This is a genomic window from Shewanella sp. SM101 (genome assembly GCF_025654465.1).
GTDB classification, from domain to species: Bacteria; Pseudomonadota; Gammaproteobacteria; order Enterobacterales; family Shewanellaceae; genus Shewanella; species Shewanella oncorhynchi.
In genome coordinates this window covers 1-57,671 of sequence record NZ_JAKKRH010000026.1, presented here as the reverse complement: position 1 = coordinate 57,671, position 57,671 = coordinate 1, and the positions used below count along the sequence as shown (strand labels likewise).

The 57,671-nt window shown below is 45.7% G+C and carries 49 protein-coding genes, 2 pseudogenes and 1 riboswitch (1 of these 52 running past the window's edge); of the genes and pseudogenes, 27 read left to right on the top strand and 24 right to left on the bottom strand.

The window, feature by feature from the left end; genetic code table 11:
* Together L5M38_RS15075 and L5M38_RS15070 are read right to left on the bottom strand one after the other, a co-directional pair.
* Window positions 1–862: the 5' end (the start) of a MacB family efflux pump subunit gene (locus L5M38_RS15075; protein WP_131525063.1), read on the bottom strand. Its footprint begins 1,157 nt before the window's first position; 862 of the gene's 2,019 nt are visible here — the first part of the coding sequence; its start codon is at window positions 860–862; the stop codon falls past the left edge of the window.
* A 2-nt stretch (window positions 863–864) separates the two neighbouring features.
* The gene (locus tag L5M38_RS15070; RefSeq protein WP_263179568.1) at window positions 865–2,097 is read right to left on the bottom strand and encodes an efflux RND transporter periplasmic adaptor subunit; all 1,233 of its coding nucleotides are present in this window, start codon (window positions 2,095–2,097) and stop codon (window positions 865–867) included.
* Window positions 2,098–2,711: 614 nt separating this feature from the next.
* On the opposite strand from L5M38_RS15070, the gene L5M38_RS15065 reads away from it, so the two are divergent.
* Together L5M38_RS15065 and L5M38_RS15060 are read left to right on the top strand one after the other, a co-directional pair.
* On the top strand, window positions 2,712–3,119 hold the full coding sequence (locus tag L5M38_RS15065; protein ID WP_113939053.1) for an SMI1/KNR4 family protein: 408 nt from the start codon (window positions 2,712–2,714) through the stop codon (window positions 3,117–3,119).
* 30 nt (window positions 3,120–3,149) lie between these two features.
* The gene (locus L5M38_RS15060) at window positions 3,150–3,650 is read left to right on the top strand and encodes a DUF4447 family protein (protein WP_212599720.1); all 501 of its coding nucleotides are present in this window, start codon (window positions 3,150–3,152) and stop codon (window positions 3,648–3,650) included.
* A 110-nt stretch (window positions 3,651–3,760) separates the two neighbouring features.
* Here L5M38_RS15060 and L5M38_RS15055 read toward each other — a convergent pair whose 3' ends face one another.
* Both L5M38_RS15055 and L5M38_RS15050 read right to left on the bottom strand, forming a co-directional pair.
* Window positions 3,761–4,393 (bottom strand): glutathione S-transferase family protein, encoded by a 633-nt coding sequence (locus L5M38_RS15055; protein WP_263169418.1) that lies wholly within the window; start codon window positions 4,391–4,393, stop codon window positions 3,761–3,763.
* A gap of 159 nt (window positions 4,394–4,552) precedes the next feature.
* Window positions 4,553–7,111, bottom strand: a complete 2,559-nt coding sequence (locus L5M38_RS15050; RefSeq protein WP_212599718.1) for a TonB-dependent receptor — start codon at window positions 7,109–7,111, stop codon at window positions 4,553–4,555.
* A 242-nt stretch (window positions 7,112–7,353) separates the two neighbouring features.
* Between L5M38_RS15050 and L5M38_RS15045 the strand changes: the two genes are divergently transcribed.
* The 4 genes from L5M38_RS15045 to L5M38_RS15030 all read left to right on the top strand — a co-directional run bounded on the left by L5M38_RS15045 (window position 7,354) and on the right by L5M38_RS15030 (window position 11,883).
* Window positions 7,354–7,893 carry a PH domain-containing protein gene (locus L5M38_RS15045; protein WP_212599717.1) on the top strand — a complete coding sequence of 180 codons (540 nt, stop codon included), beginning with the start codon at window positions 7,354–7,356 and terminating at the stop codon, window positions 7,891–7,893.
* Window positions 7,894–8,044: 151 nt separating this feature from the next.
* Window positions 8,045–9,319, top strand: coding sequence for an Nramp family divalent metal transporter (locus L5M38_RS15040; RefSeq protein ID WP_263179567.1), 1,275 nt, complete (start codon window positions 8,045–8,047; stop codon window positions 9,317–9,319).
* Window positions 9,320–9,460: 141 nt separating this feature from the next.
* A complete protein-coding gene (locus L5M38_RS15035) occupies window positions 9,461–9,925 on the top strand; it encodes a DUF1456 family protein (RefSeq protein ID WP_168824742.1) in 465 nt (154 codons plus the stop codon).
* A 269-nt stretch (window positions 9,926–10,194) separates the two neighbouring features.
* The gene (locus tag L5M38_RS15030) at window positions 10,195–11,883 is read left to right on the top strand and encodes an NAD-dependent malic enzyme (RefSeq protein WP_263169425.1); all 1,689 of its coding nucleotides are present in this window, start codon (window positions 10,195–10,197) and stop codon (window positions 11,881–11,883) included.
* 113 nt (window positions 11,884–11,996) lie between these two features.
* On the opposite strand, the gene L5M38_RS15025 is transcribed toward L5M38_RS15030, so the two are convergent.
* Both L5M38_RS15025 and L5M38_RS15020 read right to left on the bottom strand, forming a co-directional pair.
* Window positions 11,997–12,431: a DUF3069 domain-containing protein gene (locus tag L5M38_RS15025; RefSeq protein ID WP_105250165.1), complete on the bottom strand. Its 435-nt coding sequence runs from the start codon at window positions 12,429–12,431 to the stop codon at window positions 11,997–11,999.
* Between the two features lie 31 nt (window positions 12,432–12,462).
* Entirely contained in the window at window positions 12,463–12,987 is a 525-nt protein-coding gene (locus L5M38_RS15020) for a phosphatase PAP2 family protein (protein WP_263179565.1), read from the bottom strand.
* 221 nt (window positions 12,988–13,208) lie between these two features.
* Between L5M38_RS15020 and L5M38_RS15015 the strand changes: the two genes are divergently transcribed.
* Window positions 13,209–15,065, top strand: a complete 1,857-nt coding sequence (locus L5M38_RS15015; RefSeq protein ID WP_173913147.1) for a GGDEF domain-containing protein — start codon at window positions 13,209–13,211, stop codon at window positions 15,063–15,065.
* Here the strand turns inward: L5M38_RS15015 and L5M38_RS15010 are convergent.
* The gene (locus L5M38_RS15010) at window positions 15,062–15,859 is read right to left on the bottom strand and encodes a substrate-binding periplasmic protein (protein ID WP_173242870.1); all 798 of its coding nucleotides are present in this window, start codon (window positions 15,857–15,859) and stop codon (window positions 15,062–15,064) included. The genes L5M38_RS15015 and L5M38_RS15010 overlap by 4 nt on opposite strands.
* A 174-nt stretch (window positions 15,860–16,033) precedes the next feature.
* On the opposite strand from L5M38_RS15010, the gene queG reads away from it, so the two are divergent.
* A complete protein-coding gene (gene queG, locus L5M38_RS15005; RefSeq protein WP_173242868.1) occupies window positions 16,034–17,236 on the top strand; it encodes a tRNA epoxyqueuosine(34) reductase QueG in 1,203 nt (400 codons plus the stop codon).
* Window positions 17,237–17,332: 96 nt separating this feature from the next.
* On the opposite strand, the gene metE is transcribed toward queG, so the two are convergent.
* Window positions 17,333–19,603, bottom strand: a complete 2,271-nt coding sequence (gene metE, locus L5M38_RS15000; protein WP_263179563.1) for a 5-methyltetrahydropteroyltriglutamate--homocysteine S-methyltransferase — start codon at window positions 19,601–19,603, stop codon at window positions 17,333–17,335.
* Window positions 19,604–19,802: 199 nt separating this feature from the next.
* Here metE and L5M38_RS14995 point away from each other — a divergent pair, with 199 nt between their 5' ends.
* Window positions 19,803–20,708, top strand: coding sequence for a LysR family transcriptional regulator (locus tag L5M38_RS14995; protein WP_028761667.1), 906 nt, complete (start codon window positions 19,803–19,805; stop codon window positions 20,706–20,708).
* Between the two features lie 79 nt (window positions 20,709–20,787).
* On the opposite strand, the gene L5M38_RS14990 is transcribed toward L5M38_RS14995, so the two are convergent.
* The 3 genes from L5M38_RS14990 to L5M38_RS14980 form a co-directional block, all read right to left on the bottom strand.
* A complete protein-coding gene (locus tag L5M38_RS14990) occupies window positions 20,788–21,516 on the bottom strand; it encodes an HDOD domain-containing protein (protein WP_105250172.1) in 729 nt (242 codons plus the stop codon).
* Window positions 21,517–21,796: 280 nt separating this feature from the next.
* The gene (locus tag L5M38_RS14985; RefSeq protein ID WP_263179562.1) at window positions 21,797–23,758 is read right to left on the bottom strand and encodes a TonB-dependent receptor; all 1,962 of its coding nucleotides are present in this window, start codon (window positions 23,756–23,758) and stop codon (window positions 21,797–21,799) included.
* A gap of 108 nt (window positions 23,759–23,866) precedes the next feature.
* Window positions 23,867–24,101: riboswitch (cobalamin riboswitch) on the bottom strand.
* Between the two features lie 134 nt (window positions 24,102–24,235).
* Entirely contained in the window at window positions 24,236–25,678 is a 1,443-nt protein-coding gene (locus tag L5M38_RS14980; protein ID WP_263179561.1) for a hypothetical protein, read from the bottom strand.
* A gap of 234 nt (window positions 25,679–25,912) precedes the next feature.
* Between L5M38_RS14980 and rihA the strand changes: the two genes are divergently transcribed.
* The 3 genes and pseudogenes from rihA (at window position 25,913) to azu (ending at window position 28,569) form a co-directional block, all read left to right on the top strand.
* On the top strand, window positions 25,913–26,869 hold the full coding sequence (gene rihA / locus L5M38_RS14975) for a pyrimidine-specific ribonucleoside hydrolase RihA (RefSeq protein WP_212599711.1): 957 nt from the start codon (window positions 25,913–25,915) through the stop codon (window positions 26,867–26,869).
* Between the two features lie 19 nt (window positions 26,870–26,888).
* Window positions 26,889–27,800, top strand: a pseudogene (rbsK, locus tag L5M38_RS14970) (ribokinase).
* A gap of 292 nt (window positions 27,801–28,092) precedes the next feature.
* Complete coding sequence (azu, locus tag L5M38_RS14965; RefSeq protein ID WP_028759449.1) at window positions 28,093–28,569, top strand: azurin; 477 nt, start codon at window positions 28,093–28,095, stop codon at window positions 28,567–28,569.
* Between the two features lie 97 nt (window positions 28,570–28,666).
* On the opposite strand, the gene L5M38_RS14960 is transcribed toward azu, so the two are convergent.
* Window positions 28,667–29,851, bottom strand: coding sequence for a DUF3103 domain-containing protein (locus tag L5M38_RS14960; RefSeq protein WP_263179560.1), 1,185 nt, complete (start codon window positions 29,849–29,851; stop codon window positions 28,667–28,669).
* Window positions 29,852–30,231: 380 nt separating this feature from the next.
* On the bottom strand, window positions 30,232–30,534 hold the full coding sequence (locus L5M38_RS14955) for a DUF3622 domain-containing protein (RefSeq protein WP_105250177.1): 303 nt from the start codon (window positions 30,532–30,534) through the stop codon (window positions 30,232–30,234).
* A gap of 370 nt (window positions 30,535–30,904) precedes the next feature.
* Between L5M38_RS14955 and L5M38_RS14950 the strand changes: the two genes are divergently transcribed.
* A complete protein-coding gene (locus tag L5M38_RS14950; RefSeq protein ID WP_263179559.1) occupies window positions 30,905–32,182 on the top strand; it encodes a glycerophosphodiester phosphodiesterase family protein in 1,278 nt (425 codons plus the stop codon).
* 88 nt (window positions 32,183–32,270) lie between these two features.
* Here L5M38_RS14950 and L5M38_RS14945 read toward each other — a convergent pair whose 3' ends face one another.
* On the bottom strand, window positions 32,271–32,837 hold the full coding sequence (locus L5M38_RS14945; protein ID WP_028759331.1) for a phosphoribosyltransferase: 567 nt from the start codon (window positions 32,835–32,837) through the stop codon (window positions 32,271–32,273).
* Between the two features lie 284 nt (window positions 32,838–33,121).
* On the bottom strand, window positions 33,122–34,888 hold the full coding sequence (locus L5M38_RS14940) for an alkaline phosphatase D family protein (RefSeq protein ID WP_263179558.1): 1,767 nt from the start codon (window positions 34,886–34,888) through the stop codon (window positions 33,122–33,124).
* A 253-nt stretch (window positions 34,889–35,141) separates the two neighbouring features.
* Here L5M38_RS14940 and L5M38_RS14935 point away from each other — a divergent pair, with 253 nt between their 5' ends.
* Window positions 35,142–35,567, top strand: coding sequence for an HPP family protein (locus tag L5M38_RS14935; protein WP_212599707.1), 426 nt, complete (start codon window positions 35,142–35,144; stop codon window positions 35,565–35,567).
* 99 nt (window positions 35,568–35,666) lie between these two features.
* Window positions 35,667–36,272: a DUF4274 domain-containing protein gene (locus L5M38_RS14930; RefSeq protein ID WP_263179557.1), complete on the top strand. Its 606-nt coding sequence runs from the start codon at window positions 35,667–35,669 to the stop codon at window positions 36,270–36,272.
* 27 nt (window positions 36,273–36,299) lie between these two features.
* Here the strand turns inward: L5M38_RS14930 and L5M38_RS14925 are convergent, their stop codons facing one another.
* Window positions 36,300–37,661 (bottom strand): MATE family efflux transporter, encoded by a 1,362-nt coding sequence (locus tag L5M38_RS14925; protein WP_212599705.1) that lies wholly within the window; start codon window positions 37,659–37,661, stop codon window positions 36,300–36,302.
* A gap of 412 nt (window positions 37,662–38,073) precedes the next feature.
* On the opposite strand from L5M38_RS14925, the gene L5M38_RS14920 reads away from it, so the two are divergent.
* Window positions 38,074–38,991 carry an alpha/beta hydrolase gene (locus L5M38_RS14920; RefSeq protein WP_263179556.1) on the top strand — a complete coding sequence of 306 codons (918 nt, stop codon included), beginning with the start codon at window positions 38,074–38,076 and terminating at the stop codon, window positions 38,989–38,991.
* A gap of 79 nt (window positions 38,992–39,070) precedes the next feature.
* On the opposite strand, the gene lgt is transcribed toward L5M38_RS14920, so the two are convergent.
* On the bottom strand, window positions 39,071–39,850 hold the full coding sequence (gene lgt, locus L5M38_RS14915) for a prolipoprotein diacylglyceryl transferase (RefSeq protein ID WP_105250184.1): 780 nt from the start codon (window positions 39,848–39,850) through the stop codon (window positions 39,071–39,073).
* A 216-nt stretch (window positions 39,851–40,066) separates the two neighbouring features.
* Complete coding sequence (locus L5M38_RS14910; protein ID WP_263179555.1) at window positions 40,067–40,537, bottom strand: cupin domain-containing protein; 471 nt, start codon at window positions 40,535–40,537, stop codon at window positions 40,067–40,069.
* Between the two features lie 398 nt (window positions 40,538–40,935).
* Here L5M38_RS14910 and L5M38_RS14905 point away from each other — a divergent pair, with 398 nt between their 5' ends.
* On the top strand, window positions 40,936–41,844 hold the full coding sequence (locus L5M38_RS14905) for a GGDEF domain-containing protein (protein ID WP_105250186.1): 909 nt from the start codon (window positions 40,936–40,938) through the stop codon (window positions 41,842–41,844).
* 160 nt (window positions 41,845–42,004) lie between these two features.
* Here L5M38_RS14905 and L5M38_RS14900 read toward each other — a convergent pair whose 3' ends face one another.
* Both L5M38_RS14900 and L5M38_RS14895 read right to left on the bottom strand, forming a co-directional pair.
* The gene (locus L5M38_RS14900; RefSeq protein ID WP_263179554.1) at window positions 42,005–44,194 is read right to left on the bottom strand and encodes an OsmC domain/YcaO domain-containing protein; all 2,190 of its coding nucleotides are present in this window, start codon (window positions 44,192–44,194) and stop codon (window positions 42,005–42,007) included.
* Window positions 44,195–44,452: 258 nt separating this feature from the next.
* Window positions 44,453–44,683 (bottom strand): hypothetical protein, encoded by a 231-nt coding sequence (locus L5M38_RS14895; protein ID WP_113939077.1) that lies wholly within the window; start codon window positions 44,681–44,683, stop codon window positions 44,453–44,455.
* A 293-nt stretch (window positions 44,684–44,976) separates the two neighbouring features.
* On the opposite strand from L5M38_RS14895, the gene L5M38_RS14890 reads away from it, so the two are divergent.
* Window positions 44,977–46,641 carry a methyl-accepting chemotaxis protein gene (locus tag L5M38_RS14890; protein WP_263179553.1) on the top strand — a complete coding sequence of 555 codons (1,665 nt, stop codon included), beginning with the start codon at window positions 44,977–44,979 and terminating at the stop codon, window positions 46,639–46,641.
* Between the two features lie 207 nt (window positions 46,642–46,848).
* The gene (locus L5M38_RS14885) at window positions 46,849–47,028 is read left to right on the top strand and encodes a DUF6435 family protein (protein ID WP_198571902.1); all 180 of its coding nucleotides are present in this window, start codon (window positions 46,849–46,851) and stop codon (window positions 47,026–47,028) included.
* Window positions 47,029–47,059: 31 nt separating this feature from the next.
* Here the strand turns inward: L5M38_RS14885 and L5M38_RS14880 are convergent, their stop codons facing one another.
* On the bottom strand, window positions 47,060–47,476 hold the full coding sequence (locus L5M38_RS14880; RefSeq protein WP_263179552.1) for a ribosome recycling factor family protein: 417 nt from the start codon (window positions 47,474–47,476) through the stop codon (window positions 47,060–47,062).
* A 445-nt stretch (window positions 47,477–47,921) separates the two neighbouring features.
* Window positions 47,922–48,809 carry a LysR family transcriptional regulator gene (locus L5M38_RS14875; RefSeq protein ID WP_263179551.1) on the bottom strand — a complete coding sequence of 296 codons (888 nt, stop codon included), beginning with the start codon at window positions 48,807–48,809 and terminating at the stop codon, window positions 47,922–47,924.
* 99 nt (window positions 48,810–48,908) lie between these two features.
* On the opposite strand from L5M38_RS14875, the gene L5M38_RS14870 reads away from it, so the two are divergent.
* The 3 genes from L5M38_RS14870 to L5M38_RS14860 all read left to right on the top strand — a co-directional run bounded on the left by L5M38_RS14870 (window position 48,909) and on the right by L5M38_RS14860 (window position 50,846).
* The gene (locus tag L5M38_RS14870; RefSeq protein WP_212599698.1) at window positions 48,909–49,532 is read left to right on the top strand and encodes a short chain dehydrogenase; all 624 of its coding nucleotides are present in this window, start codon (window positions 48,909–48,911) and stop codon (window positions 49,530–49,532) included.
* 151 nt (window positions 49,533–49,683) lie between these two features.
* Window positions 49,684–49,929 carry a DUF3297 family protein gene (locus L5M38_RS14865; RefSeq protein WP_006080205.1) on the top strand — a complete coding sequence of 82 codons (246 nt, stop codon included), beginning with the start codon at window positions 49,684–49,686 and terminating at the stop codon, window positions 49,927–49,929.
* A gap of 386 nt (window positions 49,930–50,315) precedes the next feature.
* Window positions 50,316–50,846, top strand: coding sequence for an SMI1/KNR4 family protein (locus tag L5M38_RS14860; protein ID WP_263179550.1), 531 nt, complete (start codon window positions 50,316–50,318; stop codon window positions 50,844–50,846).
* A gap of 189 nt (window positions 50,847–51,035) precedes the next feature.
* Here L5M38_RS14860 and thrS read toward each other — a convergent pair whose 3' ends face one another.
* A complete protein-coding gene (gene thrS, locus L5M38_RS14855; protein WP_263179549.1) occupies window positions 51,036–52,232 on the bottom strand; it encodes a threonine--tRNA ligase in 1,197 nt (398 codons plus the stop codon).
* A gap of 258 nt (window positions 52,233–52,490) precedes the next feature.
* Between thrS and L5M38_RS14850 the strand changes: the two are divergent.
* A pseudogene (locus L5M38_RS14850) lies at window positions 52,491–52,559 on the top strand (DUF3297 domain-containing protein); the annotation flags it as partial.
* A gap of 60 nt (window positions 52,560–52,619) precedes the next feature.
* Here L5M38_RS14850 and L5M38_RS14845 read toward each other — a convergent pair.
* Window positions 52,620–53,435 carry a substrate-binding periplasmic protein gene (locus tag L5M38_RS14845; protein WP_263179548.1) on the bottom strand — a complete coding sequence of 272 codons (816 nt, stop codon included), beginning with the start codon at window positions 53,433–53,435 and terminating at the stop codon, window positions 52,620–52,622.
* A 352-nt stretch (window positions 53,436–53,787) separates the two neighbouring features.
* Between L5M38_RS14845 and L5M38_RS14840 the strand changes: the two genes are divergently transcribed.
* From L5M38_RS14840 to L5M38_RS14825, 4 genes are all read left to right on the top strand, one after another.
* Window positions 53,788–54,702: a nuclease-related domain-containing protein gene (locus L5M38_RS14840; protein ID WP_263179547.1), complete on the top strand. Its 915-nt coding sequence runs from the start codon at window positions 53,788–53,790 to the stop codon at window positions 54,700–54,702.
* A gap of 46 nt (window positions 54,703–54,748) precedes the next feature.
* The gene (locus L5M38_RS14835; RefSeq protein WP_263179546.1) at window positions 54,749–56,446 is read left to right on the top strand and encodes an ATP-dependent nuclease; all 1,698 of its coding nucleotides are present in this window, start codon (window positions 54,749–54,751) and stop codon (window positions 56,444–56,446) included.
* Window positions 56,443–57,429 (top strand): UvrD-helicase domain-containing protein, encoded by a 987-nt coding sequence (locus tag L5M38_RS14830; protein WP_263179545.1) that lies wholly within the window; start codon window positions 56,443–56,445, stop codon window positions 57,427–57,429. Before L5M38_RS14835 ends, L5M38_RS14830 begins: the two co-directional genes overlap by 4 nt.
* A gap of 69 nt (window positions 57,430–57,498) precedes the next feature.
* On the top strand, window positions 57,499–57,671 hold a 173-nt coding region (locus tag L5M38_RS14825; protein ID WP_263148818.1), incomplete at its 3' end, for a transposase.

The following is a 57,671-nucleotide window of genomic DNA, read 5'->3' as shown; positions in this document are numbered from 1 at the left end:
GGGTCGACATCGCCACCAGCGCCATTTTAAGCGCTTCGACATATCTGTCCCACGAAGCCACCCGCGCACGCGAGCCATCTTTTGCTGCCACTGCATCGTTAGGCTTTTGTGGCGCTGTATTTTGTAACGTTGAGCTTTGCGATGTCGAAGTTTGTGGCTTAGCCGTTTGTTTATCCTGACTGCGCTCATCGCTGATGATCACGCCGTCTTTGATTTCGATAATGCGGTCGGCATATTGGGCCACATGCATATCATGGGTCACGATAATGATGGTATGACCGTCGCTGTGAAGCTCCTGCAACAACTGCATCATTTCTTCGCCGCTGTGACTATCCAACGCACCCGTCGGCTCATCGGCAAGGATCACATCGCCGCCATTCATCAAAGCGCGCGCCACACTGACCCGCTGTTGTTGTCCGCCACTGAGCTGATTGGGTTTATGGTCAAGCCTGTCGCCAAGGCCTAAACGCGTTAACAAATGCTCGGCCCTGTCTTTACGAACCGTGCGTTCTTTACCCGCATACACAGCAGGCACTTCGACGTTGCCTATGGCGGTCAAATCGCCCAGTAAATGATAACGCTGAAAGATAAAACCAAAGTGCTCGCGGCGCAGCTGTGCTAACTCATCAACGTCCATAGTCGAGGTATCTTGGCCGTTGATAAAATACGCGCCCTTTGACGGCTTATCTAAACAACCAAGAATGTTCATTAGGGTCGATTTACCCGAGCCAGAGGCGCCCACTATCGCCACCATCTCGCCACGGCCAATCGACAAGTTCACATCTTTCAGCACAGTGAGTTGCTGCTCACCCGCCTGAAAAGTGCGATAACAACCTGAAATTTCAAGTAATGCCGTTGTCACTGTTAAAACCTCACGCTAGGTGGGCGACGTAATTTACTGCTGCCATCATCGGAAGACGGCATGCCAAGCACAACCTGATCGCCTTCCTTCAAACCCGCGGTGATTTCAGCATTGATTTTATTGTTAATCCCCACAGTGACATCCACATATTGCACTTGGTTATCAACTAATACAGGCACTTGATATTGCGGGCCGCTGCGGGCTTTACGCTCGACAGACTTAGTCTCTGTCACCGCGGATTTCTCCCTCGGCTTTATACGCAATATCTGCGCAGGCACTAATAGCGCATCATCGGCCTTAGCTAACACTATGGACACCTGCGCCGTCATGCCGATACGCAAGGTGCGGTCAGGGTTTTCTACATCAAACAGACCATGGTAATAAATGGCGTCTGAGTCGCTAGAGCTCATATTGCTATCGTCGCCATCCATCGAAATCGGCCCAGGCTCAATCGCCCTCAAAACGCCACGGTAGGGATGATTCGGTTTTCCAAGGACAGTGAAATACACGGCTTGACCCGGATGGACATTGACAACATCGGCTTCGGAAATCTGCGCTTTAACTGTCATGGTATCCAGCTGCGCCATTTCAACTATGGTCGGTGTTGTTTGATTAGCGTTAACGGTTTGCCCCACTTCCACCGCGGAATACACCACAGTGCCATCCATCGGCGCGGTAATTTTGGTATAACCTAAATCGATTCTGGCACTGTCGACGTTAATCTCAGCCTGTTGTTTTTGCGCTTCTAATTGCTCAAGCTCGGCTTGATAAACCGTTAGATTAGCATCGGCCACTTCATAATCGGCACGAGAACTGGCCTTATCGGCAAGCATTTGCTGCTGGCGGCTAAATTCCAATTTAGCTTGGCGGATCTGCGCCTGTTTAGCACGGAACTGAGCATTGATACTCTTGAGTGATGCGAGGGCATCCTTCAAATTATTCTGCTGCGCTAGGCTATCAATCTGAGCAATCAAATCGCCTTTCTTTACTTCATCACCCAGTGCCAGCGGCAAACTTAAGATTTGCCCCGATACCTGTGCGCCCACACTCACCAGTTTGGATGCCTGCAACATGCCATTGGCAAGTACTGAGTTTTCGATATCGCCACGGCGCACCGCTTCAGTTACATAGGTAGGTACCGTTTCAGGCTTATGCCACATAAAATAAGCACCGCCACTGAGGAGTATTAAGCCGCTTAACGCGAGCAGCAATTTACGCTTTGAGGATTTTTTCATCGGTATTGTCGTGTCCATCAATGCTAAAGACAGCAAGCATTCATCTTGCTAAGGAACTGAAATTGTTCCAACAGTATATAGAGTTAGCCAAAGACAGTAGACGAAGGAAGTGTCGTTAACAGGTAAAGATTTGCAAATATCTGTGTAGAAATTGACAAGGAAAGCACGATTGAGTGGTGCTTAGACTGCCATGCCAATTTAGTGCGATACCAAATCGTCAGGTGATAAATTGTTGTTGTCTACATTCTATGACTATGCCACTTGTGGTAGTTCAGCCATTCAAACGAATCTAGATACAGACTTCATTTGATTCTTTTTCAAGAAAAATCAACGTCGTGGTGCTTCACCCCACACCCGACCAAGGAGGACTGCTCGTCCTATCCTCCTTGGATGCTCCATGACACCCCACCGGAGTTGAAAGCCCCTTGTGCTCATTGCCAAATTTGCTATCGCTTCCGAAGAATGCGTCCCCACACCTGCAAAAGCTAGCTTGTCATTTATGCAGGAACAATAAATGGCCTTGCCTAAAGTGCGTTAAATTCTCGCTGAATCCTGCATCTTCAGGTTGTTTGGGTATATAATCCCGCGCCATAGCCCTATCAGCAGGAAATGCCATGCACGACATTATTGAGCAACTCCAAGAACGCAGCGAAACTGTTCCTGTACCACTCGAATTACCCACATTTGAGCAGCTCGTCGAAGTCGAAGAGCAAATCCTGATTTCATTGCCAAGGGAGCTAAAAGAATACCTGTTGTATGCCAGTGATGTAATTTACGGCACGATAGAGCCAGTAACAGCATCGGATCCCTACTCGCACACCTACCTGCCCGAAGTGACTTGCTATGCGTGGTCCATCGGTATGCCAAGGGACATGATTGCCATATGTCAGCAGGGTGATGCTTTTTACTGTATCGACCAAGATGGTCAAGTACATTTCTGGAAAAACGGCGACTTTACCGATATCTATTGGGAGTCGTTTTGGGAATGGGTTGAAGAAATCTGGTTAAAGATCAAATACTAATTTTACTTTTATTGCATTGAGAACACGATTATGTCTAAGAACATTGGCTTGAATGCCATCGAAATGAGCTACTTACGCCAGTCACTCAGCTTAAGCGCGGCTCAAGTTGGTGCTCTGACTAACCATAGCGAAGCCGATGTATTCGCCTGGGAAAGCGGTGAACAACTGGCACCTGAGCTGGCACAAAAGAAACTGCTTGATATTGATGACATCATTGAGATGCAAGTGCTCAACACCTGCGATGGTATCGAAGAACTATTTAAGAAAGAACCTAAACGTCACTTAGCCTTCGTGGTCTACCCCACTCAAGCGGTTTACACACAATACAACCCCGAATTCTTAAGTTCACTGCCTTTTACTGAGCTGTACAACACGGCCGCTTGGCGCATTAAGAAAGAGTGCAAACTGGTCCTAGAAGTCGACGTCAGCCTAGTGGCTCTCGACGTGGAGGCCTACAAAGCCTTCCGTGAACCGACCAAAATGAGTGAAAGCCGCGAAAGTCGCGCTAAATGGGCCGCTACTCAGTTATAAGCGTGTAAATCCAGAAGCTTAGTACTCGCATTAACAATAAAGGCAGATATCACTATCTGCCCTTATTATATTCTCATAATGATTTTCAGATAATCAGCGACTTAGAATGATTAGCCCTTAGCGGCCACCACAGCATCCATCTTCTGTAAAGCCGATTGACGCGACGGCAGCGCAGACAACCTATCGCGATAAGCGGCGAGTTTAGGTGGAATGGCTTGTTCGAACAATGTGCCCCACATTAAGGTATGGGCCAGTAAAATATCCGCCACCGAAACGTCATCACCGAGCAAAAAATCACTTTCAGGCAACATGGCTTCGGCCAATGCAACCGCCTTATCAAACTCCCATACCGCACAAGGCATGATCTGCGGATGACGCTGCTCCTCCGGTAAAGCAAACTTATGCTTACCCATAGTCCAAAGCGGCTGCTCAAGCTCAGTAATGATGAAGCTCACCCATTGATGGTGCAAACCCGATGCGTTACTCCCCGCGGGTGGCAACAACTTACCCTCGCCATACTTTTCTGCTAGATAAAGGCAAATCGCCGCAGATTCGGATAACACTAACTCTTCATCAGTTAACACAGGCACTTTACCGCAGGGATTTATCGCTAAAAATGCCGCGCTGCGATGCGCACCTTTAGTCATATCCACAAAAGAAAAATCCCAATCAACACCCAACTCTTCCAACACCCAAGCAACTCTTAATGCGCGACTGCGCGGTGTGCCATATAAAGTGATCATTGCAACGTCCTTTTAGTCCGGTTAATTCGTGTCCTAACGAAGATACACTGAGTTTGCGTTAGTGCAAATCTGCCCATAAAAAACGGCGCTTAATGCGCCGTTTCGATTTCACTACACTTTGATATAAAGCACTGAGCTATAAAACTCGTAGGCTTAATATTAGAAGTTCATTGAGAGTTTAGTGTAAATGTAGCGACCCATTGGATTATGTACTGATGTCACGTAACCGTAGAGGTCGGTATCACCATCACCGATAGCGAATGGTGGTTCTTCGTCAAATACGTTGTTCACGCCTAGTGTCAGCTTGAACATCTCATTGAAGCGATAAGTACCTGACATGTCGACTAAAATTTGAGCATCAATTGTACGAGTTTTGTTGAAATCTTCAAACTCACCGATATAACTCAAATTTAAATTGGCGGCAAAGTTATCCATAGTCCAGTTGGTTGTCGCTAACCAACGATTCTTCGGATACTTATACTCTCCGGTATAATCGACCACTTGATGAGTATCATCTTTTTCAAAGTTATGCAGATAACTCCATTCAAGACCGAACTTAAGGTCGCCATAACTATCGAGTTCGAATCCATAATGGGTCGACACATCCATACCCTGAACTTCTTGCGAACCTAAGTTAACAAAGCTTGAGCGGATCACATCTAGTGCGCCAAATGTTTGACCAGCTTGAGGTGCTAGGCGCACACACACAGTGCTGTTCTGATCGTTACAATTAGCGTCATAAATATCCTGCAGTAACAACTTATCAATCTTATTATCTTGAGTGATGCTGTAGATATCGAAACCAATATCGAACTTCTGGCTTGGCGCCCATATCATGCCGATATTCCAAGTCTCTGACTCCTCAGCCTTTAACTTTGGGTTACCTGCAAACTCAGTCGTTTCATCAGACAAGGTACAACCTTGACCGTCGGCTGCGCAGCGATATTTATCAATTAGGAAGCTACTTTCTTCAGATGGACCCAAACCAATTTGCGCTAATGAAGGCGCACGGAACCCAGTAGACCAAGAGGCACGCGCCGTTATCTCATCACTAATACCCCATTGGAAAGCAATCTTAGGATTAGTGGTTGAACCAAAATCACTGTAGTGATCATATCGACCCGCAAGTTGCAGCTCGAAGTTATCCGTTACAGGGATGGAAAATTCAGTATACGCCGCCCATTGATCGCGATCGCCCTTAGCTGACACAGCTTCGGTACCAAAAATCAATCCACGTTGAAATTGCTCATCCGGCTCGTCGCTGATGGCTTCTTCACGATATTCAACTCCAGCCGCCATCATGATATCGCGATCAGCAAGGGTAAATGCTTGACCTGAGATATTCGCCGCATAGGAAGTCATGGTTGACAGACCTTGGCGCACTAGACTGGTGGTAATATCATCAATGACATCTTGGGAGTTCATGGTGCCACCGAAAGGATTGTAACGACCCGCATCAATTTCACGTTGCAAATAATCTGTTCTTACCCAACCTTGGCTGCGGTCACCCGTTTGAGTTGACTCACTGCGCCCCTTTTGCACCGTAGCTTCCCAGTCCCAGTCTTTAACTACACCGCGTAAACCTGCGACTAAACGTAGAGTATCAGATTCAATATCCCAACGACGCGCACCCGCATCAACGGTGCGGAAACGACCGATTTCAATATCTTTCCCCCACGGGTTATTTGGATGAGTTCCAGGTACGGTTAAGCCAGCTTTCTCATCAAGTGGCGTCGGCGCACCGCCCGCTTCCGATGTGTTGTGCTGGGCAGCTAACTCGAGGAAAGCGGTTAAATCATCATTAAAGTGATATTCGAATTGACCAATAGCACCCACACGTTCAGCAGCAGGCACAACAAGGTTATACGGACCATAATCAAAGACACAAACTTCACCGTCTATATTGCGATCGGCAGGGCAAGCTGGGTCAACTGTCGGCACCCCATCCACATAAAAATACCCAGGAAAACCACGGGAAGAACGCGAATCTTCACCGCCGTAAGGACTCTGATCTGCAGTTCCAAAACGGCCTAAATCCGTTGCCGCTAAAGTATCATTTTTAAAATAGTCGAGAATGATAGAGGCACTGCCCTTATCGGACTTCATCCCCCACACCATATTCGCAGTAGTTTCATCGTAGCCAGTGCCTGAAGCATCACCGTAGCCAAGATTGACCTCAATGCCTTCAATGTCTTTTTTCAGAACTATGTTAACCACACCCGCGATCGCATCAGAACCATAAATAGCCGATGCACCGTCCTTCAGTATGTCGATACGTTCAATAGCTGATACCGGAATATTATTGATATCAACAAAGGAATTAGTGATACCTTCGGCAAAAGCACTCGCCGCAACACGACGACCATTAATTAACACTAAGGTCGCGTCTGGGCCTAAACCACGTAGACTGATAGATGCGCCGCCGTTGGCGGTTGAATCTTGGCTGTTACCTCGGGTAGAAAACGCGCCAGCACCATTGGCAGGCATGCGTTCAAGTAATTGCTGCAGGTTATCAAATCCCATATTGGCAATATCGTCTTTACTGATCGATTGAATAGGGGAAGGGCCTTCAATATCGGTACGTTTAATACGGGAACCCGTTACTTCAATACGTTCAACTTTTTCTGCACCTTTATCGGCAGCATGGGCCACTGTTGGCGTACATGCCATAGCAATTGCGATTGCACAAGCACTGGGTAGAATCTGAGGTCTGTTCATACATTTCCCTTGTTTTATTTATCTCATTAAAATTATTTTAACAATAAGAAAACCCTAAATTAACAACATACAAGGTAATGAGTTACAAACCAAAGTCAATGGCAGAGAAATAAAAGTTAAAATTTTGTTACATTTGAGACGGTGTATTTTCCTCATACGAGAATCAAAGTAGGTCTAGGCACTAAAGATTCAACCTACAAGACAAGTCGCAGTATTTGAATATCAAAATTTAAGGAAGAAAGATGGAAGACAAGATTATTTATCAAGCAGAGTTTGAAACCCATTTAGGTCTGTATTGGTTACTCTCAGGAGCCGCCTATTTCAGTCTAAGCATAATAGGTATTCCCTTGTTATTGCTTTGGTTTCCAATCGGGCTGTGGGGGACTCGCCGCTATATTCGCAATATGAGTGCCGAGCTCACCAGCAATAAACTTATTGTCAGGAGGGGCATATTAACTCGTACTGAAAACACAGTGCCTTTGGACAAAATTACCGATATGGCATTGATCCAAGGCCCAATTATGCGCCTATTTGGTCTGCATAAACTCACGGTAGAAACCGCAGGGCAATCGGGCGCAGGCGCATTGATAAGCTTAGTCGGCATAGTCGATGCGCCTCAATTTAGAACCCGCGTATTAGAACAAAAAGAACGGCTTACCCAACCCTTGCACCCAACAATCCCATCGGCACAGCCAGATAATACGCTGTTACAAATCGTAGCCGAAATGGCTGCAAGCTTAAAACGCATTGAAACTTTACTCAGCCAAAAATTAAACGGATAAATTGAATAAAACAACTTTTAGTTCAATCACTTTACCTTTAATGTTGAGCCACTCACTTAGCGTTAGCGCAGCTTTTACATGAGCGCAGCCTTAACATGAGGGAGTGTTCGATTCCCCAGATTAATTTTCAACAGGCATTTTTAATAACGACATGACAGAATCTTCAGTAACTTCTCCTTCATCCTCTTGGATGACACACCTAACTCTCGGCATTAAAGCCATGGGCCCAGGTGTTCTTATGGCCGCAGCGGCGATTGGCGCATCCCATTTAGTCGCCTCGACTCGGGCGGGCGCCGAATTTGGTTGGCAACTGGCTTGGGTTATTCTTGGGGTGAATTTACTTAAGTATCCCTTCTTTGCAGCTGGCGCACGCTACACAGCTGCCACAGGGGAGAGTCTACTGCACGGCTACCAAAAACAGGGCCGAGGTTACTTACTGCTGTTTACTGGGCTCAATGTGATCGCCGCCATTGCCAGTACAGCAGGGGTGTGCATGTTAACCGCCGCTATGTTGACCCAATTTATTCCGCTGCCCATCGATTGGTTAGCACTGCTGGTATTTCTGAGTTCTTTGGCTTTACTGATTTTAGGCCATTATCAACTGCTTGATAGACTCACTAAGATCATCATGTTCGCCCTAACCTTAACCACCTTAATTGCCGTGGCCTTGGCTTGGGATCATGCTCAACCATTAGCGAGCAATTTTGTCTCTCCTTCACCTTGGCAATGGGCCCATGTGGGATTTTTGGTCGCCATGATGGGTTGGATGCCAGCACCGATTGAAGTCAGCGCTTGGAATTCTCTCTGGTTGCTCGAAAAACAAAAAAGCCAGACGGTCACGAAAGCGCAGGCACTGCTCGACTTTAACTTAGGCTACATCATCACTGCGATCCTCGCGATCGTGTTTTTGTCCTTGGGCGCTTTAGTGATGCACGGCAGTGGCGAACACTTTTCAGATTCCGGCGCACAATTTGCTAATCAATTGATTAATCTTTACAGCCAAGTGATGGGCGGCGAGAGTCGTTATCTTATTGGTATTGTGGCATTTCTGTGTATTTTCAGCACAACAGTAACAGTAATCGATGGCTATAGCCGTACCTTAGATATGGGCTGGCAATTACTCACCTCAAAGACCAGTTCAGATAAACGCCTCACTGGGATTATGCTCGCCATCAGTGCCTTTGGCTTATTACTGATCCTCTTCTTTAAAGGTGCACTCTTACCGTTACTCGAGTTTGTGATGATCTTGGCCTTTATGACCACAGTCATTTTTGCTTGGTTAAATTACCGCTTAATGACCAGCAAACAGCTTCCCGAGACAGACAGATATGGGACTAAGATGAAACTACTCTCTTGGTTTGGCCTGATTTATCTACTGATTTTCGCGGCACTGTTTATCTATTGGTACAACATCATTAAAGGTTAATTGCCCAGAATGTTTATGCCGGAGCAATAAATGGCCTTAACTAACTGCCATTAAATTCCCGCTGAATTCTGCAATTAAGGTGGTTTGGGTATATAATGCGGGCTCTTAAACCAGATAGCGCAGCCGCGCCAAGAGATGACCATGATTAATAATGATATTTTGCGCCGTTTGCGCTTCGTGTTTGATTTTAGCAATGCAAAAATGATTAAAATTTTTGCTAAAGCTGGAAGAGAAGTGCCTGTCGAAGAGATGATTGATCTTCTACGTAAAGAAGAGGAAGAAGGTTATAAAGCTTGTAACGACACGACCTTATGTCAGTTTTTAGATGGTCTTATCATAGAGAAGCGCGGTCTACGTGAAGGTGCAGAAATTCCAGCGCCCGTTTCACGTTTAAACAACAACCTCATCTTTAAAAAGCTGAGAGTTGCCCTCGAAATGCGTGAAGAAGACATAGTAGCAGCTTTGGCTTTAGCCGAAGTGCAAATGTCAAAATCAGAGCTAAGCGCCCTGTTCCGCAATCCAGACCACAAGAATTTTAAAGAGTGTGGCGATCAAATACTGCGTAACTTTATCCGCGGCTTATCACTTAAGTATCGCGGCGTATAACGCTAAACTTATGACATAAAACGCAGCTTAGGCTGCGTTTTTTTATATCCGTTTTTATCTACACCTGAGCTTGTTTGGATATAAACAAGACCTTAACAATTCCATCTCAACAACCTCAGAAATCCTGTTTAAAACAGCTGACTTTTTTACTGCTGCAAAAAAAACCACAAATACCTCGTTCCACGGACAACAAAGATCACATTTCATGATAACCTTACGTGACTTACAGCACGTATTGACCACTTAAACAATAACTCAAAAGGTTACCCATGGACGATAATAAACGCCCCCTCTATCTTCCGTTTGCAGGACCTGCCATTCTTGAAGCCCCACTGATTAACAAGGGCAGTGCATTTTCTGAAGAAGAGCGTATTTTCTTTAACCTCGAAGGCTTAGTCCCCTATGCCATTGAAACGATTGAGGAGCAGGCTTCTCGCGCCTACGATCAATTTAGAAGTTTCAATAACGACTTAGACAAGCACATTTACCTACGTAATATCCAAGACACAAACGAGACCTTATTTTATCGTTTAGTGCAAAATAACATCAGCGAGATGATGCCCATCATCTATACGCCGACGGTAGGTTTAGCTTGTGAACGTTTCTCGAAAAACTATCGCCGCAACCGTGGTTTGTTTATCTCCTATCCGAACAAAGATAGGATCGATGACATCCTCAATAACTCGACTCGTCAAAAAGTTAAAATTATCGTAGTCACTGATGGTGAACGTATTTTAGGCCTTGGCGATCAAGGTATTGGCGGCATGGGGATCCCTATCGGTAAGCTGTCACTCTACACTAGCTGTGGCGGTATCAGTCCGGCTTATACCCTGCCCATTACCTTAGATGTTGGCACAGATAATCCGCAATTGTTAGAAGATCCTATGTATATGGGTTGGCGCCATCCACGCATTGGTGGCGAAGAATATGCCGAGTTTATCGAAGCCTTTATGCAAGCCGTCCACGTGCGTTGGCCGGATACTTTGATCCAGTTCGAAGACTTTGCCCAAAAGAATGCCATGCCGATCCTAGAGCGTTATAAGGATCGCTATTGCTGCTTTAACGATGATATTCAAGGTACTGCTGCGGTTGCCGTTGGTTGCTTGCTCGCCGCGTGTAAGGCTGCGGGCACTGAATTGAATCAACAACGTATCGCCTTCCTCGGTGCTGGTAGTGCCGGTTGTGGTATTGCCGAAGCTATCGTGGCACAAATGGTGTCTGAAGGGATCAGCGACGAGCAAGCTCGCACTCAAGTGTGTATGGTTGACCGTTGGGGCTTATTGCTCGACAACATGCCTAACCTGTTGCCATTCCAGCAAAAATTGGCGCAGAAATGCACCAACATCCAAAATTGGAGCAATTTCAGCGACAATATTTCACTGCTCGATGTGGTTAACAACGCCAAGCCGACAGTGCTGATTGGGGTATCTGGCGTTCCGGGTCTCTTCACCGAAGAAATCATCCGTGCTATGCACAGCCATTGTGCTCGCCCGATTATTTTCCCTATGTCGAACCCCACCAGCCGCGTAGAAGCGACACCGAAGGACATTTTGCATTGGACCTCAGGTCAAGCACTCGTCGCTACGGGCAGCCCGTTCGAGCCTGTGGTTGTCGATAGTGAAACCTATGAAATTGCCCAGTGCAACAACAGCTTTATCTTCCCAGGTATTGGCTTAGGCGTTTTAGCCTCAGGTGCCCGTCATGTATCCGATGCCATGTTGATGGCTTCAAGTCGCGCACTTGCCGAATGTTCGCCACTGGCAATCGATGGTACAGGTCCACTACTGCCTAAACTCGAAGATATCCATGCGGTGAGTAAGCATATTGCTTTTGCCGTAGGTAAAGTCGCAGTTGAACAAGGGTTAACACTGCCAATGAGCGATGAGATCTTACAGCAGTCGATTGAAGGCAATTTCTGGAGTCCAGAATATCGCCGCTACAAACGCACTTCGTTCTAAGCATAGCGTTGCCGCGACCCAAGTCGCAGTAAAGCAGCTTAGTTGAGCGTTTGTGCTAGCCAGCAAAAAGCCCGTTACTTTGCAGTAACGGGCTTTTTCATTTCAATAGAACACTAAGGTGCCATCACCTGTTTAAAGCTATTGAGCAAAGCACGATCGGTACGCGCCTTCTTCAACTTACGTAGGCTTTCTTTGAGCGATTCATCGGCTAAGCGCGTAAAAATGCCATTATATTCTTGCTCTTGGATTGCACTATCGGTATCGGCTTGCTCAGAAATTTCTTGGGCGACACGACTCAATTGCAACCAAGCATTCGCGATATAGAAACCGTGGAATGCGGCTTGTTCCATTAGATTACGCGCACTGGCAGGTAAAGATGCCCAAGCTTGGCTAAATTTACCTTCCCTGTCTTCCAACAGTTCGGCACACAAACCTTGGTACGCTGCTAATAAGTCACCCGGTAATTTCGCCATTGGTAACACTTTATTCGCAACATTGTAAGAAATCTGCTCGGCAGTTTCGCGGTAAACAGCTGATAATTCGCTCATAAAAATCTCGATTCGCATCCCAAAAATAGACTTAAAACTGGCCACTCACATATAAACCATAAACGCCGTTACCCGCAATCGGCGTAACTGTAATCCCCTCATAGGGTTGAGTAAAATACCAACCCGCCAGCGCTCCAATCGCCGCGCCAGCTAACACATCCTCGAGGTAATGCTGGTCGCTCGCCACTCGGGTATAGCCCACATAAGATGCGGCAACATAGGCAGGTAAACCATATTGCCAACCATAGCGCTGCTGAATAAACGTCGCCGCCATAAAGCTGTCTGAGGTATGACCCGATGGAAACGAATCATCGCCACTATCGTCTGGCCTGTCTTTACTCACACCATACTTAAGACCTTCAACAATTAACCGACTCGACACCGCTGCCTGAATTAACTGCCAACTACCATCATAACCCTCTTCATAAAACAAGGTCGCGCCCATCGCAGTAGCGGGTAATAATAAATGCAATATATCGCCAGAGGTTTCTAAATCTGAGCCTGCCCAACTAGTGCCACTCATCATGAATAATGCAGCACAGAGTAATTTCTTCAAGGGTGATTCCTTTGTGGGATAATAACCAAGGCGGAGTTTATACCTTGATCATTAACCGAATGCAAAATTGCTATACATCTATATTAAAAATGAGCAAACAAGTTATGCTAAGCTAACAATTAGCTATTGATTTTAATGCGAACAGGAATCTTTTTTTGCTACATCAACTTAGGTATTTATCATTCTCCTTATTGCTGCTTCTACTGCCGCTTAGCAACGCTATGGCAGAAGAAAAAACTCAGGTTGATAAAATATTTGCAAGATTTGAAAGCGGCGTCCCTATGACCCGTGAAGAAATCGAAAGCAATCTAGTGTTATTAAGCAAACTAATTTCGACTGACGATGTCACCCGTCATGAAAAGCTGCAACTGCTTAAATGCTGGGATCAGAATACAGAAAACGACACAGCTATTGCACTGGCACTTAAAAATACTAACCAAGCACTGAGCAATATTCCGCCAACCGCCTCCCCCCATTTCATTACCGACCTCACGCTCTGCCGCTCTTGGTTTCTGCAATTAAGTGGTGACATGGATGGCGCGATGGAAGGCTATAATCTCAGTGTTAAACGTGCCTATGAGCATGAAGACCTTAAGCTAATCGCCGACTCGCGCAGCATTCGCGGCGCACTTTACTCTTATATTGGCGATTTTTCTGCGGCATTAGACGATCTCGTCACAGCGCAAGATCTCTATGAATCACTCAATTTAAGCGGTTGGGCTAACATTAACCTTGCCGATGTTGCTACCAGTTTTAGACGTTATGGCGATCCCCAAAGTGCAATCCGCTATTACACCAAACTCAAAGCTCTCTATCTAAAAAACAATAACCAAGAACAGGCAATGTATGTCAACTCGGACATTGGCCTTGCCTTAGATGAACTCGGTGAACATCAACAGGCCGTAGATAATTTCTTAGTAAGTTATCAATACTTCAAGGAACATCAGCAGGAAAAAGTGGCAGCAACTATGGCAACGAATATTGCCTACAGCTTAATCAAACTCAATCGTCTAAACGAAGCCGAAAAGTATTTAATCGAAGCCGATACTGTTATTAATGAAAAAGATCTGACCGATTACAGCTTCATGAAGCTTTTTATGGCCGATATAAAGTTTCAACAAGCTCGCTATAAAGAGGCGCTTACCGAACTTGAGCAAGGGGAAAAAGCCTTTCGCACTCTGCAGAATAATCGGGGACTCACTCAACTGCTGCAGCTTAAAAGTAACATATATGTGGCTATGAATGATTTATCTGCCGCCTACGGAGCGCTGCAAGAATTTGTTACCCTAACAAAAAAAGTCGATGGCAATTCTCTCTCCCATCATACGACAGAATTAAAGGTCAAGTTTGATACCAGTCGGATTGAATCTGAAAATCAACGCTTGATTGAAAACCAAAACCTTAAAGAACAAGAGCTCGCGCTACTCGAAAAGAACAAATCACTGCAACACATTATCCTATTACTAGCGGGCTTTATCCTAACGATAGTGTCTATATTCGCTTATAAACAAGTACATAGAAATCGCCAACTGCAAGTTATTGCCCTCACGGATTACCTTACCAAACTCCCTAATCGTCGGCATATTTATGCCCAAGCCGCGAAATATTTTCAGCAAGCCTTAAAACATCAAAGCCCTTTTTCAGTGATTATTTTTGATGCGGATCACTTCAAAAAAATCAACGATAACTTCGGCCATGAATTAGGCGATCGCGCCCTTATGACCATTGCAAATGCAGGCCGAGCCTTATCAGGTAATAAAGACCTCGTTGGCCGCATCGGTGGTGAAGAGTTTTTAATCCTATTGCCTAACACTGACGCCACAGGTGCGTTAGCGCTGGCGCATCAATTGCAGAACCATATTAGCCGCCTTAGCGCACAGAATTTACCAGCAGAACTCAAATTAACCGTTAGCGCTGGTGTCGCCACTTTAGAACCACAAAATAATACTGAAGATGCATATCAAGATAAAGATTTTGCCACCTTGCTAAAGCGGGCCGACAATGCTCTTTATGAGGCTAAAAATGCGGGCAGAAATTGTGTGAAATCAGCCAAGAATGAGGCTTTAAGAGAGAATTAAACGGCCTTATGCCAAAACACTTGATGTTGTAATGGCGGTGGCAAAGTGCCAAACCATGTCTGATACAGACGACTAAATTCACCCGAGTCTTTCATTTTCTCAAGCTCTGTTTGCCAACTGATAACGGTTTCCGCCGACGTCCCTTTAGAAAAAGCTAAATAGAGATTAATCTCCGATACCACAAACACTTGGCGGATATCTGTCTCACTCGCGCCAACCTCTTCGAGTATCTGCTTTACCGCAAGATCCGCTTGGCACCAAAAACGAATTCGAGAAAACAGCAACTGTTTCGCCGATTGCTGTGGAAAACTCGCCACCAGCAAATTATCCACGCCCGCTTGTTGTAGCAACTGCGCACCCGCCGATTCCCGATAAACCCCCACAATATCTGTCGATTGAAGTTCAGCAAGTTGATCGAGAGCGATAGGATCTGCCGCCCTTGCGTACAATGCAATTTTGCTGGTCGCAATAGGACCGATAAAATCAAACTGCTCAGCTCGTTCATCATTAATTGACGTAGCAAAAAGTAAAACGTTCGCAGAGGTATTAGCAATCGAATACGCCCGAGCCCAAGGTAACACATCGATTTTTTCACTCTGACCCAGTCTTGATTGCAAGGTATTGACTAAGTCCACCGCAAAACCTTGCGGCACACCATTTTGCTCGTAACTCATGGGAGGCCAAGCTTCGGTCACCAATTTCAACTTGTCAGGCGCCGCAAAAACAAGATTAGGCATCAGGCCTAATAAGCTCATCGCAAGAAAACACGCCCTAAGGGGAATCGCACTCAGCATACGAATACCAAACGATAAACAGTAGACCTAATCATAGACTCAATCCCAACAGCAAATAAACAAATACCCCAAAGAAAATATCGCCTCACGCCCCCTTCTGAGTAAACTCGTCCTCAATAAGTGAAAACTGCTATCATATTGCCACCTAGCCAAGAGCCTCGCTGCAATCAATTCATGTCAACTTTAGTCAATCAAACCCCAAGCCAATCCTATGCCAGCATGCTGTCGCGGCTCGCTCTGCAAATTAAAACGTGGGGAAAAGCACTCGGATTTGCGCAGGTTGGCATTTGCGATACGGATTTAACCGCTGAAGAAGCCAAACTCCAAGCATGGCTAGACAAAGGTTTTCATGGCGAAATGGCCTATATGGCTACCCATGGCATGATGCGCGCTCGCCCGCAAGAACTGCATCCGGGCACAGTGCGGGTGATCTCCGTACGGATGGACTATTTGCCACCCGAAGCTGGCTTTGCAACGAATCTCACCGATCCCAACTTAGGTTATATTTCCCGTTATGCCGGAGGTCGCGACTATCACAAGTTGATCCGCGCTCGACTTAAAAAGCTCGGAGATCAAATCAGTGCAGAGTTAGTTGCTCTCGGTTTCGATGCCGCTGACTTTCGCCCCTTTGTTGACTCAGCCCCTGTACTTGAGCGCCCCCTAGCCGAAAAAGCCGGTATAGGCTGGACAGGTAAACACTCACTCATACTCAACCATGAGGCTGGCAGTTGGTTCTTTTTAGGTGAGCTACTGATCAATTTGCCTCTACCTGTGGATATTCCCATTCAAGAAGGCTGTAACACTTGTGTCGCCTGCATTACCTCCTGTCCAACGGGTGCAATCGTAGAACCTTATGTGGTCGATGGCAGACGCTGTATTTCCTATCTCACCATTGAGTTGCAGGGCGCTATTCCCGAAGAATTTAGGCCACTCATGGGCAATCGCATCTATGGCTGCGATGATTGCCAACTCGCGTGTCCCATCAATCGCCAAGCGCCGCTGACTGAAGAAACTGACTTTCATATTCGTCCGCAGTTAAAGCAACCTGACCTTCTCAGCCTTTTTGCTTGGAGCGAGGCCGAGTTTCTTAAACAAACTGAAGGCAGCGCCATTCGTCGCATTGGACATAAACGTTGGCTACGTAATATTGCAGTAGCACTGGGTAACGCTCCCGCGAGCCCAAGCATTATTGCCGCACTTAACGCCCGCAATCACAGCGAAGATATCGATGAGATAGTGCGTGAGCATATTGAATGGGCGCTTAATGCCCAGCAATCGCGCCTTGCTGAAAGCGCAGCAACTGAACAACAAAAAGCCCGCCGCAAAACCGAGCGCATGGTGCGCATTATCGAAAAAGGCTTACCGCGAGATGCTTAAGTTAGTCGGCAAGCAATAAACAACAACGGATGCATAAGCATCCGCTGTTACTAACTCAATAAACTCAGTAAAAAAATATTTCACTCAAGCATAATATTAACCAAGGCGGTGACGTAGTTCTCGCGTGGCATCGACCATGTTTTTCAGTGCGGGTTCGACTTCATCCCAAGTACGGGTTTTTAGGCCACAATCTGGGTTGACCCACAGCTGACGTACGGGCACTTTTTGCGCCGCTTTCTCGATTAAGTGCACCATGGCCTCCACACTTGGGGTGTTTGGCGAATGAATGTCATACACTCCTGGGCCAATTTCATTTGGATATTCAAAATCTTCGAAGGCATTGAGTAACTCCATCCGTGAACGCGAAGTCTCGATGGTGATCACATCGGCATCCATGGCGGCAATCGCGGCAATCGTGTCGTTAAACTCGCTGTAACACATGTGAGTATGGATTTGAGTCTCATCAGTCACGCCAGCAGCGCTGAGTTTAAAGGCATTCACCGCCCAATCTAAATAGGTTTGCCACTCACTTTGTTTCAATGGCAGACCTTCACGGAAGGCGGGCTCATCAATTTGTATAATGCCAATACCTGCATTTTGTAAATCCACCACTTCATCACGGATCGCCAGCGCCAGCTGAGTCGCAATCACATCGCGGCCGATATCTTCACGGGCGAATGACCAATGCAGAATCGTCACCGGGCCAGTCAGCATGCCTTTTACAGGCTTGTCGGTGAGACTTTGGGCAAACTCGGCCCAATCGACCGTCATCGCCTTTGGACGACTGACATCACCATAGATCAACGGCGGCTTAACACAGCGTGAGCCATAACTTTGCACCCAACCATTTTTGGTAAAGCCAACGCCCGCAAGCTGCTCACCAAAGTATTCCACCATATCGTTGCGCTCGGCCTCACCATGAACCAGTACATCGATACCGAGTTTAAGCTGGCGGTCGATAGTATCGCGGGTGACTTGTTGTAATTGCTCTGTATATTGTGCATCACTCAGATCGCCCTTGCGCCAACGACTGCGTAGTCCACGGATTGCAGGTGTTTGTGGGAAGGAGCCAATGGTGGTGGTCGGCAACAGAGGTAAACGGTATTTCTGCTGCTGCACTGCTTGGCGTACGTTGAAATCACTGACGCGCTCATAATCGGCAGATGTCAACGCGGCAACGCGGGCAATCACTTGACTGTCGGCGGCCTGCGCTTTCGCCTCGCGGCGCGCCAAACTGGTTTGCACAATCTCTTTTGCCGCGATAGATTCAGGTGCCAGTAGCAATTGGCGCACATTGGCCAGTTCAAGTAATTTTTGCTTCGCAAACGCGAGTTGTTGACGCAGCGCGGGCTCAAGCGTGGCTTCCACATCTAAATCCACAGGGCTGTGCTGGAGTGAGCAAGAAGTACCGATCCACAAGCGATCTCCGAGATCACGGGCAACCGCGCCTATGCGTTCGGCAATCAAATCCGCCTCTGCCGCCCACACGTTGCGACCATTGACCACACCCACCGACAAAATTTGATCTCGACCAAGCGCATGGGCAAAGACTGCCAATTGATCCGGCGCTGTGACTAAATCGACATGCAACCCCGCGACCGGCAAGGCCGATACCAGCGCTTGATGGTGTGCGATACCGCCGTAATAACTGGTAAGAAGGATCTTCACCTTTGCAGTGCTGAGGGCTTGATACGCCTCAGTGATCGCCGCTTGCCATTTGCCATCTAACTCCAATGCGAGAATGGGCTCATCGAGCTGTACCCATTGCACACCCTGAGCAGCAAAACGCGCCAAAATGTCAGCATAAGCAGTTAATAAATTGGGTAATAAGCTTAACTTATCAAACTCTTGGCCCACGGTTTTAGCTAGGTACAAGTAGCTAACAGGGCCGAGTAGCACAGGTTTTGCTTTATAACCTAAGGACTGCGCTTCGCTGACTTCATCAAAGAACTGCTCATAGGCAATCGAAAACTCTTGGTTTTGGCTGAGCTCAGGTACCAGATAGTGATAGTTAGTATTGAAATACTTGGTCATTTCAGAGGCTGGCGCATCTTGGCCCGTTGGCGCTCTGCCGCGGGCAACACGGAATAAAGTATCGAGATCGATTGTCCCTTCACCACGATGACGCTCAGGAATGGCATTTAAAGTCGCGCTTAAGGTCAGCACTTGATCATAAAAGGCAAAATCACCTACGGGAACTTGCTCAATGCCCGCAGCAGCTTGCCACTGCCAATGGGTGCGGCGAAGTTCACTCGCCACTTCACGTAATTCCACCTGAGTGCTCTCACCACGCCAGTATTTTTCTAAGGCAAATTTCAATTCACGACGACGCCCAATACGGGGAAACCCAAGACTATTTAATTGCATACTCTATCTTCCTTTATTTGAGATAAGCCATATTCGGCACTTACACCCACCAGATTGTTTTCTCTTGGCACTTTTCAGCACTTCAGCCTGATAAATAACAATGGGCGTCTGGACGTCTAGAAGTTTATTGTGTTAGTCTCTATTCCAGCAACCGAATTGATTTCAAGCACAACATGAGCGAAATTCACTTGGAGTGAACATGATCGAACTAAGACACCTGCGAACCTTAATGGCCCTGAAAGAAAGCGGCAGTTTGGCGGGCGCAGCCAAAAAACGTTTTGTCACTCAATCCGCCCTCTCCCACCAGATTAAGGAGTTGGAGCAAAGGATTAACTCGCCCATTTTTGTGCGTAAGAGTAAGCCACTGTCATTCACCCAAGAAGGTGCACGCCTGTTGCATCTGGCCGAAGAGATTTTGCCTAAGGTGTTAGAAACCGAGACAGATTTGAAGAATGGGCTGGAAACCGAAACCAATCAGTTGCGTGTCGGCATTGAGTGCCATAGCTGTTTTCGCTGGTTAATGCCTGTAATGGAGCAATTTAGGCAAGATCATCCAACTGCCGAGTTAGACTTGTCGAGCCGTCATCTGTTCGACTCGCTCAATGCCTTAGAAATGGGTGAACTGGATATTGTCTTAACCTCAGATCCTGTGCCTGGGCATTCACTCGCCTACCAGCATTTGTTTGATTTTGAAGTGAAGTTAGTGGTTGCTAAGGATCATCCTTTAGCGAAAGAAGCCTATGTCACCCCTAAGCAATTAGCACACTTGCCTATTATCAGTTATCCAGTGCCGTTGACACGTTTAGATATTTATCGCCACTTTTTAGAACCTGCGGGCATAGAGGCAGGCGAGCAAAAAACCTGTGATTTAACCATGATGTTATTGCAACGCATCGCCTGTAAAGACGGCATAGCCGCACTGCCAAGCTGGTCGATTAATGAAGGACATGGACTGAGTCTCGCTACGGTAAAACTCGGCCAAGAAGGTCTAAAACGACCGCTATTTGGTGCCTATCGCCGCCACAGTGCTAACTCTGCATTGATCCAAAATTGGTTACAACTGGTGGCGAGGGAAGGTTTATCCCGCCAGCAGAAGACGAATTAATGCTGGTGACATAGAGTAAAAAGCCTGCGAATGCAGGCTTGTTTATTGAGTCAAATGACTATTTCATAGCATCGACAAATTACAGCGGATTCATCAACAATCCACGCATAGACAAGACACGGCGCAGTATCAACCCAGATGAATTAGGATTACGGGTCTGACGCAAATTATGGGCGATCATAAATTCTTGACGCAGATCCTGATCGAGATCTAACGCCTCGAACGCTTCGATGGTTAAGGTCTGTTGTTGATTATCAATCAATGACTTAATCACACTTAAAGGAAATGACTGTTCGGCATTAGCATTTAAATAGGCAAATGCGGTCAGTGCGATAATTTGGCCGAACACACTGAACAGAGCTAAGGTTTGTACTTCGTCAGCATCAACCTCCACTCCTTCCATATCCGCTAAGCTATCTACCGCATCCGTTGCAATATCTTCAGTCAACTTCCAATAACCTTGGACCAACTTTTTATAGGGCTGTGGCAGTTCATCGAGACGTTCTTTTAAATAGAACGTAAAGGCGTAGCGATAGATATTAACTTGACCTAAGCGGATCAAAGCTTCTTTCAACGAGCGAGTTTTGTGATTTTCCACTACAGCAGCCTGTGCGGAATTACTGCGCATAAGCATGTGCGCTGCCAATGCGGGATCGCTCGAGATAATGTCAATCACATTACGAATGTCGCCTTCAGCAAGAATCGCTTTTTTGAGTGGAATTAAAATCCCTCGCCGGCCAATCACTTGCTCTTCATTCGCTATGATAGCTCTAACTTGAGTAAAAACCTGTTGCTCAAGATCAGTCATAAGACACTTTGCACCTGTTTATTAACAATAAGATGATTCGGTTACCGTTCACATCATACCCAAAATTTAAAGAATTTCAGCCACAAACAGCAGAGTAATAGATAAATTATTCCTGTTTAGTTATTGCTGCCCGCTAACCACTAAAGATAACGACAATTTAGTCACTCTACTGAAACGATATTCAAGACTATACCTATTTCAAAATTTATTCCTTGAACAGAGCCCAAAAAATAAAAAGCCAGACTGAGTCTGGCTTTATCGAAATTGAGCGAATCAATGCCTAGAAGCGATAACCAATGGTTAAACGAATATCGCGGCCTCGACCAGAGTAATAACTATCACCCCAAAGGCCACCGTAATAGCCTGCGCTAACATAGTCTTTATCAAATAGGTTATCGATACGCAGGCTGGCAAGCCAAGCATCACGATTATAATTCAAGGCTAAATTACCGAGCACGTAACTGGCCAGCTTATCGCCTTCGTTACCGTTATCGCCTTCGATAAAGCGGTTACCAGTATAAATTGCTTCGGCAAATACTTGGAAATGCTCAGCAAAATCCATGCTGACATAACCGCGTCCTGTGTGTTTTGCCACCCAAGACAGCTCCTTGCCATCATTGTTACCGTCAGTAAATTCAGCATCTATATAGTTATACTCTAGCCCGAGCTGCAGCGCTTTAGTCACCTGCCAATCCCAATCGGCACTGGCGCCATAACGACGAGAAGCGTCGGCATTGACGTTAGCGCCTTGGAAATCTCCATTTGGAGGTGTCTCCGCGCTAGGATCAAACACGATTTCATCTTCCAAATCGAGACGATAAAGGCTCACTCGTAAAGTTTGGCTCGCAAGAGTCCAATCCCAACCCGCTTCGTAGGAGCGGCCCGTCTGCGGCTTTAAGCCAAACACATCTTTAGGGGTATAAGCTTGCTCATCCACTTTGGCAAAACGGAAGTTTTCATCGCCACGTAGATAGAATCTGTGCTCCGTACTAGGACGGTAGTTTAGGCCAAACTCGAATGCTGTCGCATCTTCATCTAAATCGATACCATTAGGATAAACTTTGCGATCGACTAACTCGTCGGTCACCCGCGCATATCGCCCACCCACAACATAACTTAGGGTATGGCTTAATGGCACAGTGGCTTGTAGATAGGCGCTTTGCATTTGTTGTACATTACTCCGCGCCATAGTGTCAAAATCAGCCTTACCACGGCTGATGTCTAAGCCTGTGACTAGATTTAGCTCGCCTTGACGCGTACTGTAGCTCGCTAACGCTTTAGGGCTAAACATCAACAGTGAGCGCGTGTTATGGCTGTTCGCCCCCCAATTAAAAGAAGACACTAAGGTATCGCTATAATCTAAATCCGCTGCTAAAGCCCAATTTTGATTAAGCTGATGCTGATAACCCGTGCGCGCCGCAGTGGTCATCTCATGGACATATTCGCTGCTCTTGAAAGATTGGCGTGGGTCTTTATTGAACTGTTCTTCTGTCAATGAGCCAGGATTTTCACGGTCATCGTCGTAGTAGCTGGTTTCAACAAAGAACGAGTCTGTGGCTGTTTTATATTGAATGCGGCCAAGAATAGAGCCGGTTTCGTTGGCATTATGCTGGCGATAGTTGTCACCTTGGTTGTAACTACCGGTGAAAAAGTAACGCCAATCTTTGTTGATCGCGCCAGACACATCACCACGACCTTCATAGGTATCAAAGCTACCGCCAGATAACTGCACGCTGCCGCCAGTATTTTCAGGGGACTTAGTGACAATATTGATCACGCCGCCCACGGCTTGATCGCCATAAAGTACACCCGCACTACCCGATAAAATTTCAATACGATCCACTTGATTAAGCGGAATGGCATTAAGGCTAGGCGCTGCGATATCGATATTATTGAGACGACGACCATCAAGTAAAATCAGCGTGTTATTAACGGCAGTGCTGGCGCTAAAACCGCGCATCGCAAAGCTAGTTCCAATATTGTTATCCGAAATTTGAATACCGCTTTGACCACGTAAGACGTCGGTCAAATTAGTCGCGCCACTCATTTCAATCGCAGCGGCATCAATCACATTCACATTGGCGGCAATATTTAACGGGGTCTTATCAGAGCGGCCGATCACGACAAGATGCTCGTCGACTTTAGCTGTGCTGGTATCGTCAGCCGCCATAACGGGCGCGATAATTGAAAAACTGCAAAGGCTGCCGATCAGCAGCGCGATTTTTGTTGGATTTGTTCCCATTTTACCTTTAACTCCTGCAAGGAAAACGGGGCATTGACGCCACGATACCGTTAATTCAGTCGTAAATACTGACGGTGATTATCGCATTTTGAGATCTGCCCACCGAAATCTCAAAAACACCTTTAGGGCCGGTCTCCGGACTTAGGCTATGTTAATCCATTAAAGTTGGATTAACACGAGACTGACCTTTCACATTCTGACTTTCGGGTTCTGTCTTGAACACACCAATCAAACGCGGTCCTCTCTCACCTTTTACCGTTGCGGGGGCAGTGCCAGAATTTCACTGGCTTCCCGATTATCTCACGACACTATCATCGTAAGCACCACAGAAGGTTGACTCAAAATTAGGTTCAAAGGGCGTACAATCTGTTAACGCCCAACAAGGCTCAGAGCATATCAGACCTGAGCGCGCGCATTATAGACGTCTATACGGATGAAAGTCCATTAATCTCAAGTTAGCGAGAAAACTCACATGAGCTAGAAAACACCATCCCAGTTTTTTGCCGCAGGTTTTGGTCTGTCTTTGCTCAAAATCGCCTGACGCTGCTCAGGGGTTTCGCATTGGGCAACGGGAGTAAAATCCAGCGGTTTAATCACTAACGAGTCAGCAGGTTGCACTGGCGACTTGTCGAACATTGGCAAATTCATCGACCAAGAGACCAGCTCCCCCTTTTCGCTGATGCCAACATAACCGTCATCTGCGCCATCTAACCAAGTGAGTCGCGGAATACGTGCAATCAACTTCTCCACATTTTCACGGTTGGCGCGATAACCAACAGGCACCACTTTGCCATCGGGACGCGTAAACACAAAGGAGGCAGGCCCTTGGGTAATGATGCTGCCTTCCTGCCAATATTTATCAAGAATCTCTTGGGCATAGTGAAACCCAAACATATGAGCGTAATCAGTATCGTCGGCCACTATTTGCGGCACGGCCTTATCCCGCAGTAATAAAAAGCCTGAGCCAATGCTGATAATCTCTTTTACCCCTGTGATATTGGTTTTTTTAATCCAATCGACACCACAGTTAATCCCATCGCCCCAAAAATGCGCATCCCCCGTAGGACTTAAAATCGCAAAGGCACAATTGTTTGCCGTCATACTCGCCACATCCTTTAAAGCACTGCGGATCGAGTAAGCATCACTGCGCCAACCCCAACTCACCACAGTGCCGTCCTTTTTCAAGGCGGCATAGGTGTGTTGAAAATATTCGATCTTCGCTACATCCGTAAGCTGCGGGAGTAACTTTTTCATATTGGTCGACTCTTCAACCTGCCCCCAAATCACAGCACTGCCCTCTTTTTTGAGGGCGACAAAACTGCGACCTCTGGCAAAGATATCGACAACATCAACTAATTGATCCTGCACATGTAAGCTATTGCCGCCGTAGGGGCCATAACCCCAAGTATGCACCTTGCCATTAGCATCAAGGGCCGCAATGGCCTCTTGATTAGCGAACAACTTGGTAATATTGGTCATGCGGTTTTGCAGGGCTTTGTCGAGGCTATATTTCCCCGCATTGCCCCAGTACACCACAGTGCCATCTTGACGTAGCGCGGCAAACCCGTCCTTAACTGGGACGATTTGCTTAACTCGCTTAAGCTGCTCCGTCACCTCGCGGCTATCACCGCCAGCATAACTGTCACCCCAAGTGATCACCTCACCGGATTTTGTTAACGCCGCAAAGGCCGAACTGTTGGTGACCACAGTCTCGACTGCGGGTAAATCACAGGGAATATGGCGATACTGTGGACTCGGATTTTCCTTAAATTGGATGAGTTTACCGTTATCAAACTGTAGCAATGACTCGTTATTACTTTCCACAACGGCCATAGGTTGAGGATCGCTACAGCCAGAGATCTGCATGGCAACCATGCCCACGAGTAAAACCTTAGGCCAAGTGATTCGATGAGTGAGCATTACTTATTTCCTTATATTTGCTTGGAGATGTCATTCAATGTTGTGCAGCGGACAGAGCGAGAATGGATTGACCTAACATCGCCTAATGTCAAAAATGGGCAGAATTCTAGCAGCTTGTTGATAAAAAGACGAAAATGCTCACAGTTTACTCTGCAAGTCCCCTACACAGGCTAGCGCCTAACTGATGGCATGCTATTCTAAGCACTCATCACCGCTGTTTAAAGGAGTAACAGTATGACTCGCCCTATTATTCTGGATTGCGATCCCGGCCATGACGACGCCATTGCGCTCATTTTAGCTCTCGCCCATCCAGAGCTGGTTCCACTGGCCGTCACCACTAGTGCCGGCAACCAAACGCCGGATAAAACGCTCAATAATGCCCTGCGGATCTTAACCTTATTAAATCGCAGTGATATTCCTGTCGCTGGCGGCGCCGCCAAGCCATTAGCCCGCGAATTAATCATTGCCGACAATGTCCATGGTGAAACCGGACTCGACGGCCCTGCATTGCCTAATCCAAGTTTTAGTCCTCAAGCCATTACCGCAGTTGAATTAATGGCGCAGCAAATTCGCCAAAGTCATCAGCCAGTAACCTTAATTCCCACAGGGCCGCTGACTAACATCGCCCTTTTACTGGCGAGTCATAGCGAATTACACGCCAAGATCGAACGCATAGTGCTAATGGGCGGTGCAGCCGGTGTCGGTAATTGGACCCCAGCCGCCGAGTTTAATATTTTTGTCGACCCCGAAGCCGCCGATATTGTCTTTAAATCCGGTATTCCCATCACTATGTGTGGGCTCGATGTGACTCATCAGGCACAAATCATGGATGAAGACATAGAACGCATTCGCGCGATTCAAAATCCAATTGCTCAGTGCGTCGCCGAATTATTGGATTTCTTTATGATTTACCACAGAGATCCTAAATGGGGCTTTATTGGTGCGCCATTGCACGACCCCTGCACTATCGCTTGGTTGCTTAAACCTGAGCTATTTGAGGCGCAAGATTGCTGGGTAAGTATTGAAACCCAAAGTGAGTTGACCTTAGGCATGACAGTGGTCGATCGCTATCAGTTAACAGGTAAAGCCGCCAATGCGACTGTGCTGTTTGGGATCGATAGGCAAGGCTTTGTCGATTTACTGGTAGACAGTTTACGCGTCTATGATGCAACTTATCTCAATCGCAGATAAAAATGACAGTGAGTCTTCTATGAGCCAGATACTCGTTATCGGCAGTGCAAATGCCGATCATGTGATGAAATTTGAGTACCTGCCCGCTGCAGGGCAAACCTTAATGAGCCGAGATTATCGCCTCGAACAGGGCGGTAAAGGGGCCAATCAAGCCGTCGCCTGCGCGCGCTTAGCCAAATCAGGTTCACGCACTGATTTTATCTGTCACCTCGGCCAAGACAGTATCGGCGATGATATGCGTCAAAGCTGGATGAAAGATGGCATCAGTGCGGAAGGGATCCGCCAAATAGCCGGACTGAGCACTGGCACTGCCATGATTTTTATCGGTGATAACGGTGAGAATACGATTGGCGTTGCCGCAGGTGCCAACGCCAGCCTTTCACCCGATGACTTAGAAGCTCATTACGCCCTGTTTGCTAATGCGGAGTACTTGTTAACACAATTGGAAACGCCCGCTGCCACAGTGGCAAAGGCGCTGCAAATAGCCAAGAATCTTGGCGTGACGACTGTGCTAAATCCTGCTCCAGCGACGGCACTTGGCCAAGATGTACTCAAGTGGGTAGATATTATTACCCCCAATGAAACCGAAGCAGAAGCCTTAACGGGAGTTGAGATCAACCATATTGATGATGCACACATGGCAGCGCAACTTCTCCACCAGCAGGGAGTAAAGATTGTGGTCATTACCTAAGGTAGCCGTGGCGCATTTATCAGCAGCCCAGGTTTTAATGGGCTAATACCTGCGTTTGAAGTGCAGGCCATAGACACAGTCGCCGCAGGGGATACCTTCAATGGCGCCTTAGTTGTGGGCTTAAGCGAGGGCATGTCGATTGCTGCAGCCGTGGGATTTGCCAATGCAGCCAGTGCCATTACTGTCACTCGCCCAGGTGCACAACGTGCGATTCCCTATCGACAGGAGCTTTCGTACTAAAAACGTAAGACGTTCTGAAGTAGACGCCCTGCTTTAGAACAAAAAATTATAATTTATAAATCAAACACATAAATAATAGTTCCTGAGTACTTAGTTCACTCCAACTAAGTACTCACCTATGTTTACCGCTAACAATTTGCCGCCAATAACAATGCAAGCTTTCAACCTAAAGTTGCATATACATAATTTACACGCTGATTTCATTCCCATTTAATGAAGATTGCTTATGCTAGCAGGTGCATGTCCGAGTCAAAACGGCTCGGCTACCCTTGTTCAAATAAGGAAGTACCAGATGAAAGCAAAAAGCACAGCTTTACGTAACGTGACCAGCACTAGCCTAATCGGCCTAGGATTATTATTCGCTAGCCAAGCGAGTGCCAACGAATGTGAACTGAAAATTGCCGCCACTGATGCAATGCAATTTGACACTAAAGAGCTGTCTGTACCTGCAAGCTGTAAAGAAGTGACCTTAACCTTAACCCACTCAGGCACCTTACCAAAAGCAGCGATGGGCCATAACTGGGTATTAACTAAGGCAGCCGATATGTCAGCCGTAGCGACCGAAGGTATGAGTGCCGGTCCTGATGCAGCCTATGTCAAAGCCGGTGATACGCGCGTTATCGCACACACAGATTTAGTGGGCGGTGGCGAATCAACGTCTATCACCTTTAGCACTGCCGGTATGAGCGCTACCGAAGCCTACCAATTCTTCTGCAGTTTCCCAGGTCACTGGGCGATTATGCAAGGCAGTTTCAAGTTAAAAGCTTAAAGGAATGGCCTAGCCTCACCTTAAGTTAGTCAATAAAAAAGCGGATCTTAGGATCCGCTTTTACATTTCAGCCATTGCATTTAGCCGCACTAATCCATCATGGTCTTGGTTGGATGACTAATGGCGCAAAGCTCGTCATCGCATTACCGTTAGCGCCGTTCAAGTTAGGATATTCAACCCCTTCCTGTAAAGTGTAATACACATCGACAAAGTCATCGTCATTGGTGAACCAAGCATCCGGCATCACACTTAAAATACCATTGGTGATTTGCGGGATCAGCGCATAACCCTGAGCTTCAGGATCGGGGATCGACTTTAAGATCTGCTCCGCCGCTTCCAACAGCTTAGTGGCCAACACTTTATAGTTAGTACCATCGTCATGCTCCATTAAGATCATGTCCGCAGCCGCCCAACGATAACGCTCCCAATGTATGATGATTTGATTCGGATAATAGGTCGTATCCGCATAATCTAAATAGGGCATTTCGACGATATCGAGCACAGGCTCTTCACGGCTTGGATCAACCCCAGTCACTATGCCGTAAATTTCGGCACGACCAGAAATCCACGGCTCATGGTCATCCTTCAAGGATATTTGTTTGATCACTGTGGTTGAAATCGGCTTATCTGCCACCGCCTGTGTTTGTGCACGGCTCAGTAGCGCGCCCTCTTTTCTCGCTGACTGCGCCTCGGCAAATGTCGCCCGCATCACCTCTAAGCCAGCCACAAAGGCTTTTTTGCTATCGATACCGACCACAAACACTGGTTGCTGCGGCAGGTTATACACGTCTAATTGATGCACTTGTCCATGAATATCAAAGGCTTCAATATAATCCCACTGACGCTCGTCACCATCGGGCTCATAGGCAAATAGAGGAGACTCACCTTGCTGCCATGGGGTTAACATGGTTTCATCCGCCAGACGCACTTGCACCAGAGAATCTGCTTTGGCACTTAAGCCCTTCATTCGGCGAATCGACGCATCGGCTTTGGTGATCACATTATCATTGAGCCTATGCTGAGACAGAATGTCATCGGCATTTACTGCCAACTGATACTGGTTTATTTCAGTCTGTAAGATAGGCGCAAGCTGCGCATATTGATGGCTTAAATCTAACGCCAATGCCCGCTTAGTATTGGTTAACTGCGCTTGTGCATCCAAAGTCGAATCCTTTAGCGACTCTTGTAGTAAGCGTAACGCCTCTCCATCTAAGGCTTGGCCATAACTCAGGGTTGCCGAAGCCGACAAACACAGCAATAAACTGGATTGAAGTAGTTTCATAGGAGTTCCCTTACCTTGATAAAGTTAAACGTGCGTTCGAATTCCTTATATATGAGCACAGAGCAGCATCTAAGTAAATCAAATGATAATAGTTATCGTTAATTATTAATGGTATAGGGTACGTAATCTCGGCTAAATGCGATAAAAACAAGCTAATGACAGCATCAGTAGATCAGTCCAGCCGAACAGAGTGTATGAAGATAAACGAGGAAATAGAATGAAATGAATTGATATGCACAGTTTCGCAAGCGACAAAAACACAAAAGGCAGATCTTAAGATCTGCCTTTTGCTGTTCATCGCCAGAGTGACGTTTCAGAACGCTTTGAACGCTCCCTTACGATCACACTGGCTTGATAAGACAAGGTTAAACGAATGAGTGTTACTCTTCGTCGAAATCATCTTCATCAAGATCTTCGGCATCAGTAGCCGCTTCAGCCGCTAATGCTGCGGCTAATTTTGCTTTAGCTTGTTTCTCTGAGCGACGTTTATTGCGCTCAGTTAACGTGCCTAAAAACACTTGTAATTCAGTTAAGCCCCAAGCTTGCGCTTCGGCTTCAGTCGCAAAGCCATCGTGGCTCTTAGACACAACTGTTTTAGTTGATGTCATGCGACGAGTGATTTCAGTTTTCCAACCGTTGTCGCCCTGTGTCACGCGAAAATCGTATTTTTTGCCCTTGCTCATTCTGCTCTATTTCCTAAATGATGCTTGTCACGTTTGTCTTATCAAGCGAACCAAACGCTCATCATAAAACAAAAGGAGCGCAGTGTACTTGATTTCGGCCCAGAAAGATCGCCCAGATGAAAATATTCATGCCAGTTTCATCGACTCGCCCAGTGGAGTCAATGCTCACATCTAGAGCAACACTGTGCATATATCCCGACCGTCCTCTGTCTAAGGCAGTTTATCGCAAGCTAGCGTGCCTTAGATAATAGTCGTGCAAACGGTATATATTCTTGTTTATGTCATACAAATAGGCTTTTTCAGTCACATTAACACTTTAGAGTTTCTGATTAATATTAATAATTTACATCATTACTCATAGGTAAATCTGATGAAACTATACCCTATTTCGTCGCTCTCACTCGGCCTATTAATTGCCATGAGCGCTTTATTAGCCGGTTGCAATAATGACGATGATAACGCCGCTATCACGCCACCCACCAGCAAATCCGTTACTGCTCAAGTGGGAGAAAGACCCTTATTCCTCGTACGTCAGATGCAAGACAGCACACTTAAAACCCGCTTAGAACAATGCACCACTGACAATTTTTATCGCAGCGAATTTTCCATAGGTCACCGTGGCGCGCCAATGAAATTCCCTGAGCATACAAAGGAATCCTACCAAGCGGCTATCGATTCGGGCGCAGGCATAGTCGAGTGTGATGTCACCTTCACCGCCGATAAAGCTTTAGTTTGCCGCCACTCACAGTGCGATCTTGCCAGCACGACCAACATTTTAGCCATACCCGAACTTGCCAATAAATGTTCGAGCCCATTCACTCCTGCTGATGCCGCCAATGGCGTCAGCGCATCGGCAACCTGTTGCACTAGCGATATCACCCTCGCCGAATTTAAAACTCTCAAGGGTAAGATGGAAGGCAACAATCCGAAAGCGACCACTGCGGCCGAATTCATCAATGGTACCCCAAGCTGGCGCACCGATCTTTATGCTGGCAATGGCACCTTGATGACCCACGCTGAAAGTATTGAAATGTTTAAAAAAGCCAGTGTGAAGATGACGCCTGAGCTAAAAGCCGCCAGCGTATCTATGCCCTTCGATGGTTTTACTCAGCAGGATTACGCGCAAAAAATGTTGGATGAATACACTGCGGCGGGCGTCGATGCTTCGCAAGTATTCCCTCAATCATTTATCTTAGATGACATCAAATATTGGGTCGCCAACGCACCTGAATTTGCGAAGCAAGCCGTGTTTCTCGATGACAGATACGATTATAACAGCGCCTCTGATCCGCAGAACTCTGCCACTTGGTCACCATCAATGGCGGATTTAAAGACCCAAGGCGTCGAAATTATTGCGCCGCCACTCTGGGTATTAGTCGCCTTAGATGCGGACAAAAAGATCATTCCTTCTGAATACGCTAAGGCCGCCAAAGGCGCAGGGCTTAAGATCATCACTTGGTCGCTGGAGCGATCTGGTTTATTAAAAAATGGCGGCGGCTTTTACTATCAAAGCATTACCGAAGCGATAGATAACGAAGGCGATACCTTTGAATTACTTGATGTACTGGCGAAAGATGTCGGCGTGATTGGAGTGTTCTCCGACTGGCCAGCCACAGTGACTTACTATGCTAACTGTATGGATTTATAAGTCATCGATATAGAAAACAAAAAATGCGTTAACGATTAATCGTTAACGCATTTTTTTATTGCGAAAATAATCTATATCTCGCCGCGAGCTATTTAAACAGGTGCTGGATATTCTTTAAATCGCCCTTACCTTCGGCAATTTCTTCAGGCGTTAACCCTGTGACTTCGTGCGGGAAAACTAACCAGTCTTCAGAGGCATGAATGTAATAGTCGGGTTTTAAAGGCACTGCGGTATTTTTTGGCTTGTAATAAGGGCAAGCGATACGGATATCGGTTGGCATATTTAGGCGCATCAGTTGGCTGAGTTTTTCTTTTAATGCATGAATACTACGGCCAGAGTCAAACACGTCATCCACAATCAACAAACCGTCACTCGCGTTCGCATTTTCAACGATGTAATGCAGGCCATGCACTTTGATTTCTTTGCTTTGTTTGTCGGTGCCAATCCCATAATAAGAAGAGGTACGCACGGCAATGTGATCGGTTTCAACTTGTTTAAAATCGAAAAACTCCTGTACCGCGATCCCGATTGGAGCACCGCCACGCCAAATACCCACGATAAATTGCGGACGAAAGCCACTCTCATACACTTGCGAAGCTAATAAAAATGAATCTTCCAGCAATTGCTGCGCGGTAACAAAATACTTTTCTGACATGACACAGTCCCCATCACATTGATTTTATTCTTAGGTCGTTAAAGCTTATGACCCCTGTAAGGTCTGTTCGGCGGGTAAAGGTTCCCAAAACACTAGAACAGCTTTGCCTTAGCAAGTGTAGGCAGCCGCCGAATTTTGGGAGCGAATTTTATACCAAAAAAATGCGATGTGCTGCAGTAATAGTAAGAACTTGCGTGACAACAGACATTTATTTTGCCTTTTAAAGCCAAAAGCAACAAAAAGGCCACCCTAAGGTGGCCGATAAACAAGCGAACAATACCGCATTAAACGATAGGCGTAATCACATGCTCGCCTACTTTTGTCTTAGCACTATAACCACGGGCCGTTGCGACTTGGAAATCCTTCGACAAAATGGTATCCACATAATGCCAGTCGCTGCGCACCTCATCAGCGGTAAAGGTGAGCGTCATAAAGCCTCGGTCTTTTAAGTTAGCGTACTTAAGATCTGGCACTAACTCGACGATTGCCGCCTCGGTCGCGGGGATCTGTTCCGCTGGCAGATTCAAGTAATATTCAAGGCCTGGCGATGATACTGAGCTAGTCGCAAACTCAACACCCACTGTATCGCCTTGCACGTCTTTAAGCTCGTTTGCCCATGCATTATGGGTGTCACCCGCGATCACAACTAGGTTGAGATTTTTCGATTTAGCCGTACCTAAAATCACTTCACGCTCATAGGCATAACCATCCCAAGCATCTAAGTTGTATGGAATGGCAGGTAATTGCAGCAGTCCGATAACTTCTGGCGTGAGTAAGGCTTGATTGGCTTGAAGATATTGCAGCTCTTGGGCAGTCAGCGTGGGATCATTTGCCGCCGCACGGGCCGCTAACTTAGCTAAAGCCCCTAACATGGCAAATTGAGGAATGCTCATCTGCTGAGTGGCAATCGCCGCAGGCAATGACATCTTACCCATTAATACCTGCTGTCCCAGTACTTGCCACTTGCCTGTCGACTGTAGCAATGTGCCCTGCAGCCATAATAATTGCGTCAGCCCCAGCATAGTGCGAGTGGTCGAAGTGACATCAGCAAGGAAACGCTCTCCCGCAAACGAGCCCGTGGTAGGATCCATATAATCGGCATAATCGAGCTGTTTATCACGGGCTAATACGCGAGTATCCAGCATATGCAGATCGACGAGATTGCCGTAACTGAAGCTGCGGTAAATCTCTTCATGGTTCCCTTCACGCCATGGGCGAATCGGCAACCACTCGAAATAAGCTTGTAGTGCTGCTTCTTTACGAACAGCAAAATCCCCTTCGCCTTCGTTGTGATTCTCGGCACTATCACGCCAAGTATCATTGGCCACTTCATGATCATCCCACACTGTAATAAAAGGCACTTTCGCGTGTAACTTTTGCAGACTCGCATCGGTATGGTACTGACCATGGCGAGTGCGGTAATCGCTCAACGTCAGCAACTCATTGGCGGGTAACACTTCACGGCCCAATTCGGCAGCATGCTCACTGGCATAACCACCGCGGGCATATTCATAGATATAATCGCCTAAATGCACCACAGCATCTAAATCATCCTGCGCCGCCGCTAACTCATAGACGTTAAAATAACCGGCAGGAAAGTTAGCACAGGACATCACGGCTAATTTGACTGAGCTTACGTCACCCTCAGGCAGAGTGCGGGTTTTACCCACAACAGAGGTTTTATCACCCGTCATAAAGCGATAAAAGTAGGTTTGCCCGGCACGTAAACCACGGGCATCAATCTTAACCGTGTAGTCACGGCTCGCATTAGTGACAGTCTCACCTGTGGTCACTAATTGAGCAAAGGCCGCATCGCTTGCCACTTGCCAACTCACTTTTACATCGCCCTCAGATTCAGGCGTGACACGGGTCCAGAGGATCACAGCATCGACTGCCGGATCGCCACTGGCAATCCCATGTAAAAATTGCGCAGGTACAGAATTATCATCATTACTATCACTACAGCCCATCAAGCCGTAAGAGATCACAGCAACACCAACACCTTTGGCCGACATAGCCAAAAAATCACGACGAGTTACGGTACGATTCATTATTATTCCTTGTTAGATAAGGCTTCACTGGTATGAGGTCTAATAAGACCACGATTGTGAGATATCACTGTTACATATTTGTGACATCTTTGTCAGCCTTTTATGATATCTATCAATTCAAACACTTATACTGGATAGCGTACTTTATTTGTGCAGGACTGGCGTAGCTTACAGAGAAGCTGCTAACATCGGTGCAGGCTAACGCAGCGTGTGAAATGCACGCCAGAGAATGGCAAGAAAAGGAATTTATACAATGAAAGTCAGCGATATTATGAGTGATCAAGTCATCTGCATCAGCGATGGCGCCAGTTTGAAAGATGCCCACCATCTGATGCAAACCCGTGGCGTACGCCACTTACCCGTGATTTCTGAAATTGATGGCACCCTCGTTGGCGTACTCACCCATAAAAAAATGATCGCCAGCGTGATGTCTATGCTAAACAAATACGGCCAAGGCGCGCTCGAACGTAAAGAGCGATACACGCCAATCACGACAGTGATGGATAAAGAGTATCAGCATCTAACCGCCGACGAGCCCTTAACTGTGGTGGTGGAATATTTTATTGAAAACAAACTCGGCTGCTTGCCCGTCGTCGATGTCGATAAAAAGGTACTCGGTATCGTCACTTCATCGGACTTTATTAAGCTGTGCCGTACCCTGCTGCAACAGCAAGCGTAACGTTTTACGCTCCCTTTCTGCCATGTCAGCCTTTTGCTACACAAAGGCTGGCGTTGTATTTTTTATAAACTGTATTTTCTATAAAAAGAAAGGATTCCCTTGGCTAAATTACTCTCACAAGAACAATTTATTCGCGCCTATGAATGCGCAGAATTTGGCTGTTTTGCCAATCAACAACAACTCGCCAAATTACTCGCCGATCCCGATTACGACTTTTTACATCAAGACAGTACCTACTTTGGCAAAGCGACGACACAAATCACCTGTATCAGTGACTTACAAAGTATGGAGGAATTGCATTTTGTCGCGGGGAACTTGAATTGGGACGATCATGACCCAAACATGGTCAGGGCGATTATCGAACATCCACTGTGTGACGCGGGTACCGCCTTATTACTTTACTGGTACGGACAAGGCTTTTATTACTCCACGCCGGAGACGCTCGACACACCTTTTGGACAGCTATTCAAAACCATAACCGATAGATTTGTTACGCGCGGCTATGCCAGTTATAAAATCCATTTTGACCCGATTAAAGAATGTTTTATGCCCTCATTAGAAGACGTTCTTACTAGAGGATGCCAAATTCCAGGGGCTATTTTTGCCCCTTATAGCACTATGGAAATCGAAACCTATGAAGGGCACCCAAGGTATCTACAATTTAAAAATGAACTACTGAAATCGGGCAAATGGGGCAACCAATAAGCGTTGACCTTTTGATATCAGAACAGTTTAAGCTGGGGTTACTGGCGGAATACGCGTAAAACGCTGCCAGCGACCCGAGCGCCAACGGTGCACCATAATCAATCCACGCACCCACTCATCTGCCGCAACGGCCAGCCAAGCAGCCAACACGCCATAACCTAAATGCAAGCCAAAGAACCAAGCCAATAACACGCCAATGCCCCACATACTAAAGAGACCTATACGCACAGGGAACGCCACATCACCCGCGCCCTTGAGCGCCGAGATAATCACCAGATTAAACACTCGCCCTGTTTCAAGCGCGATGGAACCCGCAAGCAATAACGCTGTTAGTTGGATGACTTCTTCGTTTTCACTCAACCAGCCGACAATAACGAATCGCTGCCAGTAGAAGACTAATACTATGGTCAGTGAAGCGACAAAGCCCACCAAACAGTAACGCTGCACCCGAGTAGTGATTTCATCGAACCATTGTTTACCCACATAGTATCCGGTCTGAATTTGCGTCGCCTGCCCGAGTGCGACTGCAAAACAATAGATAAAACGGCTAATATTCAAGCCATAGGTGTAGGCCGTGAGCGATAAAGTGCCCATCTGGCTGATAAAGTAGATGATGGTCATCTGAGCCACATTGTAAGACAGCATCTCGCCAGCATTGAGCAGGCCAATACGCATCACACTCCAATAAGTGCTGCGCGGTAAAAGCTTAAGTCTTTGCAGTGGAAGCGGGATTTGCTTATGCCGGATCACCATCAGCATGATAAACGCACCGATGATCTGGCTGGTCACTGTCGATATCGCCACCCCTGTTACCCCATAAACAGGTAAACCAAAAGGTGAATACAGGGCAATATAATTACCGATCACGTTCATTAAGCCAGTGCTCGAGGTGACTAACATGGCCGAGCGGGTAAAACCGTAACTACGCAAAATAGCGGCGAAGGCAATGTTCATCACTAGCCCTATGCTCAAGCTGCCGCAAATCACCAAATAGTCATATCCAAAACCAGCCACATCGTGCTCAAGCGCAAATAAGCCGATAATGCCCTTAGCACCAAAGAACATAGATGCACCCATGACCAAGGCTAATACCAAACTCAATACGACACTCGCCACGCCTATGTCTATAGCCTGCTGCGGTTGGCCTGCCCCATTGCTTTGGCTAATCAAAATACTCGCGCCCGTACTCACCATCATGGACATGACCATCATGAAGAACATCAGCTGAGTCGTGAGTCCCACTGCGGCAACCGCATTATCGGAATAATGGCTCAGCATAAAGATATCGCTGATCCCAAGCAGAGATTGCAGCAAGGTCTCGATAAAAATCGGCCACGTCAGGGCAACTATGCCCATACGCTGTTGCAATGTTTTGGGTGCTTTTGCCACGAAAGATTCCTGCAAATAGAGAACGAATAACGAGTGTGGTCGCTGGCTCAATGTGTCGCTCAAACAGCATCTTGGCAACCTATATTTTAGCCAAGAGACTGAAATCCACTTTCACAAATAGACATCAAAGTGCTATCGAACGCACAATCAGGCGGACATTTAAGCGCATTAAGCCTGACAGTCAATTAAGTTGGTAATTTTCTTACAAGACACCCTACAACTCAATCTGTAATAGTGAAAAAGATGCCGACTGCAACCGTATTCATTACTAAGTTAATACCAAAGTTAATTTCCGCAATCATGATAGAGCTCATGGCTGAGTGTGAATCTAGGCTACCAATTCAATTAAGCTGCCGATAAACTCAGCCCATTGCAGAACAGCCGAGCGCACTAAAAATTGAGGGAGTATTAAATGAGCCAACTCTATTTAGAAGAGGGTATTAAACAATTGGTTAGCGAGTTTATCGCGGCGGGCTGCCCATCGGTGCGAGAGCAAAGTATTGAGCAACGTAGACAAGGTTATATTGCCAGCACTGTACTCGCAGGTGAGCCTGAGGAGGTGTTCGAGGTTAGATCGATTTCCATCGAAGGGGCAGAATTAACTCTGTTCAAACCCTCGGCGGCAGACAATTTACCTATCGTCATTTACTACCATGGTGGCTGTTTTGTCAGTGGCGGCGTTGAAACCCACAATCAACAACTGCGAAAACTCGCCAATGATTCTGGCGCACTGGTGATCGCCGTTCGCTATCGCCTCGCCCCAGAACATGTTTATCCCGCTGCCCACGACGATGCCTGCCATGCCGCAGAAGTCATCTATCAACATTGTCACCAATGGGGCGGTGATAACACTAAGATCACCCTAATGGGCGACAGCGCCGGCGGCCATTTAGCCCTAGTCACTTGCCTGCGTTTAAAAGCCAAAGGGCAATGGTTGCCACACAAACAAGTGCTTATCTATCCTATGCTCGATGCCACCGCGAAGAGCCAAAGCTATAGTGACAATGGCGAGAAATACATCATCACCCGCGACACCTTGCTAACAGGTTTCGATCTGTATTTAGATTGGCACCCCAGAACCGATGCCGAAGCCAGTCCACTACGCCGTGATGACTTAGCAGGCTTACCCGAAACCCATATCATCACCGCCGAATTCGATCCACTCGTCGATGAAGGTGAACAGCTATTTAGGAATCTATTAGAGGCTGGCGTAAATGCCCACTGCCGTCGTTATCTTGGCGTCATCCATGGTTTCTTCCAACTCTCGGGCGTGAGCCGTTCCGCTCGGGATGCCATGGTGCAGGTGACCAATATAGTGAAGACAGCCTAACGTCATACTTGATGATTAATTCATAAAAAAGGCTTTCTATCTAGATAGAAAGCCTTTTTTAACCGTTTGATATTTAAATTTAAACGGTTTTCTTTCGATACGCCAAGAACAACAAGACTATACCTACGGCTAAAAACGGTAAGCTCAGAAGTTGTCCCGCACTTAAGAAAGTTTCAGAGTAAGCCGCTTGGCTAACTTTAATCGACTCAATCGCAATTCGCGCACTAAACACCGATACCAGAAACAGGCCGAAAATAGCCCCATGTCTTTGTTTAATCTGCGTGTATTGATACAAAGCATACAGACCAATAAAGATAGCTAAATAAGCGAAAGCCTCATAGAGCTGTGCTGGATGTCTTGGCAACATGTCGACACGGGCAAATATAATGCCCCAAGGTTGAGTCGTAGGATCGCCTAAAATTTCTGAGTTGGCGAAGTTTGCCATACGCACAAAAAAGCCAAAAATGGCGGTGGCGATCGCGAGTCTGTCCAACAAAAACAGGAAGGGTAGCTTCACTTTACGTTGGTAATAATACAAGGCCAGAATTGCGCCTAAACCACCACCGTGGCTGGCGAGTCCGCCTTCCCAAATCGCCAAGATCTTAAGCGGATGAGCAAAGTAATAAGTCGGATCGTAGAACATACAATGGGCCAAACGCGCGCCCACAATAATGCCAACCACACAATAAATCAGTAAATTATCAAGGGACTCAAGATCGAGATTTTCCTTGATATAAATCCGCTTCATCACCTGAAAACCAGCAGTAATAGCAAGAGCAAACAGGACTCCATACCAATGTATTTTTAGTCCCATAAACGAGATTAATACAGGATCGAGCTCCCACACTAAGTGTTCCAAATTCAATTACTCCATAACACTTGGTACATAGAGGTACGCCAAAAAGCATGTTTTACGTGGTTAAACGCCAATAGACAAGCCTTGTTGCGGGGATATCTTACTATTGAGTCAAATTTAATGACTCAGAGCGACCTTGGTTTAGCCGAATGAGGCAATGTCAACCAAGTTACCATTTAACGAATCAACTGGCTAAATTTAACTGACTTTAGCGCCCCCCTAACGGCTCAGACGTTGGATGATGTCACTATGCTGTGGATATTGGGCTAACAAAGTTTGTTGGTTAAACAGCTCAAAATCATCAAAGGTAAAACCAGGCGATACCATGCAACCCACTAATGAAAAACCATCTTGATTCATGGCTGAACCAAAGATACAGCCCTTAGGGACTAAAAACTGTGGTCGCTCGGCCGCAGCTAAATTAAGCCCTAATTGCGCCGTCGTTAGCACCCCATTAGGATCAATCATGTAAATCGTCAGTGATTGCCCCGCATGGAAATACCACATTTCATCAGCTGTCAGACGATGGAAATGGGAAACCTCTCCCGTACGCAGCAAAAAATAGATACTGCTCCATAATGCCCGAGTCTGATCAAATGCCGTTTCTGAACGATAGGATGAGCGGTAATAACCGCCTTCAACATGCTGCTCTAGCGCTAAATGTTCAATAAAATCATCTGCAGTATGCATTATAAATCCCTGTGTAAAATTAAAACCACAATTAAGGCCCTAGATTCTACTCGAAAATCATCTGTCCACTAAGCACCGCAATGAAGCTTTTTGAACATAAGCACAAACGCTAAAGTTCAAGACATCACGACTGACTCGATACGATCGCAGGGCTTAGGTTTTAAGCCTCAACAGGGATACAACTCTGCGCCATCGAACGCTCTGATGCCTTGGTAAAATCGCGACGACAAATAAATTGTACGGCATATTGTTATGGTTTGTTGTTACCCACAAAAGCGGCTAAATTGTAATGAGTTCGCAGGATGCATTCGCGGCTAAAGCGCCAAAGAGTAGTTTATCTATGATAACTTGGACACGCGGACTTAAGGTTGGGTGATTTTCCACAGGGATTTTAATCAATGATCAAAATAGAAGAAATGGCTTTAGTCCTTGATGCACTTCCTGATCCTACTTTTGTTCTGTCAAAAAGTGGTAAATACATTGCCGTCTTCGGTGGTAAAGATGACCGTTATTACCACGATGGTAGTGGTCTAATTGGCTTGTATCTTAGCGATGTGTTAAAGGCTGATAAACTCAAATACTTTTTACAGGTTATCGAAAGTGCATTAACCAGCCGAAAATTACTGATCGAAGAATATGAATTGAGCAATAAAGATGTCAAAGGCTTACCCGATATAGGCCCAGAACAACCCATTTGGTTTGAGGGACGCATTCAAGCACTAGACTTTCTGGTTGATGATGAGCCAGTGGTGCTTTGGGTCGCCAGTAATATTTCCAAGCGGCATGAGCTTGAACTGCAACTACGTCAGCTCAGCGATACCGATCAGCTGACAGGGCTTTATAACCGTCGCCGCTTAGAACGTGATTTAACCTTCCAATTCGATATATTTCAGCGCCACCGTATTCCCACCTCAATCTTGATCCTCGATTTAGACCACTTAAAGTCCATCAATGATCAGTTGGGTCACTATGCAGGCGATCAAATCATCATCGCAGTTGCCGAAACCTGCCGAACTCAATTTAGAAAAACCGATAGCGCGTATCGTTTTGGTGGCGATGAATTTGTGATTGCCCTACCTGGGGTAGAGCATTCGCAAGCGGTTGAATTTGCAGAATACCTCTGCGATTGCTTTTACACTGAACTGCAAAAATATGCGGTCAATGGCTTGTTTGCCACCGTAAGCATTGGAGTCGCCTCTATCGAACCATTGGATAAGTCCTATGAAGAAACGCTTAAGCGGGCCGATGCCGCCTTGTATCAAGCTAAACGTAACGGCAAAAATCGAGTTATATCAAATACAGCCTGAGCGGGCTGAACATTTCAAACCACACATAGCAATAACAAGCGCCCTTAATAAATGATAGCCACAAGTGCTCATAAGAAGCGCGAATCAAAAGAGCAACAAACAAAAAAGCGAACCAAAAGGTTCGCTTTTAAACACATTAAACTAATGCCAAATAACAGAATTAATTCAGGTTTTTCGCAGTTTTACGGGCTTGATGCAGCTTCTTATAGCTTTCAATCAATCTTAAATGCGGCTCAATACCTTCGAGCTGCATGCTAGTCTTAGTTAAACCATAAAAACGCACTTTACCTGTGACTGAGCCAACGACGTTGTCCATCACTTCTTTACCGAACATACGGTTGAAGTTATGGATAAAATCATCAAGTTCTAACTCTTCATCTAAGGTCACTTCCAGCACAGCATTCATGGCTTGGTAGAACAGGCCACGTTTAACGGTATTGTCGTTAAACTGTAGGAACTCACCGACCAGCTCAATCGCGTCTTCGTGTGTACCGAGTGCCAAATAAATCAGGATCTTAAGCTCAATAATCGTCAGTTTTCCCCACACAGTATTTTCATCAAATACAATGCCGATTAAGGTGCGAATATCCGTGTAGTTATCGAGTTGGCTTTCTTCTAAACGGTTGACCAAATTAGCCAATTGCTTAGTGCTTAACGAATGCAGATTTAAGATATCTTCACGGTACGCCAGTGCCTTGTTGGTGTTATCCCAAATCAAGTCATCAACTGGATAAATCTCCGAATAATCAGGAACTAAAATACGGCACGCCGATGCGCCTAAATCGGTAAACTCGGCGATATACACCTCTTTACCTAACGCTTCTAAGATCCCAAACAGGCCGCTGGCTTCTTCTTCGCTGGTGCCAGAAAAATCCCATTCGCAGAATTCATAATCAAATTTACTGCTAAAGAAGCGCCATGAAATCACTCCTGTTGAATCAATAAAGTGCTCAACAAAGTTTTCAGGCTCGCTGACCGCCATGCTGTTAAAGGTCGGTTTTGGCACATCGTTTAAACCTTCGAAACTACGGCCTTGCAGCAATTCAGTTAGGCTGCGCTCTAACGCCACTTCAAAGCTTGGGTGCGCGCCAAAGGAAGCGAATACTCCGCCAGTTTTCGGGTTCATCAGGGCGACGCACATCACTGGAAACTGGCCGCCGAGTGAGGCATCTTTGACCACAACCGGGAAACCTTGCTCTTCTAAGCCGTTAATGCCCGCGAGGATGCTTGGGTACTTTTCTAGTACAGACATGGGCACATCGGGCAGGACAATTTCTTGCTCAATGATTTGACGTTTTACAGCGCGCTCAAAAATCTCTGATAAGCACTGCACATGGGCTTCTTGCAGGTTATTACCCGCACTCATGCCATTGCTTAAGAACAGGTTTTCAATCAGGTTCGACGGGAAGTAAACCGTTTCACCGTCAGATTTACGGGTGTAAGGAATCGCACAAATGCCGCGTTTGATATTGCCCGAGTTAGTATCAATCAAGTGCGAGCCGCACAGCTCGTCGTCTGGGTTATAAATCTCTAAACAATAGTCATCGAGAATACCCGCTGGCAGCGCATCGTCTTCCTCTAACGCAAACCACTTTTCATTGGGATAATGCACAAATTCGCTATTGGCGATTTCAGTCCCAAAGAATTGATCATTATAGAAAAAGTTATTATTTAACCGCTCAATAAACTCGCCGAGCGCCGAGCACAGCGCGCTTTCTTTGGTCGCGCCTTTACCATTGGTGAAACACATTGGCGAAGCCGCGTCACGAATGTGCAGTGACCACACGTTCGGCACTATGTTACGCCATGATGAGATCTCTATCTTCATTCCAAGATCGGCGAGCATGCCCGTCATATTGGCAATGGTTTGCTCCAGCGGCAGATCTTTACCCAGAATAAAGGTGCTCGATGCGCCATTAGGCTGACCCATCAACATGGCATTGGCGTCTGAATCTAGGTTCTCGACGGTTTCAATTTTAAATTCTGGACCCGTTTGCACCACTTTTTTAACCGTACAACGGTCAATCGAGCGCAAAATACCTTCGCGATCTTTCTCCGAAATATCTTCGGGTAACTCAACTTGAATTTGGAAAATCTGGTTGTAGCGATCTTCTGGATCGACAATATTGTTCTGCGACAGTCTAATGTTATCCGTTGGAATATCACGGGCTTTGCAATATACCTTCACGAAATAGGCCGCACACAGGGCTGACGATGCTAAGAAATAGTCAAACGGACTAGGGGCAGAACCATCCCCTTTGTAGCGGATTGGCTGATCGGCGGTCACGGTAAAATCATCAAACTTGGCTTCAAGTCTAAGATTGTCGAGAAAATTAACTTTGATTTCCATTGAATATGATTTCCACTAAATATGCGAGTCTGTAGCAGCCCATCGACCAAGTCGCGTCATTGGTAATGAGTCATTAAGGGTGAATTATCGGTGTTTTTGGCCCATTAGTCTTGGGTTAATTATGTTAAAAACCATAATCAGGGCATTTACGGCTGAGCTTGACGGTTTGAATAGCAGGGTTAAGCGAGTACTTAGATTGAGTCTCAAGAAGACGAGGAAACCAATGAGTCGCAGAGTAACACTCTGCGCAAAAACGCATTATGGATGTTTTTCAGTTTCTCGCTTAACCAACAGAAAGGTTAAATACATCTTAGTCGGTAATGACAAGGCCATGCCAAAGGCGACACACATAGCGCTGATAATAATCCCTTGCACGCCCATCGCCTCAACAGTTTCATTAAAGTTATGTAAGTAGATGCCCAACGCAATAAGACAAATGCCTACAGTAATGCAGATTTTCAGCGTTAGGATCAACTTTTCATTCGTCACAACCCTGCCCTTACTGTTCGCCACTATCTCCACCAGCACATCAGCCTGCACCAACTCTAGCTAATTTTGCATCAATTTAAGCTAATATAGTGAACTCATTGGGCCCGTATAGTGTTGATAAAGATCAAAAGAAAGGCCTAGATTCACAGCATAGTTAACGACTTTGGAATAAATCAACAGCGCGCATTTTATCGATTTCCATTACATTTTTGTTAACTTAAACACTTAAGAATGCGGGAAATTAGCTATACTCCCCTGCAATAAAAGAGATGTTCATCATGGAGTCGTCAAGCATGTCTAATTTCAGTCTACGTAATAAATTACTGCTGTTGTCGTTATTCCCTTTAATTTTTACTTTGTTCGTACTCATGACAGTTTCTTACTATGTCGAACAAGACGCCCTTGCAGATGAGGTAACGACCTTTAGAACTAAGCTCATCGGTGAACGTAAAACACAAATAAAAGAAGCCACCGAAATTGCCGCAGGAATAGTGCAGTATCAGTTGTCTTTAAAAGAAAATGGCAATGTAAACCAAGCGCTACGTGATATCCGTTTTGGCAGTTCAGGCTACTTCTTTATCTACGACTCCCAAGGCAAAAACCTATTCCATGCCGTCATGCCCAACCTCGAAGGGCAAAATAAAATTGATATGACAGATCCCCGCGGCACTAAAATCATTGTCGGTTTACTCGATGCCGCTAAAAAAGGGGACGGTAACTTCTCGTTCTACTTTCAAAAACCCAATACCAATGAGCAAATTGAAAAAATCGGTTACTCCATGATGATCCCTGGCACTGACTGGATGCTAGGCACGGGAGTCTATATCGATGATATCGACACTGTCGTTGAGGATTATCGTGCGACGGTCACTGAGCAGATGATCGAAAAATCCTATGCCATTCTGCTAATTGCGCTGTTACTCGCCGCGATTACTACCGTTGTTATTCTGATCACTGCCCAACGTATGGTCGCGCCAATTAAAAATATGGCGGACAACTTAAACGATATCGCCAAAGGCGAAGGCGATTTAACTAAACGCCTCACTGTGAAAGGTGAAGATGAAATTGCACAACTAGGTCAATCCTTTAACCTGTTTGTCGATAAACTCCAAACCATCATAGGCGATGTGGCAAACGCGACGGCTAAAGTTAAAACCGCCGCCAACGCGATTCACGATCAAACCAAAGTCATGTCGAGCCAACTCATCAGCCATAACAATGAAACTGATCAAGTGGTTACCGCTATTACTGAAATGTCAGCCACCGCCAGCGAAGTAGCGCAAAATACCACGCAAGTGGCCGAAGCGACTCACGCTGCCACTGGCGATGTAGCCAATGCCCAGCGCTGCGTCGATGCTTCTTTAGAAGAAATATCCGCGCTCATGGCGCAAATCAACAATGCGGCGGGCAGTATTCAATCCTTGAGCGAACAGTCTAAAAAAATCAACAACGTGCTGTCAGTGATTGGCGGTATTGCTGAGCAAACTAACCTATTGGCATTAAATGCCGCCATCGAAGCGGCCCGCGCCGGAGAACAGGGCCGAGGCTTTGCCGTGGTGGCCGATGAAGTGCGTAACTTAGCGAGCCGAACGCAATCAAGCACTTTAGAAATCAATGAGATGCTAACTGAACTGCACAAGCTTGTCGCACTGGCAGTAAAAACGATGGAAGAAAGTCAGCAAAGCTGCGTGCGCTCGGTAGACTCTTCCCGTGCAATTTCTGAAAGCCTAGGCTCAGTGACATCGGCGGTCACGGCTATTAACGACATGAGCACCCAAATTGCGACGGCGGCCACGGAACAAAGCTCTGTAACCGAAGAAATCAACCGTAATGTGTTCGCCATCCAAGAGATTGTGAATGAGTTACTCCATTCCAGCGAAGATGCTGCCAGAGTCAGCCAGACCGTGTCGCAGGAAGGAATTAACTTAGGTAAGCTCGTCGGTCAGTTTAAGATTTAAAAATATTTTCAATGGGTTGTAAGCTAAATAAGACATAGCAACCCATTGGTTTGCTGCAAATGTAAGATAAGGTCTCAGCCTTGCTGAGGCCGATGGCAGTGGAATTGAAGGATTCTAGGATCGTGGGATTTTTAATTTCAAAAAGTAAAACTTAAATCCCATTGCCTACGTATATAAGTCCAAATACCCAATCCAATAGAAATGGCCATGTTCTCAATATTTAAGAAAAATCCCTTAAAAAAATTAACTCAGCAATATAACGCCAAGCTTGAACAAGCTATGCATGCCCAGAGAAAAGGCGATATTAGATCCTACTCAATGCTGACCGCTGAAGCCGAGCAAATTGAAAATCAAATAAAAGTATTAGAAACAACAAACCATAAATAAACCTTCAAAGCAAAAACACTCAGCAGACAAACTACCAAGAGTCAGCTTGAAAACGTGCCAATCTGGCCTCTGTGACTGTGCATTGAGTCAATTGCATCAACTCACCTAAGGTAATCGCAGGATTGTCTGTGATAAGCCGAATCAGCTTAGCGTCTAATGGTTCAAGTTTGTCCGCATGTTGCAGCAAGGCTGACTCCAACTTTTTGATAAGATAACCAAACTGGCCATCTTTAGCTGTTAACTGCTGCGCCAGCAATGGCTCACTTTGTAAATGCGCACAGCAGGATTGGATCTTGATCGCCGCGCCAACAATGCACCAATTTCTCGAACGCCGCACACGCTTAAGCTCGCAATCATATTGGGTTGCAATCGCTTGAGCTTGTTTAACCGCCTCCCGCCCAATTCGATGAATCAGCGAGGGCAGCGAGATACTAATGTCGTCGTTCATAACGCTTGGTTCATCGCCGCTCTTTTATGCCTGCATGGGTAAAAGCCTGCTCGACTTTACATTCAAATACAAAAATTCAATGCGCGGCAGTGTACTCTGCCTCACTTTATTCTAAAAGCTCCGCCCTCTGCCGGATAAGATTTGATGCGATGACGCTTTGATACCAATCGTATTAAATATCTGTTCATTCAGCGGGAGTTCAACGCGCTTTAGACAAGGCGAAGGCTTGAAGGCATAGTGGTGCTCTGTCGAAAGCCTTAAACGCAGTATAAAGCGTGTTGCCATGAATTTAACATCGGCCGCCCTTCGGGAGCCTCACAGGCATCCCACTCCCGTGTTGCATTGACTTAAAAGGGAATGACCATTTCTGCGTCAATGCGCCTTGGATTGAAATGCCTGTGAGGCTCTGAACTGATTAGATATTTAATGTGATTGGTATGACTCATTAACCCACATATTTTGAGTGAGTTTCGCACCACGTTTGTAGCTTATGTTGTAAATCGCGCAGCTTCTTTGGGTAATGGCTCTGCTTGGCATAAACCATGTACAACTCATGTGGATAGCATTGCCATTGGGGAACGAGCAAAGTGAGTTTGTGCTGAGCGACATCCTCCTCTACCAAATAATAAGGCAGGCTAGCGATACCTGTACCACTCAAAGTAAGCAGATGTGTAGTGGCATAGTTTGAACTGCACAGTGCAGGCTCAAAAGTGAGCGTGAGACTGTCCCCCGCGAGTGGTTCAAACACCCACTGTGTTTCGCCCGAAGACAATAGACGATAATGGCGTAAATCATCAGGGTGACGAACTTCTGCGGCTGCGGGATGTGCGGGCGAAACCACTAAGACATGACGAATTCTGCCAAGATATCTGGCGATCAGATTATCGCTGTGCGCAATGCTTGTTCTTAAGGCGAGATCAAACTTGCCGAACTCAACATCTTGAATATTCTGCTCAAAACACAGTTCGAGTTTCACTTGAGGATACTCAGCAATAAACTGGAGCAGCATAGGACTCAGCAATTTTTTGCCCAGTTCCGTTGGAGCGGTGAATTTTAAAGTGCCACAGGAGTCCTGCGTTAAATCCTGCACTAAACGCCCAGCTTCATTGGCCAGCCTCTCGATTTCGCAGGCTTTACCATATAACGCTTGCCCTGCTTCGGTCATTGATACTCGCCGAGTGGTTCGGTGGAGTAATTGACAACCCATTTCATCTTCAAGGGATTTAACATGGCGCGACACTAAGCCTTTAGAAGCGCCGAGTTGTTCAGACGCAGTGCTAAAACTGTGCATTTTGGCAACCAGCATAAATGACTGCAGATGAGTGAGATTCATCAATTAAACCTATTAACGAAACAATGTGGTGATTATATGCGCTTTTTCTATTTAATTAACCAGACTATCCTCAATTTGTATTCAATTTAGGAGCATGTCATGAAAATAGTCGTAGTGGGTGCATCAGGCACAATCGGACAAGCCATAGTCCGCTTATTCCATTCAACTCAGCATGAAGTTATTCAGGTAGGGCGAACAACGGGGGATGTCCTGATAGACATTCGGGATGAACATTCACTCCATCAAGGGCTAGAAAAAATCGGTAAAGTCGATGCAATGATTTCGGCCATGGGTGACGTCGTGTTTAAACCCTTCAACGCTATGACTCAAGCAGACTGGTATACAGGGCTCCAAAGTAAGTTATTGGGGCAAATACAGTTAGTGCAAATAGGTAGCCAATACCTCAACGCTGGGGGCAGTTTTACACTGACCAGTGGCATTATTGCCGATGTCCCAGTAAAAGATGGCATCAGTGCCGCCACAATCAATGGCGCACTTGAGCATTTTGTTACCGCCGTCGCGGGAGAATTACCTGCACAGCAGCGAATAAACATTGTCAGCCCAACGGTATTAAGCGAATCGTTAGCGAGCTATCAGGACTATTTTCCCGGTTTTAGTGCAATCAATGCCGACATATTAGCCAAGGTTTATTTGCGATCAGTCATGGGCAGAGAAAACGGCCGAGTGCTGAAAGCCTTTTCCAGCTGCGGCACAGTGTCTTAACAGCAGTGTCCTAACAGCAGTGTCCTAACAGGACAACCTAACCTTGTAACGCAAGGCGCGTAATCAGTCACTGTTAAAGTCTTGAGCGTTGCGCTGGGATTGCCTACAATAGCGCACGCTTTTTCACTATAGACAACGACAGATCACGACCATGACCGACACAACATCATTACCTGCTTTACCGGATCGCCTTTCCGTTAACCCACGCAGCCCACACCATGTGGCAGAAATTTTCGAGCACGATATCGGTATTAAGCTCAACGGCAAAGAGCGTTTTGATGTCGAAGAATATTGCATCAGTGAAGGTTGGGTAAAAGTGCCAAGCAAATCCTTAGACCGTCGCGGCCAACCTCTTTTGCTCACAGTAAAAGGCACAGTTGAAGCGTTTTATCGTTAAGCTTTAGTGCAAAGAGCTGGATCATAACAACGGCCAATTAATATTGGCCGTTTTTGTTTGCCCAGCAGCAAATGATACTAACTCAATACTACTTGCTGAAACTGCACCAGTGTACTGACCTACTATTCGGAACAGCTATTTAGTCGATTTTTGGCGAAATGGATTAAATCAAATAGCATTATGCATGCCTACTTATTTGAATATCATCAAGTTTATTTGGGGATTCGCTAGAGAAAGCGTTAGAGAGAGGAGAAATAGTTGATGTCTCGGTAACTCCAATATATAAAGGTCCTTCCAGAATATCGGCAGGTATAACAGTAAACGCTCAAGATAGTGATGGTTTCTTTGAAAGCATTGCTCTTCTTAATCCTCGTGGAATGTAGATCATGACCCTATCAGTATTAAATAGCATTTTAACTCCCCCTAACTTCTCTAATGAATCTGGGATTGGTAAAGTTTGGCCTTCTATAGATGAAGGTCTTAGTTTCCCCAGTGATTACATTGCGTTTATTAATCGTTATGGCACAGGAAGAATTGCCGATTTTATTGCGATATTCAATCCATTTACTACAAATTATGACCTTGATTTTTTTGAGCAGAAGAAATCAATCATTGAGGATTTCAATTACCTTAATAATGAAGACCCAGAGTATTTTAAATATAACCTCTATCCAGAAATTAATGGCCTTTTACCAATAGGCGTAACGGATAATGGTGATTGCATATTTTGGGTTGTTTCCGATCTAAAAGACAGTGAGACATGGGGCACTGCAATAATCGCATCTAGATCGCCAGATGTAGAATATTTTGATGAAAATATAACCTCTCTATTGACTGGTTTATTGTTAAGAAAAATAAGATCAGGATCATTACCTAATAGTTTCCCTCCTAAAAATGTTACCTTTGAAAAAATTTAAACAAAAAATAAATGGTCATCCGCAATAAATCATGGACCGCCACGGCCAACCACTGCTACTCACAGTAAAAGGCACAGTTGAAGCCTTTTATCGTTAAGCCTTAGCGCAAAGAGCCGGATCATAAAATGAGTAAAGGCTAGCCGTGGGAACCCTAGCTAGCCTTAGATAACAAACACAGTCTTCCTTAGGTTATTGTTTGCGCACTAGTTTATCCGCAAGATAGTCAGCTAATTCAGCAAGAGGGATATGAGTCATCACACCGTCTTTGCGGCACTTAACTGACACACACTCCTCGGCCTCTTCTTTATCCCCAACCGTTAAGATATAAGGCACTTTTTGCTTGTGAAAGCGTTTCATTTTGCGGGCAACTGAGTTTTGACTGATATCAACCAACACTCGCATGTCTCGTGCTAAACATAGTGCGGCTAACTGACGGACAAATTGGCTGTTTGACTCATTCACTGAAGCGATAGCAACAGGTACAGGATGTAACCAAACAGGAAGGTTACCCTGTGAGACTTCCAAGAGAATCCCCAACCAACGCTCGATAGAGCCATACATAGCTTGGTGCATAATCACTGGCCGTTCGAATTCACCTTGCTCATTTGTGTACTGAACATCGAATCTTTCAGGCAAATTAAAATCAAACTGGATAGTGCCACACTGCCAGCGTCTTCCCATAGAATCTGTCAGTGACAGTTCAATTTTGGGACCATAAAAAGCCCCTTCACCAGCTTGATACTCGGCATCAAAGCCCTCAATCTGGCAAGCTGAATCCAATAGCTTTTGTGCTCGGCACCATTGCTCATCGCTGCCTAATGCCTTCTCAGGTTTAGTCGATATTTTTACGTCTAAATTATGGTAGCCGTAATCACCATAAACCTGCTTTGCACGCTGGAGAAAACCACGTATCTCCTCCTCTGCCTGAGACCAACAGCAAAAAACATGGGCATCATCCTGAGTGAACTGGCGTGCGCGCAGGCAACCATTTAACGAGCCTGAGGATTCATTACGGTGCACCAAGCCAAACTCAAATAGTCGCAGTGGCAAATCTCTATGGCTATGTACACCGCGCTTAAACAGCAAAATATGGGCAGGACAAGACATAGGTTTTAAAACATATTCATCCATGTTTTCCTTTCCGCCACCGAAAAACATGTTCTCTGCAAACATGTCCATATGCCCAGACGTTTGCCATAAATCCTTCTTCATAAAAACAGGCGTGTTCACTTCCTCAAAACCATTTCGGCGATACACCCGCCTCATGTGCTCTTGAATGTCTCGGAATAACGCCCAGCCATTCGGGTGCCAAAAAATCATACCCGGCGCCTGTGGTTCAGAGTGAAATAGGTCAAGTTGTTCTGCAATTTCGCGATGTGTTTTCATCATTCTCTCCTAAGTAAAATCTGAGCGAAATACAAAACCAAGGTATAAAAAAACCCTCTGGCGATTTCGCTCAGAGGGTTTTTTTAAAGACGCAAAAAACTACCCCCCGAGAATTCTCGTGGTGGTAGTGGTGGTGTTAATTGCGCTTACGTATATTTTTTTCATGCGCCAGTAATAACAAATCATCCCTATCGCAGCAAGCATTTTGTTTATAAAAAAAATAAATGGCAGACAAAATAAACGGCCATCCATAATGAATTATTAGACCGTCGCGGCCAACCTCTTTTACTCACAGTAAAAGGCACAGTTGAAGCCTTTTATCGTTAAGCTTTAGCGCAAAGAGCTGGATCATAACAACGGCCAATTAATATTGGCCGTTTTGTTTGCCTATTCTACTTCTGCGGCTAAACCATAGGCCTGGTAAATCTGTTTTACACGGCCCGATGCAGCCATATCAAGCAGCGCCCGATTAAGTTCATCGAAAATAGCAGCATGGGTAGAGTTACGGGACATACCAAAATAATGTTCGATCCGATTCGACTGACGGTAATCGGCATAGCTAAAACGATCGTAACCGAGCTGCTTGAAGGCATTCTCAATGGCGGCACGATCGAGCACCACCATAGTGTCGAAACGCCCCATGATAAACATGCGAGCCATGTTTTCATCATCGGTAGACTCAATTTTACGTAGCGCGGGATCTGTATTAAAACGCTCAAAATAAACTGTGCCCCGTTTAACCCCTACAGTAACCTGATACAAATCCTCATAGGACTTAATCCGTCCTTCCTCGCCGGCTTTTACGAGAAACAAAATATCGCGAGTCTGAGTGCCGATAGGACCAAGAAACCTTACAAATGCCTCTCGCTCTTCGTCTCGTATCGTGCGCGGCACAATGTCGACCGTGCCTACCCGCAACTCATGAATGCTGCGAGCAAAAGGACGCGCGCTCCATTCGACGCGATAACCGACCTTAGCCGCCGCTTCCTCAAGAATATCCTTTAACGGACTCGTCATAGTATTAGTTCGCTCATCAAGCACCATCTCAGGAGGACGATGCCGAAAATCGGCACGCAACACGTTAGAAAAAGTAGCCGATTGCACCTCAGCGGCGACAATGATGTCCGAGAAAAAACCACAACCAAGCACACACAGAATTGCGTAAACAGAAGGCAACGAAACAAGGATACTTTTAAAATACATAGAGATGCCCGCAAATTTATATGTTGCATTTAGCATAACTCAAAAAATCGAAAACTAAAGTGCATAAAACATAGGCCCAGCCTGTAATTGTGATAAAGCGCATTGATTAAACCGTATAGAGCGGGTTAAAGTGTGACCACAAAGTAAAAAGTGTGACCACTTAAGGAAAATGCAGGGCAAACTCGAACTCAATCATCGAGCACGCCATTTAGGGAAGAAGAAGCAAATCAGCAATGTGCGCCCAAACTCTAAGCAGACAAGTCTGCCACCACTTTCCAAAATAATAAGTACATTTGATTAGCGGGTTATGTCATCGGGTTAACTATTGACTCGCATTACTTCAGGGACGTAAATGACCGATTTCAGTAACAGTATGTTATCCCTAGCGATAATACTCTCCAGCATGTTTGCCATAGTGGGTGTCATGTATGGTTTGCTGAAATATCGCGATGCAACCGTAAAACTACCCGTCGATCGTGAGCAACTCACCCGTATTCCCGCTTATGGTCTTCAGCAACAAATACAAGATCTGCAGATGGACTTAATCGGCAGCATGCTGATGGGCGCGATGATAGTATCCCTGCCGTTTGCCGTAAGCAGCCTTAAAGCCCACATCACAGTCGGTCAATTTCCGTGGATATCTGTCACAACGGGTTTAATGGGATTAGCTTATTGCGGCTTTAAAACATGGAAAAACTTTTCCAAGCTCACCAAATTACGCCTCGGCCACACTGCTGAAATCGCCACAGCCAATGAGCTCATAGGCTTACAAGCATTGGGTTATCAAGTGTTTCACGATGTCCAAGCCGACGGCTTTAACATCGACCATCTCGCCGTAGGCAAAAATGGCGTATTCGCGATTGAAACCAAAGGCCGCCATAAACGGAACAAAGACCTACTCCAAACCAATGGAACTGGCCCAGGCTCTGGTAAAAAAGGCTATCAAGTATTTTACAAAGACGGGCGCTTAAACTTCCCCTCGTGGACAGAAACCAAGCCCATAGAACAAGCCGAACGTCAGGCCAAGTGGGTCAGCCAATGGTTAACCAAAGCCACAGGCTCCCCCGTCGCCGCCACCCCAGCCCTAGTATTCCCCGGCTGGTATGTCACAAGTCAATCAAAACCACCGTTCCCGATCGTCAACCACAAACAATTAGTCGGAACGATCCCAAAACTGAAAACCCAAGATCTTACCCAGCAACAAGTCGACACCATCATCTACCAAGTCGCCCAAAGATGCCTAAGCAAAAGCGAAGCGGGGAAATGATGATATTGAATAAGCTTACTCTGACCCGATTAATTTGGAATTTCTTATGTATATCAGAAAGGTAACGATTCACAACTACCGTAGTTTCCGCAATTTCGAAGCTAAACTTCAACAACTGACAGTTGTTATTGGTGAAAACGATACTGGTAAGACGAACTTTTTCACCGCACTTTCGTTACCGTTAAGCGGCAACCAAATAGACTTTAACCAGAAGCGTTTGAGTGTTTCTGACATCAACAAAGATGCCGTTATTGATTTTCTAACGTCCGTTGTCAATGATGACGCCGAAGATAATCAGCTTAAAAAGATCCCTAAAGTATCAGTAACCATAGAGTTCGCTGATCCAAAAAATGCCTATGAAACAGCACTGCTAGCTAAGTGGATTGTTACTGATGGAGATGAAGAAACTTACAAAATCAGATATGAATTTAAGCCTAAAGACGACAAAGACCTGCTTGAGGTCGTGAAGAAATCGCTCGCTGGTAAGACTTTAGATGAGATTAACTGGTTTACTCTACCCGTTGAGCTATACGACTACCAAGTCGTATCTGTGAACAACGAAAAGCCTATCGCATACAGTGACTTAAAACATGTCAGTGTCCATAGTATCAATGCTGAGCGAGATGACTTCTCAGAAAGCAATTCAATGAAGTCAAATAGCATTTTCACAAAGCTGCTTATGAACACTCTCAACGATGATGACAAAGGTCAGATCAATACGGCCTACTCTGAGTTCTTTAGTGCTATTGAAAAGACAGAAACATTCGACAAAGTCATTGGAGCTAATGACGATTTTGAGAATTACGACAGTATTATCAAGCAGTTTGAGTGCACTCCTAACCTGCCTAACTTGAAGAACATCTTATCGAACATCACTTTGAAATACGGTAATGAATTTCTGTACCAAAAAGGCTTGGGACAGCGAAATCTTATCTACATACTCATCCTGTTTGCTTACTACAAGTCATGTGGTGATACATTCAACTTGTGCTGTATAGAAGAACCAGAAGCACACTTGAGCGTTAACAACCTTCGTTTAGTAAGAGACTTCATTGAGAAAAGCTCAAGCAACAGTGGCTCGCTTGTACAAACTATCATTTCTACCCATAACCCATCGATCATCAACAAGCTGAAGATCTCTAATGTGTTGGCGTTTACTGGCGAGAAAGCAATTAGTTTGTCTGATACTCCAACTAAGCTAGTTGACTACCTAAGAAAGAGACCTAATTTCGACATCCTAAAGCTGCTGTTCGCAAATAAAGTCATTCTAGTAGAAGGCCCAACTGAAGAAATGCTGATCAGCACTTATTTGTCTAAACAACCAGTCCTCAACGACATTGATATCATTCCAATTGGTCAACGTGGTTACGCCACTTTCTTAGATATATGGCTCGCCTTGAACAAAGATAACCAGAACAAGAAAATTGGTGTTGTCCGTGATTATGACAATTCAGAGGAAGCTAAAAAGAGACACGATGCGTATGACACAGCGCATACGAATGTCACTGTAAGAACAACGACAAATTACACACTAGAAATTGATTTAGTAGAAGCAGAAGACAACCTAGCTTTGCTAAATGGTTTATTCAAAATGGATGGCGACCTCGCCGCAGTGTCCGAACACATGATCAATGGTAAAACAGCAAGAATGCTTGATGTATGTGATGCGATGGTTGATGAAGAGAACCCACTGGACATCAAGTTACCAACTCACATCGCTGAGGTCATTGAGGCGGTATCATGATAGAAGTACAGATTGCAGGAGCAGGTGCTGGGAAAACTTATGGCTTAGCAAAGACTTTGATAGAACACATCGTAGCGTGTACTACTCACAAAAAGACATTTGCACTGACATACACAAACTCAGCAACAGCGAAGATAGAACAAGAGATAGTCAAACAACATGGCTTTATTCCATCAAATCTCTGCATACAGACAGTACATAGCTTCTTGTTAAACGAAATCATCTACCCATTCTCGTCATTCACTCTCGGAGATATGTATAACGACGCATCAATAATGATGTTACCGAGTAATGTTAGATTCAAAAACTGGCACTTAAAGCGATTAAAAGATAAAAACATCATTCATGCCGAGAGCGTCTACAACATCGCTAAACAAATTGTTGATGAAACCACCAGCAAGCACAGCAACAGAGCGAAGAAAGCCAAAGTCCGCAGACTATTAGCTATTCTAGAGAGTTGCTTTGACAAGATATTCATCGACGAAGTCCAAGACTTAGATGACGATGCTCTACGCTTTTTCGAGGTACTAGGCAGCAACGATATTGACGTATACATGATTGGAGATCCAAAACAAGCAATCAAGTATCCCCAAGCACTTGATACTTTCGTTAAAAAAGTAACTCCAAAAGAATACGCAAATATCTTACCAATCAACAATCAAACCAGACGAGTCCCCACGGAGATCTTAGCTGTATCAAACAGCTTCTGTTATGAAGACCAGCAACAAGAATCACTATCAGAAGTAGTCGGTGAACTCATGTACATAGAATCGGTGGATAGACGATATGACAAGCTACTAACGAATTACATAGATGCAAAACAACTTGTTTGTATCGACAAAAAGAATGGTCGTTATACAACTTCGTCTACACACAAACACGCATTTCCACGAGAGATCGAGGAAATGATTCGTGAGTCTAACCACAAGAAAGACAAAACTTTGTTTGTTAAAGCCGCCTTTTCTGACTTTATTGACGTGTAGTGGCACACTAATTTTGGCCACCTAAATAGAGGTGATATTATTACCTCGTAGATGACTTTAGGTGAACACATGAGATCGACAACCAGAAAAACATTTAGTGCTGAATTCAAACTTGAAGCAGCCCAATTAGTCCTCGATAAAAACCATAGCATCATCGAAGCTGCAAAGGCGATGAACGTAGGTAAGTCCACTATGGATAAATGGGTGAGACAGTTAAAACTAGAACGCCAGGGTGGCACACC

Bases quoted from the DNA above. Each gene is read 5' to 3' on its own strand.
- L5M38_RS15065 (WP_113939053.1), top strand. From the start codon at position 2,712: ATGCACGACATTATTGAGCAACTCCAAGAACGCAGCGAAACTGTTCCT.
- L5M38_RS14835 (WP_263179546.1), top strand. From the start codon at position 54,749: ATGTATATCAGAAAGGTAACGATTCACAACTACCGTAGTTTCCGCAAT.
- L5M38_RS14995 (WP_028761667.1), top strand. From the start codon at position 19,803: ATGATCGAACTAAGACACCTGCGAACCTTAATGGCCCTGAAAGAAAGC.
- L5M38_RS14960 (WP_263179560.1), bottom strand. From the start codon at position 29,851: ATGAAACTACTTCAATCCAGTTTATTGCTGTGTTTGTCGGCTTCGGCA.
- L5M38_RS15055 (WP_263169418.1), bottom strand. From the start codon at position 4,393: ATGATCACTTTATATGGCACACCGCGCAGTCGCGCATTAAGAGTTGCT.
- L5M38_RS14880 (WP_263179552.1), bottom strand. From the start codon at position 47,476: ATGAACGACGACATTAGTATCTCGCTGCCCTCGCTGATTCATCGAATT.
- queG (WP_173242868.1), top strand. From the start codon at position 16,034: ATGTCAACTTTAGTCAATCAAACCCCAAGCCAATCCTATGCCAGCATG.
- L5M38_RS14870 (WP_212599698.1), top strand. From the start codon at position 48,909: ATGAAAATAGTCGTAGTGGGTGCATCAGGCACAATCGGACAAGCCATA.
- L5M38_RS15025 (WP_105250165.1), bottom strand. From the start codon at position 12,431: ATGAGCGAATTATCAGCTGTTTACCGCGAAACTGCCGAGCAGATTTCT.
- L5M38_RS14845 (WP_263179548.1), bottom strand. From the start codon at position 53,435: ATGTATTTTAAAAGTATCCTTGTTTCGTTGCCTTCTGTTTACGCAATT.
- L5M38_RS14920 (WP_263179556.1), top strand. From the start codon at position 38,074: ATGAGCCAACTCTATTTAGAAGAGGGTATTAAACAATTGGTTAGCGAG.
- L5M38_RS14860 (WP_263179550.1), top strand. From the start codon at position 50,316: ATGACCCTATCAGTATTAAATAGCATTTTAACTCCCCCTAACTTCTCT.
- L5M38_RS15015 (WP_173913147.1), top strand. From the start codon at position 13,209: ATGGCAGAAGAAAAAACTCAGGTTGATAAAATATTTGCAAGATTTGAA.
- metE (WP_263179563.1), bottom strand. From the start codon at position 19,603: ATGCAATTAAATAGTCTTGGGTTTCCCCGTATTGGGCGTCGTCGTGAA.
- L5M38_RS15030 (WP_263169425.1), top strand. From the start codon at position 10,195: ATGGACGATAATAAACGCCCCCTCTATCTTCCGTTTGCAGGACCTGCC.
- L5M38_RS15070 (WP_263179568.1), bottom strand. From the start codon at position 2,097: ATGAAAAAATCCTCAAAGCGTAAATTGCTGCTCGCGTTAAGCGGCTTA.
- L5M38_RS15050 (WP_212599718.1), bottom strand. From the start codon at position 7,111: ATGAACAGACCTCAGATTCTACCCAGTGCTTGTGCAATCGCAATTGCT.
- L5M38_RS14985 (WP_263179562.1), bottom strand. From the start codon at position 23,758: ATGGGAACAAATCCAACAAAAATCGCGCTGCTGATCGGCAGCCTTTGC.
- L5M38_RS15040 (WP_263179567.1), top strand. From the start codon at position 8,045: ATGACAGAATCTTCAGTAACTTCTCCTTCATCCTCTTGGATGACACAC.
- L5M38_RS15045 (WP_212599717.1), top strand. From the start codon at position 7,354: ATGGAAGACAAGATTATTTATCAAGCAGAGTTTGAAACCCATTTAGGT.
- L5M38_RS14865 (WP_006080205.1), top strand. From the start codon at position 49,684: ATGACCGACACAACATCATTACCTGCTTTACCGGATCGCCTTTCCGTT.
- L5M38_RS14945 (WP_028759331.1), bottom strand. From the start codon at position 32,837: ATGTCAGAAAAGTATTTTGTTACCGCGCAGCAATTGCTGGAAGATTCA.
- L5M38_RS14875 (WP_263179551.1), bottom strand. From the start codon at position 48,809: ATGAATCTCACTCATCTGCAGTCATTTATGCTGGTTGCCAAAATGCAC.
- L5M38_RS14940 (WP_263179558.1), bottom strand. From the start codon at position 34,888: ATGAATCGTACCGTAACTCGTCGTGATTTTTTGGCTATGTCGGCCAAA.
- L5M38_RS14935 (WP_212599707.1), top strand. From the start codon at position 35,142: ATGAAAGTCAGCGATATTATGAGTGATCAAGTCATCTGCATCAGCGAT.
- L5M38_RS14980 (WP_263179561.1), bottom strand. From the start codon at position 25,678: ATGCTCACTCATCGAATCACTTGGCCTAAGGTTTTACTCGTGGGCATG.
- rihA (WP_212599711.1), top strand. From the start codon at position 25,913: ATGACTCGCCCTATTATTCTGGATTGCGATCCCGGCCATGACGACGCC.
- L5M38_RS14890 (WP_263179553.1), top strand. From the start codon at position 44,977: ATGTCTAATTTCAGTCTACGTAATAAATTACTGCTGTTGTCGTTATTC.
- L5M38_RS15035 (WP_168824742.1), top strand. From the start codon at position 9,461: ATGATTAATAATGATATTTTGCGCCGTTTGCGCTTCGTGTTTGATTTT.
- L5M38_RS14840 (WP_263179547.1), top strand. From the start codon at position 53,788: ATGACCGATTTCAGTAACAGTATGTTATCCCTAGCGATAATACTCTCC.
- L5M38_RS14910 (WP_263179555.1), bottom strand. From the start codon at position 40,537: ATGCATACTGCAGATGATTTTATTGAACATTTAGCGCTAGAGCAGCAT.
- L5M38_RS15010 (WP_173242870.1), bottom strand. From the start codon at position 15,859: ATGCTGAGTGCGATTCCCCTTAGGGCGTGTTTTCTTGCGATGAGCTTA.
- L5M38_RS14830 (WP_263179545.1), top strand. From the start codon at position 56,443: ATGATAGAAGTACAGATTGCAGGAGCAGGTGCTGGGAAAACTTATGGC.
- L5M38_RS14900 (WP_263179554.1), bottom strand. From the start codon at position 44,194: ATGGAAATCAAAGTTAATTTTCTCGACAATCTTAGACTTGAAGCCAAG.
- L5M38_RS14955 (WP_105250177.1), bottom strand. From the start codon at position 30,534: ATGAGCAAGGGCAAAAAATACGATTTTCGCGTGACACAGGGCGACAAC.
- L5M38_RS15060 (WP_212599720.1), top strand. From the start codon at position 3,150: ATGTCTAAGAACATTGGCTTGAATGCCATCGAAATGAGCTACTTACGC.
- azu (WP_028759449.1), top strand. From the start codon at position 28,093: ATGAAAGCAAAAAGCACAGCTTTACGTAACGTGACCAGCACTAGCCTA.
- L5M38_RS14905 (WP_105250186.1), top strand. From the start codon at position 40,936: ATGATCAAAATAGAAGAAATGGCTTTAGTCCTTGATGCACTTCCTGAT.
- L5M38_RS14990 (WP_105250172.1), bottom strand. From the start codon at position 21,516: ATGACTGATCTTGAGCAACAGGTTTTTACTCAAGTTAGAGCTATCATA.
- thrS (WP_263179549.1), bottom strand. From the start codon at position 52,232: ATGAAAACACATCGCGAAATTGCAGAACAACTTGACCTATTTCACTCT.
- L5M38_RS14885 (WP_198571902.1), top strand. From the start codon at position 46,849: ATGTTCTCAATATTTAAGAAAAATCCCTTAAAAAAATTAACTCAGCAA.
- L5M38_RS14950 (WP_263179559.1), top strand. From the start codon at position 30,905: ATGAAACTATACCCTATTTCGTCGCTCTCACTCGGCCTATTAATTGCC.